This window comes from Mesorhizobium caraganae (assembly GCF_016836705.1).
GTDB lineage: Bacteria > Pseudomonadota > Alphaproteobacteria > Rhizobiales > Rhizobiaceae > Mesorhizobium > Mesorhizobium caraganae.
Genome location: NZ_JAFCGY010000040.1, coordinates 1 through 42,588, shown reverse-complemented (window position 1 = coordinate 42,588; position 42,588 = coordinate 1). Strand labels below are relative to the sequence as shown.

Here is a 42,588-nt window from a genome sequence, read left to right as displayed (position 1 = left end):
CGTTTTCCAACCACGCGGCAATGCTTGGCGCATCAAACGGCATGAGCAACGGAATGACTTGAGCACTCGCGCCTTCGCGCCTCGCGACCAAGGGGCCAAGGTGCTTGCTCAGCCAGACCTCAAACAGTGCTGCTGGTGCCGAATCCGCTGACAGATCATAGTCCCAGTTTTTCAGAAACTGCCAGATGGCCAGATCGCCTGCATCCCTGAATAGCTGGGTTACGGCCTTGGTGATGCGTGCCGCAATAGGCGAAAAAGTCGAGCGTTGCAGGCGGATGCAGTCTTCGAAGGAGTAAAGCTTGTCGCGGCCAAGCTCATAATGCAGCGTATCGTGTCTGCTGCTGTCCAACCATTCGTAGGCGATTGCCGGATTAGATTTGGACCAGTCATCTGGAACGTTCATTGCGTTCGCGGTGGCGATAAAACCGCGCGCCGGATTGATCTCTGATGGACCATCACTGGGGCCAAGATAGCCTCTCCACTCGAAACGACCGTCGCCTGGTACGGGAAGGAGGCCGTCCCAATTATCGCGGACAGGCGTAGCTCCGGCTGGCCGCCAAGCGATGGTATTGCTGGTATCCGCATAAACATGATTGACCGAAGGGCATCCCCAACCTGCAAGGCTACGCACATACTCTTGATGAGTCTTGGCCCTCATGACCGAGAGGCTGGTCATATAGGGCGCCATTCCCGGATCCATCAGGACAGTTCTTAGGCTGAACGCTCGGTTGTTTTTCTCGTCTTGATAAACCACAGGTCCGTGGCGGGTGAACTGCAGTCGAACTGGCTGTTCCGGATATCCCTTGACCGGGACAACTTCCTCGACGACGCGGAATTTCTCCCGACCACCATCATACGCGTAGCTGTCGGGATCATCTGAAGCAGTATCATAGACATAAATGTCTTCCTGATCCGCACCAAATATCGTGAGGGCGAAGGCTACCATTCCGTTGTGTCCCATCGACACGCCGGGCACCATTGGCTCCCCTGCGCCGATCACGTCCAGACCTGGCATAGCGAGATGCACGACGTAACGAATAGAAGGTAAAGTGTGCGTGCGATGAGGATCTAACGCTAAAATGGGGCGGCCTGTTGTCGTCTTTTCTGCCGAAATTGCCCAGTTGTTTGAGCCTTCGTCGAAAGAGGAACGGGCAACTTCTCCTGATGGAACCACGACAGTCCAAAGACCGGCCTCCTCTAATGAACAGTCCAGTCTTTCTTTGGAGAAGGTTACAGGGCATCTTGCGAGTTGAAAATCTCGCAACACTCGGTCGCTGATTACCGCTGGGTCGAACCCCTCCGCAGGCGTCGGGGTGACGCCATGGGACAGTTGCTTGCGAAGCATATCGAGCCTTGCTCCGAGTTTCGGTCCGGCCAAAGCCATGACTTTCGAGCGCAGGAGTTCTGAAGACGCATTCTGAGTCAGCGAATGGGTGCGAACATGGACGACATCTTCCGGCTTCCAGCGATCGGGCCGATTTCCCAGCACAGCAAACTCGGGTGGAAGCTGGAGTAGGCCTGCATCGCAAGTATCGATGTAGGCATTGATCCCATCTGTGAACGCAGTGCAGATTTCTTCAGCGTCTGATCCATAGGCTTTCCATTCGGATGCCATGTCGCCGCGATAAAGAAACAGGCGCGAAGCCCTGTCCTGGGCAAGGTATCCAGGGCCAAAATCGCGCGAGAGAAGGCCTAGACCGCGCTTGCGGGCCAGATCGATTTGCCACAGCCGATCCCGCGCCGCATTCCAACCCTGCGCGAAGAAGAGATCGTTCGGGTTTTCTGCTCTGATGTGTGGCACCCCCCATCGATCAATATTGATAGAAACTTCACTTTGAAGCCCTTTAACATTCAGAAGATTAGTTGCGATGGCCGTCGTCATATTCAGGTACCTGTTCTAAACTGGAAGATCTTCGCTCAATGAACCCTGGCCGACTACAGCGCTGTCGACGCATGCTCGGCCACCTGTCGGTGAGTGGCAAACCAAACATCGCCTTTGGCTTTGGCAGCGCGGATCAGCTCCTCAAGAATCCAAATCCTTGAACGGTAGCCGATGATGTGAGGATGGAAGGTAAGTTGGAACATCTCACCTTCCTGATATGCCTGCTCAAACTCTCGCATGAAAATTGCCAAAACGTCTTCCGGCCCAATTCGGCTCATCATAAAGTATGGTGCGTCATCACGAATCCACTCGACAGGGATTTCGACTACACCTGTTCGCTCGAGATTCTCCAGTAGCTCATAGCAGCTATCGTCGGCCATCAACGAGGAGTCGTAGAGCAGTCCCATCTCGCGAGCGATTGAGAGTGTACTTTCTGACAAATCCCACGATGGGGTGCGCAATCCGACAGGTCGAGCGCCCGTGATCATTTCGAGCATATCGGCGCTGCGCATCATCAGATCGCGCTCGTTCTCCGGCGGCAGGAGGGAATTGAGCTCGTGAATCCAACCGTGGATACCGATCTCGTGCCCTTCGCCTGTAACGGCCCGCTGTTCGTCTGGATACAGGTTTGCAGCAACCGCTGGAACGAAAAAGCTCGCCTTGATATCGTATTTTTGGAGCAGAGACATAATGCGGGGCATTCCGCGCCTGTTTCCATACTGCCCCCAAGAAAGGCGACCGATCGATTTTCCACCATCGCGCAATTCGTTTGTTTCGTGATCCACGTCGAACGATAAGGCAACAGCGCAGCGCTTGCCTTCGGGCCATGGCGGCGTCAACCGCTTGCCTGCACGGACGCGATTGACGCAATTGCGCCAACGATCTTCAGGCCACTGCCAAGGTTTCATGTTTTCGATTTCAGTCACAATCGGTTCTCCTCCTTGATCCCGATCGATCGGTGTGACGTGACACAGAATTGAGGCCGACAACGAAGTGGGAGCACTTTACCGCCACCCTATCGCGCCACCGCTATCCAAATACGAATGCTCGTAATCTTTACGGATCGCCATCTCAAATCGAGCATTGAAGCACACCTTGAAACGCGATGGAGTGGTTCTCCGCTTGGCGAGATCGCGACTGAATGTCGGTGATGATCCGCGCGTGCAATCATCTCCACGTACGCCGATCTGTAGCGTCATTTTTCTATCTTTCCGATCCGGTTACTTGGTCAGGCTCAAGAGGTTGCGCTAGGAGGCTTGCGCTCGGAAGCGTCTCGTATGCTGATCGTTGCAAGACATCGCTATGGCACCGGCGATGTTGACGTGGAAGACGCGACGTTGCGCGTCAAATTCAAAGGATCAGCGAGCTGCAACGGTCGCTTGTCGGAAAGAATTGAAATGATTCGATCAGACGATCGCCTAACCCAACCCATGGGGCAAGCCCCGTTGCCGAGCTAAACGCAAAGGCGGCGCCGGGCTCTCGCGCGAATTCGTTGTAGTGAACAGCGCTCGACTGAACGCTTGCGCTTCATGCAAACGACAGGCCCCGTTTGATCGACAAAGCATGTCGGGCCCGTTTTCCCGAGCCAGCCCCATAGTCCGCCGAGGGTTCCATGTCCGGTGTTCAACCACAGCCCGCGCCTGTGACATCCGGCCCCCATAAGGCAAATTCGAGGGTGTCGCGGGTCACACAGCCCCGTCCACAAGGCCGCCTTCTCGAGCTGGCCTGCGCCAAGGAACTCCGCGCATTGCGCAATATGGCTTGGCGTCGCGCTCAGGTGCAACACAGCCATTTGAGGAATTTGAGGACCTTGAGCGGCGCCCAGGGTCGCCCACAGCTCTGCATCGCTAACCGAGACCTGACCGCCGTTTACTAAGCTTGTTTCGAGGCCGGCGGCCGGCTGGCGATCGAGCGTCGGCTGCGCGCTCTGGTCGCACAGTTCGCACGGCGAGAAAGTTCAATCCGAAACTGGACGTGCAATGGGCGCACTTCAAAACGCGGCCGGACTGACGGCTTCCGCGCAAACCGCCGAAAATTACACTGTGATCCGGGGCTCGAAACTGACACGATCGAGCGCAATCATGCTCCGAAATTTTCGGACATTGAGGTTGGTATAGAGTTTTGTCTTGACGAAGACGTCAAAGGCCTCGACGTCCTCGACCGTAACGATGAGGACGAAATCGGCGTCGCCCGTAACCATGTAGCATTGCGTAACCTCCTTGGCCGCACGCATCGCGCGCTTGAAATCGTCGACGAGATCAAGCCGCTCACGGTCTAGCTCTACCGTGAGGACAACGGTGAGCGATTTGCCGACAGCTTTCGGATCCACCAACGAGATGTCAGCAATGATTACGCCAGCCGATCGCAACTTTTGCACTCGACGCATGCATGACGCTGCCGAGGAACCCACCAATTCCGCCAGTTCTGGAAATGAGAGCCGGTTGTTCCGTTGTAAGGCTTTAAGAATTCTTCGATCAAGGTCGTCCATCGTGCGATACCAATCGTATTCAGGGTCCTTCATTATGACCAAAGTTATGCAATCCTTATTTCATTAAGTCCTCCTGCGTGAAACGGAATGCGCATATTTGGTGCTGCAGCAACCTGAAACATGCGTCGGCCCTCCGGATCCAATCAGGAGAGGTCAGGCGCACATGTGAGTAGGTCGACGACATTTCAAATCACCCCGCTTCGTTGCGGCCCACGTTTCAAAAACCGAGGAATTTTGGCGCAAACCTACGTCTCCTATGCATGTCGAGACCCAACGGAGTATCGAGCGCCACAAGTAAAGGCGCAGAGACGCCCGTGCTGAACGTCGCGACCAAGCAGCCCCGCTCTGAAGGCGAAATCATTCAACGCAAAAGGGAATGAAAAGTTTGGTATGTGTCAGGAAGATTTCCCGGGGGCCGCTCGCTTTCCGACAGGACAGATTTGGCGGAAGCACGCGGACTAGGCGCGGACGGGCAGAGGGTACGTCTATTGCAAACATGGCACCAAATTAGCGCCGACATTTCGAGAAGCAGGGCCGTTGCTCCACAGAGCAAGAGCCGAGCGGCTGCATCAGGGCGAGCCGCGCGGCAGTTCCAACGCTCGGGCGTGGGCCCGCTACCAAGCGGCCTCCCCGGCGCGGGCGGGGCTGGTGCGGGAGCGCGACGACCTGCGGCCGCGATCTGCCCCTATCGGTGGCCTGCCTCATTGACCACTTCGAAGCGTCCGTCGCTCACCTCAAGTTTCCGCTCGCCCGTCGGCGTGCGATCCGAGCCACCAACCTGCTCGAATGCGTGTTTGGCAAAGAATGGCGGCGCACCAAGGTGATCCCGAATGCCTTCGGCGAGCACGGTGCTGAAGCTAATGTGTGCCGCCCCATCCGGGCAGCCGAGCGATGGCGCGGCATCCGAACAACCGAGATAGGGCGACAGCAGCTCGAGGCAATCTGCGACGAACTCAATCGCGATGCAGAGCGAACCGACCACCGGTCCGCCTAACGCACCACAACCTCACTTATCCAGCAAGGGCCGGACTTGACACGATCAGTCCGGCGCTGCCTGTCTCCGGCGGAACAAAAGGCATAGGCCGAGGCGATATTCGCTGCCGTTTGGTCTTTATCCAATTACCACGCGCCGAAGCTGAAATCCTATGGGCCGGGGCATCCACTTTGAATACTACGGCAACCCGGCGACGTACCCCTGCGTCCGAAGATGCGCTACCGTGCAGCGCGGCGATGCTGGCGACATTTCAAACCACGGCGCTTTGTGCGGTCCGTATTTCAGCAGCCGAAGCATTTTGGCGCAAACCCCTCCTGCCCAGGTGCTATCTAACGTCATGCCTCAATAGGCATCTGTTGGAGACGACAGGCGAGTGCTTCGCCGGTGGTCGACGAGACCTAATAAGCGCGGATTAACCGCGCCAGTGGCTCAAAAAGGGGAACTTGAACATGACAATCTCTCGACGCAATCTCATTAAGATGGGCGTGGCTGCCGGAACGGCCGTGTCGATTCCATCGATCCTTCGGGCACAGACCTCGCCAACCGACGCGCGGACTGTTCGGATGGCGATGGGCAATGCCCTTAGCGTTTACGATCCAATCTGGACGGCAACGAACATCACTGCCGACCACGGCCTAGCGATCTACGACACGTTGTTCTCGCTGGACTCGAAATTCACGTCGCAGCCGCAGATGGTTGAGAAGTGGAACGTTTCAGAGGACACCAAGACCTATACGTTTGAGCTACGCGAAGGCCTCAGCTGGCACGACGGCACCCCTGTTACCGCGGCGGACTGTGTCGCCTCGATCCGTCGCTGGGGTGAAGTATCTTCGGGCGGGCAGCTGATCATGGCGCGTGCCAACGAGATTTCGAAAAAGGACGACAAGACCTTCACCATCGTCCTAAAGGAGCCGCTTGGGATTCTGATCGATGTCTTGGCAGACCTCACGCCACCGTGCCTGTTCATCATGCGCGAACAGGACGCCAGTCGCCCGGCGACCGAACAGGTTACAACCAACATCGGATCGGGACCATTCAAGTTCAATGAGGCTCTTACCACGCCCGGCGCGAGCGTAACCTACGACCGGAACGAACGATATGTACCGCGCAAGCAACCTTCCGACGGATTGGCTGGCGGAAAGATCGTCAAGGTTGATCGTGTGATCTGGGAGTTCATCGCCGAACAGCAGACTGCACTCGCGGCTCTGCAAGCGGGTGAGATTGACTTTTTCGAGCAGCCATCCGCTGACCTCTACCCTTTGATTGAGAGCGATCCCAACCTTGAACTCCAAGTTCTGAACGAGACAGGCAATCACGTGTGCCTGCGCATCAATTCGCTTCAGAAGCCGTTCAACAATGTGAAGGCGCGACAAGCGATTCTTCACCTGGTCGATCAGGAGGCGTTCATGCGAGTTATGGACCCGAGAAATGGTCGCCCTGAGACTTCGATCTTTGGGGAGCCCATATCCAACGACGAAAATACGGGCTGGTACAAGAAGGGCGGCGATCCGGAAAAGGCCAAGCAGCTTTTCGCCGAGGCCGGGTATGCAGGCGAGAAGGTAGTCATTCTCGACCCGACGGACATACCGATCCTTGACAATCCGTCGCAGCTGTTGGCGGCCACGCTGCGGAAGATCGGGGTCAATGCCGAGTTGGCTCCGAGTGACTGGAGCGCTATCACCACACGTCGGGCGAAGAAGGTCCCCGTTGAGGAGGACGGTTGGAGCATTTTCATTACGTCTGAAGCAGATTACTCCCTCAGCAACCCACTCGGCAGCCCCCTTCTCCTCGCGAACGGGGACAACGCCTGGTACGGATGGCCGAAGAGCGACGAGTATGAAGCCCTTCGGGCCAAATGGGCGGATGTCAATACAATTGAGGATCGCAAAGCACTGGCCCGCCAGATGCAACATATCTGGTGGGACTTTGTTGGTGACGTGAGGTTGGGAAAATACCTCTCACCCGTTGCCCGGCGGAAGACGCTCTCGGGCCTCATCGGCGTGCCGGTGCAGCTCGTGCCGATGTGGAACATGCAGAAGGCCTGAGACGCAATGGCCGCCTATATCCTACGTAGATTCGTTTCGACCATCGCCGTCATGGCGATGGTCGGGATCTTCGTCTTCCTGCTTCTCAGGCTGGCGCCCGGCGACCCGGCGGCCATGATCGCCGGCAAGTCGGCCACGGCAGAGATGATCGCCGGCATCCGCGAAAAAATGGGACTGAATGATCCTATGCCGGTTCAGTTCATACGTTGGGTGCGGGACATGCTCGGCGGCGATTTCGGCACCTCGATCTTTGCCGGCCGACCGGTTCTCCAGCTCATCTCACAGCGGCTTGAACCGACCATCTCCCTGTCGATCCTGACGATGATCGTTTCGGTGACGATTGGGGTTTCCTTCGGTATTCTTGCCGCGTGGCGAGCTGGCGGTCTTGTTGATCGCATCCTGACGGCATTCGCGACGCTTGGTTTTTCTGTCCCGGTGTTTGTCGTCGGCTTCTTTCTCATATACTTGTTCGCGATCACAGCACATTGGCTACCGGTTCAAGGATACAAGCCTATCGACCATGGCTTCGGGCCATGGCTTGTGCACCTGATCCTGCCGACCGTGACTTTGAGCATTCCCTACATTGCTTTCATCGCCCGGATCACGCGTGCGAGCATGCTCGAGGTTCTGTCGGAAGACTATATGCGGACAGCCGCCGCCAAGGGCGCCTCGTCATATTCCATGCTTTTCCACCACGCTCTGAAGAATGCGGGTGTCCCGATCCTAACCGTGATCGGCTTAAGTTTCGCAGGTCTGATTGGCGGTGTCGTCATCACGGAAACGGTGTTCAACATACCTGGTGTCGGTCGTTTGGTGGTCGATGCGATCAACAACCGCGACTATCCCATTATTCAAGGTGTGCTCATCCTGGTTTCGGGTCTGTACGTCCTTATCAATCTCGCGGTCGATCTTTCCTACACCCTGGTCGACCCCCGCATCCGGTACTGATTATGACGCTCCTCTCCGCACCAGTTGAATACGTCCCGACGGGCCGCCTGCGAATCTCCGGCCTGCCCCGTCTCGCAAGGCGGCATCCGCTGGTCGTGATAGGGGGTGGCCTCTTGGCGCTGTTGATCGTTCTAGCACTCGCTGCCCCCCTTTACGCCGGCGATCCATTGAACATGGATCCATTCAAGCGCCTCCAGCCACCTTCCGCCGAGATGTGGTTCGGAAGCGACAATCTGGGCCGTGACGTGTTTGCACGAACGATCTTCGGCGCCCGGATCTCACTAATGGTCGGATTGCTGTCGGCCGCGGGCGCGGCCTTGGGCGGCGTTCTGATCGGTGTCATCGCCGGCTACAACCGCGGCTTCGATAATATCGTCATGCGGGTCATGGACGGCCTTATGTCGATCCCGACCATTCTGCTGGCCATCGCCCTTATTTCTCTGACAGGGCCAGGGATCGCTATCCTCATCGTCGCCATCACGATCCCACAGATGCCAAGTGTCTCGCGGCTGGTTCGTTCGGCGGTTCTGAGTGTTCGGGAGCGTCCATATGTGGAAGCCGCCCTCTGCGGCGGTGCGCGCCTGCCGAAAGTGCTATGGCGGCACATCCTGCCGAGCACCATTCCGTCGCTCATGGTGCAGAGCGCCATAGTCTGCGCAGATGCGATCTTGACAGAGGCCGGGCTGAGCTTCCTGGGCGTGGGCGTGCCGCCCGAGATTCCGAGCTGGGGCAACATGATTTCAAGCTCTCGACTGTATCTCGCTATCGCCCCATTGACGGTCTTCGCCCCCGGTATCTGCCTTGCCGTCACGGTCCTTGCCGTCAACCTGCTCGGGGACGGCCTGCGCGACCTGTTCGATCCCCGCGCGAAGCGGCGGAGGCGCTGACATGCTAATGCAAAAATCGGCGGGGAATGACGTGCTTCTCGATGTTCGAGATCTCGAGACACACTTTGTCGGCGACGAAAGCACTACCCGCGCCCTGGGCGGCATCAGCTTCCAGGTGAAGAAAGGCGAAACGCTCGGCGTCGTCGGCGAATCGGGATGCGGGAAGAGCGTCACCGCTCTCTCCATCCTTCGCCTACTGCCGAAGATGAACGCCCGGACTGTCGGCGGCGAGGTCCGCTTTCATGGACGCGACCTGCTTGAGCTGTCCGATCGGGAGATGCGACAGATCCGTGGCGACCAGATCGCCATGATCTTCCAGGAGCCGATGACGAGTCTGAACCCGGTCTATACGGTCGGTCGCCAGATCGCCGAGGCGGTGCAGATCCACACCAAGGCCTCGCGGTCGGTTGCGATGGCAAAGGCGCAAGAGATGCTCCGTCTCGTTCGCATTGCGGACCCCGAACGGCGCGTCAACAACTATCCTCATGAAATGTCAGGCGGCATGCGCCAGCGCGCCATGATTGCCATGGCTCTTGCCTGCTCACCGGAACTATTGATCGCCGACGAGCCAACCACTGCGCTCGACGTCACTATCCAGGCGCAGATTCTGCGGCTCATCGCCGATCTGAAAGAGCGCACGGGAACGGCCGTCATGTTCATCACGCATGACCTGGGCGTTGTAGCCGAGACATGCCAACGCGTGATCGTGATGTATGCTGGCAGTATCGTAGAGCAGGCGAACGTGATAGATTTATTTGCGCGTCCCGCGCATCCCTACACTCAGGGCCTCATGCGATCGGTGCCTGACCAGCGGCGCGGCCGACAGCGCCGCCTTCCGGAAATCCCAGGCATTGTGCCAAGCCTGCGCGAGCCCATTGTGGGCTGTAGCTTTGCGCCTCGCTGCCCATTCGCCATCGACATTTGCCGCGAGAAGACACCCATCCTACGTGATGTCGGGTCGAGCCACGCCGCAGCTTGCTGGCGCGCCGAAGAGGTGATGGGCGCATGAACGGTCCTTTGCTGAAAGTCGAGAATCTGACCAAGCATTATCCGCTCGGTACAGGATTCCTGAAGAAGACCATTCCGGTGATCCGGGCGGTGGAGGATGTATCCTTTTCCGTCGAGGCGGGTGAGACGCTTTGCATCGTCGGTGAGTCCGGCTGCGGCAAGTCCACCGTGGCGCGGCTCTTGATGCGGCTCGTCGAGCCGACGGGCGGGCGCGTGCTGATCGACGGTACCGACATTGCGGGCCTCAAGAAGGACGCGCTTCACGCCTGGCGCCGTCGGATGCAAATGGTCTTTCAGGATCCTTACTCGTCGCTGAACCCGCGCCTCACCGCTGGGCAAATCATCACCGAACCCGTCGAGAATTTCGAGCGTCTCAGCCGAAGGCAGCGTCAGGCACTCGCCGCAGACCTTCTCCGAAAGGTCGGAATGTCGCCGGAGATGATGCACAGACTGCCATCCGAGTTGTCAGGCGGTCAGCGCCAGCGGCTCGGTATCGCGCGGGCGCTGGCGCTCAACCCCTCGCTCATCATCGCCGACGAAGCGGTGTCGGCTCTCGACGTCTCCGTGCAGGCACAGATCTTGAATCTGCTTCTGGATCTCCAGCAGCAGATGGGCATCGCCTTCGTCTTCATCTCGCATGATCTTAGCGTCGTGGAGCATATCGGCCATCGCGTCGCGGTCATGTATTTGGGGCGGATCGTGGAACTGGCCACATGCGAGGCGCTCTTCGCCAGGCCGGTCCACCCCTACACGGAGGCGCTGATTGCGGCAGCTCCGGTGCCGGATCCGACACGAGTTCGGCTGGTGGCGCCCGTCGAGGGCGAGGTGCCAAGTCCGATCAATCCGCCGAGAGGCTGCGCGTTTCACCCGCGCTGCCCGCTCGCGGTCGATCGGTGCCGCATCGAGGTGCCGCCTCTAGTGCCAATGGCAGACGGGCGCGTTGTGGCCTGCCATGTGCGCGCTCCGGCTACAGACATCCCGTCCCAGCCGGCTGAAGTGGGTGATCATTCGCTTGCCCATGTGCTCAGCCTCATGATCCGGTCCTAATGTATCGGAAAACCCAGATATAGCGACAGCACTCGCGAAAAGTAGGAGATCATATGGAGAGAGATTCGCACAAGAACAGTCGCCATCCAATCCAGCAGGATGGTGGCTTTGATACGGTCGGTTCAATTGCCACAAATGTTGAAGACGGCTTCACAATGGCGGCAGTTGGCGACCTTCTTTTTGCGCGGCCAGTGACCAAGGGCCATTATCCCGGCCTGGCCGATGTCCTCAAGCTCTTTCATGGGGCCGACGTCAGTTTCGGGAACTTGGAAACCAACATCTTGGATGTTCTATCCAAAGGATGCCCTCAGGCTGAGTACGGCGGGGCGTATTGCATCAGCGACCCGGAGCTGGGACCTGACTTAAGGGCAATGGGCTTCAATATGCTCAGTCGCGCCAACAATCATACGCTCGACTGGGGCCTTGAAGGCATGCGCGAGACGAGCCGTGCGCTTGATAAGTACGGGATCATCCATGCAGGCGCAGGCGAAAACCTCGCACAAGCTGGAGCCGCGCGCTTCCTGGAGACTCCGCGTGGAAGGGTTGCGTTGGTGTCGTTTGCTACGACGTTCATGCCGATGGCTCGTGCGTGCGATCCTGCTGGCGAGGCGCCAAGCAGACCAGGGCTCAACGCCCTTCGTTTGGAGAAGAGCATCGTTGTTCCGCCGGAGATGCTCGAGAGCTTGAGACAGGTGCGCGAAGTACTACCGGGCTACAATCCCGCTGGAAAAGATCCAAGCCGCGTAGTCCTCGGCGGGGTGACGTACAAAGCTGGCAACAAAGCCAGTTACAGCTTCGAGGCTAACTCGCGTGACATCGCCGATATCCTGCGCAACGTTCGTCGGGGCAAACAAATCTCCGACTTCTGCATCGCCACGAATCATGAGCACGAGCCCGGGGTATGGTGCCAAGAACCGCCTGACTGCGAACAGGCGTTTGCCCGAAGGCTTATCGATGCCGGGGCAGACGCATACGTCGTGCACGGACCGCATCAGTTGCGAGGCATCGAGATCTACAAAGGTCGGCCTATCTTTTACAGCTTGGGCAATTTCTTCTGTCAGGATCTCCGGACGCCAGTAGGCGACGACATGTACGAGGTCTACGGCAAGGATCCGAGGGTCGATACAGACGCCGAAGTCACGGTCGACGAGGTGGCAAAAGGATATCCGACTGCGGAAGGATTAGTAGGGTCTCAATCCGATACGATCTTCTATGAGAGCGTGGTCACCATTAGCCGCTTTGAGCAGAACCAACTCGCTGAATTGCGGCTCCACCCGATCGAGCTCCGCCGCTTAAACAGATTTGCGAACCGGGGTGTACCGCGGCTCGCACCCGCGTCGCAAGCTAAAGCAATTCTGGAGCGGCTACAGGAGCTCTCGAAGCCATTTGGCACCAGAATTGAGATCGAGGACGGCGTTGGATTGATCCGACTGCAGCCCAGCTCGGCCCAACGCGGCATGTAGCGATCCTTCCGCGCCGCTTGGTGGTGCAGCTCGGTAAGCTCGGGCCGGACGGCGCAAGTCTGGACCGTCCGGCCGCGAGATTTGCGCGTCCGCCGTAAGGACCTGAGCAACCAGAAAACTTGAACTGCGCACAGACATGGCAACTGAAGGAGGGAAAGCTCGGGATGGGCATGCTCGAATTTAATGGACAGCGCTACCTCGATGGCCGCGCGTCCGATCCGAATGAACTCGGCTGGATGCGCGGGGCGCCGCCACCGGCGCAGAAGCGCATCACCTTCGAGAGCGACGCTTTCCTCGATTTCCCGCAGTTGCGCTGGTCGCTGTCGCACATGTGCGAGCTTGTGCCAACTGTCAATGTGTGGCGCGGACCGGGCGGGCCTACGCTGCTGGATCGCGGCGACAAGACCGCCGACATTGATGCGCTCACCTTTGCCGATACGAACGGGCGCGTGCGCCGTTTCGATGAGGCGCTCTACGACACCTACACGGACGGGATTGTGGTGCTGCATCGTGGGCGCATCGTCTATGAGCGCTATTTTGGCGCGCTCGAGCCGCACCTGCCGCATGCGCTGCACTCGGTTACGAAGTCATATGCGGGTACGCTCGCCGCGTCGCTCGTACACGAAGGCGTGCTCGACGAATCCATGGTGCTCGCACACTATCTGCCGGAGTTGCGCGGCAGCGCGTTCGAGGACGCGACGCTGCGGCAGGTGATGGACATGCAGACGGGCCTCGACTACAGCGAAGACTACGCCGATAAACACTCCAGTTTCTGGGCGCATGCGCGCGCCTGCGGCTGGCGACCTCGGCCGGCTGGGTACAGCGGGCCGCAGACTTTGTGCGACTACCTGTGCACCATTCGCAAGGTGGGCACGCATGGCGGATCCGTTGAGTACATGACCGCGAACACCGATGCGCTGGCCTGGGTAATGAGCCGCGTGACAGGGCGATCGTTCGAGCAGCTGCTGCATGAACGCCTGTGGGGCCCACTCGGCTGCGAAGAGGACGGATACGTCTTCGTCGATCTCGCGGGCACGGCGATGGCCGGCGCCGGCCTGTCGGCGACCGCGCGCGACCTGGCGCGCTTCGGCGAGCTAATGCGACGCGAGGGCGAGTGGAACGGCAAGCAGCTCATTCCCGCCTCCGTGGTACACGACGTGCAAAATGGCGGCGCCTCCTCCAAGGTATATGAGGCGGCGCAGGGTTACGCGTATCGCAGCCAATGGTGGGTGACACACGATGAGCTGGGCGCGTTCTTGGGCCGAGGCATGCACGGCCAGCTGCTCTATGTTGCGCCTAAGGCGGACATGGTGGTGGCGCGCTTGGCGTCTCACCCCGTACCGTCCAGCGCCGGCAATATCCCGATCACTCTGCCGATGATGCTGAAACTGGGGAGGACGCTGTCCGCATAGCCGGCAGGCGAGCAGGCTCGGATCTGCGTCTGCTTGCACCCTTGACGCATGACCTAGACCCGCCACCTGGCCCTCTACGCGCTTGTTTGCGGCCGCGGGCGGCGTGCGGCCGACCGCTGGCTTTGAGGTGCGCCGGCGACCACTAAAGACCAAAGGCGCGAAGCGGTTCCTCACGTCGGATATGAACGGCGCTCGATTGCCGTCTTCGCCTTCACTGATCCGGAAAACGTAACCTTTCACGGGGCCGAGTAACAGCCGACATCCGAACTGGTGAGACAGGGACACATCCAAAAGTCTGACAACATCACAAACCACGCCGCTCGTGCGGGCAGCGTTTCAAAAGCCGATGCATTTTGGCGCAAAACCATCTTACCCATGCTTCATATCGTCCTGAAGGACGTCCAGCACCATCACCACCGAGGAATGACAATCATGACCAGGGCACCCGCCGATTTTGCCAAGTGCGTCGACGCATTGTTCAACGAGTTCAGCGGGCCGGAAATGCCTGGCGCTGTCGTCGCGGTGACTGGGAACGGCCGGGAGATCTTCGCCAATGCCTATGGTCTGGCGAACATCAACGACGACGTCCCAATGGGACGTAAGACCATCATCCGCATCGGTTCGCAGAGCAAACAGTTCACCGTGCTGCTAATCCTGATGCTGGAGGCAGAAGGCAAGCTCAGCCTGGAGGACGAGGTTCAGAGGCACCTCACCTATGTCCCCCGGCTGGAGTACCCGGTCACGCTCAGGCACCTCGCCTCAAACACCAGCGGCTACCGCGACCATGTGGAAGGCATGTTCGTTTGCGGTCTGTCGATCTTCGCGCCATCAGACCGCCAGACCTCCCGTGATGTCATCGCCAGGCAGGACGCGCTCAACTTCAAGCCCGGCAGTGCGATGACCTATTCGAATGCCGGCTTTTTCATGCTGTCCGAGATCATCGAGCAGATTGAGGACGCGACCTTCAACGAGGTTCTGCGCAAGCGCATCACCGGCCCGCTCGGCATGAACGACACCTCGCTCATGCTGCGCGACGGATCGGTGATGAAGCGGCTGGCCGCGCACTATACCAAGCACGCTAACGGGTGGATCCAACTGGGCTGGGGAATTGAATTTGGCGGCGAAGGCGGGTTGGTTTCGACGCTCGAGGACATGGTGGTCTGGCAGCAGAACCTGATCGACCCCAAGGTTGGCACTGCGGAAATGTATCGGCGCATGGCGACGCCCTGCGTCTTCGACAACGGCGCAACCGGCTTCTATGGGCTTGGGTTGGAGACGGACGTTTATCGCGGCCGCCGCGCGGTCGGCCACGGTGGTTCTGTTGCCGGCGGCAAATCGGAATCGATGCGCTTCGTCGACGACGGGCTCGGCATCATTATCATCGCTAATAACGACCAGGTCGCCACCTTCGCAGTCGCCCGCCGTATCGCCGACATCTATTTCGGCAACGCCGTGCCGGCGCCGATCGAACTTGCTCCCGGCCGCTACCGGCAGGAAGGCGGCGCCGACGTGTTCGAGATCGTCGCCGATAACGGCGTGCCAACCTTCCTCAGTTCCGGTGGAGTGCAGGGGTTCGATTTTGGTCATCGGGGCGGCGCCAGGCCCGAGAACCCGATCACCGACCTGGTTCTCGGTCCACGGCCGGACGGCAAGTTTGACGGCATCTTCTGCGGCACGCCGAGGGTCTACGCACCGCTGATGGCAGGCGCCAGGGCCGCCGCCCCTCTCACCGGACGCTACACCAACAAGCTGCAGGGCCTCGAGGTCGAGATCGATGGTGATGCGCAGCGTGGCATGTTCCGCCTGCGCTCCGATCTCGGCGCCATGAACGCGCCCATCGTCGCCGCTGACAGGGATCTCTGGTTTCTGCTCCAGCCCGGCACCGACATGCGTCCCGATCGGCTCTGGAGGGCAACGCTGAGCGTCACCGCTGACGGTTTCGAGCTAAACTCCGACCGCGTCAAGAAATGGCGCTTCACGCGAGCCTGAGCGGTATCAATAAATGGTGAGAGCCAATATGTTCCTTGAAGATTCTATCCTAGGGAATTCGGCGCGGCTGCGCTTGCGGCTGCGACCGCCGTCAGCCCCCCGATGTCGACCTCGCGCAGCAGACTGGGCGGGAACCGCATGTTGGCGCTCTGAGGAACCGGATACGCTCGACCTACACAATACCACGCTCGCGGTTTCCTCGACACCGATGGACCTGATGTATCAGCCCCTGACTCGCATGAGCCAGCAGGAGAGGGGGTGCCTAGCTTGGGCGAAGGCTGGGAGGTTTGCAATGATCCGATCCGGATCATGGTCGGGTCACGTTTGGCCGCACCTTCACTGGATTTTCTGCTGGGCACAGACCAACTCGGCCGCAACACGTTTTCTCGCACCATCACGGGCGGCCGTATCCCGCTCCTCGTTGCTTTCGCCTCTCTCGGCAGTTCACTGGCAGTCGGCCTCGTCCTTGGTTTGATCGCGGGGTTCGGTCCCCGCTGGCTCGACAATTTGCTCCTGCTTGTCTTCGATACGATCCGGTCCTTTCCAAGTATCATTTTCGCGCTGGCCGTGATCGCGCTTCTGGGACCAAGTCTGGCGAGCGTCATTCTCGTCATTGCCCATTTACGCACGTGTCGTGCGCACCCAGACAGAAGCGCTGCGTAGCAGTGAATACATCGCCGCAGAGCGTAGTATGGGCGCCGGCACGACGCGCATCCTGGCCGTGCACGTACTGCCCAATGTCCTTGGCCCGCTTCTCATTCTCGTGAGCATGGACGTTCCGGCCGTCATCGCCGTAGAGGCGGGTCTCAGCTTTCTGGGCATGGGCGTGCGCCCACCAACGCCCGATTGGGGAGCTATCCTCAACGACGGCTAAGGGTCGGTGAACCGTGCACTCTTCATGAGTCCCATGAACAACCCCTACTGGAAAGGTAAGCCCCATGACGCTCCCCTCGATCGCCCATCCCGACCTGGTCACCCTGTTCGATAACAAGCCGCGCTGGAACCTGCCTGACCACCGCCGCCACGGCTTCCACAACCTCCACACCACGATGCGCTATGCCTTTTCGATACGCGCCCCCCGCGTCTCGCCACTCAGGAAGGAGGTCGACTGGACCATTGGCGAGCGGCCTGGCGTCGCCCGCTATCTCGCCATGCCGCATTTCTCGGCCTTCGTCGTGGTGCGCGACGATCGCATCCTCTGCGAGGCATACGCGCCGGACTTCGGTCCGGAGAGACCGCATCCCATTATATCTATAACCAAGACGACGCTCAACCTGATGCTCGGCCGCGCGGTGGCCGACGGTCTCGTCAACCTTGATGAGCTAGTAGGCACCTATTTGCCGGAGATCGGTACGGGCTATGCCGAGGCGACCGTCAAGGCGGTCGCCGACATGAACGTCGCCACTCACTTCACCGAGGACTACGGTGACCCCCAGGCGACGGTCTACGAATATGATGCCGCCACCGGCTTTCGCCTGCCGCTGGATGGTCAAAAGGAAGGGACGACCCGCTCCTTCATCTGCGGCATCACCGGCGGTGACGTGGCGAATCGCACCGGAGAGGCGCTGTATAAGTCGACCAACAGCGATGTGCTCGGCTGGATCATCGAGTGCGCCAGCGGCCAGCCGCGACGCGACTGGCTGATCGAGATTGTCGAGGCGGCGCGACCGCGAGGGTGTGCCGCTGGTCTGCGGCGGCGCCTGCCTCACCGCGCGCGATCTCGCGCGCTACGGGCTGCTGATTACGCGCAAGGGCGAGGGCATCGACGGTCGCCGCGTCGGCGATGCCGCGTTCATCGAAGAGACGCGCCGCAATCCAGGACCGCCCCTACGGAAGCCGCGCGACTGGATGCGGTATAGCCGCCAGACGAATACTGACGGGACGTGGCTCGGCCACGGCGGCTACGGCGGCCAGTACATGCTCGCGAACCCTGACACCGGCACCGTGGTCGTCTACTTCAGCGTGCTCGAGAACGCGAGCGCCTACGATTCCGACTTCAGCGGCCCTCTGGTGAAGATGATGGCCGATCTCGCTGCACAATGATGAGCTGTAAGTTGGGTGTCATTCGGCAGTCGCGTGCGCCGGCTGTCGGTGCCTGGAAACTGGCTTAGCGATCGCGTTGTGCACCGCGACCGAACGGAGGGGGCAAAGCCTCGCCGGAATACGGGAAGTTGCTGGCATAGTTGCGGATGTGGCTTCGCTAGGCGTTTGCGCCGCTCAGGACCCCGACCTTTCGCTCGATCTGGCTCGCCACGCAGGCCTCGAGCCTCGGCTGGCTAATGGCAACAATCTCGACTTCCGATCTGATGGTGGCTGGTCCAGGCTTGGTCGAACCTGCCCGCTTTCATTCTATCTGTCTTCGCCAGGGCTCTCGTCGACATTTTCAGCCGTCGCCGGGTCATGTTCGCCGGCCGGTGCCTTATGGTTATAGCCTCTGCGATGCTAACAGCGTTGGTTCCGCCGGGCTTTGTCGACCCGCGGATAATCTTCGGCTTGATGATCGCATGCGGCGGCGCTCTAAACGATTCCGCGTCACAGGCCTCGGTCTGCGATATGGTGGAGCGATGCGAAGTTCCCGCTGCCGTCACCTTCCTGTCCGTCGGCTTCAATACTGTCCGGAACCTTGAGCCGAGCACTCGGCGGCATCGTGGTTGCCTGGTTCGGGCTTCTGGCGGTCTTGCTGTTACCACGCTCAGCTACCTGGTCGCTCTAGGGACTATATGGCGCTGCAAGTGGAAGGTTCGCTCGTCCGCTCTGCCGCGGGAGTTACGAGAACGGCAATCTAAGATGGGCTGCGCTTCACGGCGATGTCATCCGAAATCAAGACGGGATCGCCCGTGGCAAGCACTGCCATTCTGGCGCTGCTGCTGGTTGTCCGCGAGAATTGGGAGGAGGACCGCTCGCCTATGGCACAATGATGGCCGGCTTCGGGAGACGCGCTGTCTTCGCCGGCATCTCCAACAGCACGTTCAGATGTAGTTTAGCGCACCATCTCGATCTATTATGCACTGATTGATGGCGGGATCGCCACGGAACACTGCGTAGCTTTCGACGGGTTGAACTGAAGCCATCACTTAGGGTCTCGTTTTGGAACCCTCATTTCGCACGCAGCATCGAATTGATCCTTTTCGCCGGCTGGATTGTGCGATCTAAAACAAAGCGATGACCTGCTGCTGCTGTTCAGCCCGCTACGCGGTACGCGACGTATGCGCGGCGCGCCCTGCCGGTGAACCTCCCCACCGGCAGGGCACTTTTTCGAAGCGCTGCATGAGGTGATTGGGGCACTTTCGCGACCAAGGGTTTCAGGACGGCGTACTGCAATCCGGATGTGTCGAAGTTCGACATTTCCGCCACTACCTGCATGTTGCGCATTGCGGAAGATTCTTGGGAGAGCGTCGATCAGGCCGATTTCGCGGCCCCATGGCTTATCGCCTCAGAACTCGATCTACTGGCCTTTGCTTACCTCTCTTGCCGTCGCGATACGCGTTGCCGATATTGGCGGCGATCTTCACCAGGAAATTGCGCCGATGTCTCATAGGCTCGCTCTCGGGATGGTTGTAGTCGGCAGGAGTGATTCTTCGTCCCGGCGTGACGAGGTCGGGGATCGCCGCGCCGAAGGCCTTGCTGTCGCGCTTGAGCTTGTCGCGCAGAATCTCGCGGCCGAAGTTCTTTCGGATAGGCAACGAACTCCATTTCCGGTGTTGATGCCGGCTCGCGCAGGGTCACCGCCAAGCTAGGTCACCGCCTTGCAGCCTTGGCCCGGGGCCAGTTACGAATGGCAAATTCCGGCGTCGGGCGCTCACCCGTTAAATCCATTGTCCTCCGACCTGACATGGCGGCCGTCATAAGGCTCGACTTCGCCGCGGGCCCTAATCCATTCGTGGCGAAGCCGGGTGAGACCCTTTTCGATGCTGGCTTCGACAGCAGCGTCGGTATAGGAGCCGGATGGATCGTAGACGGCGCCGGAAGGCTCGCCGGCCGTGGGCTGGACAGAGATTTCGCGCATCGGCACGCTGATCTGCGGGTGGAGGGCACCGGGCTTGTGGATCTTGCGTGAGGCGGGCAGCGGCCCCGTCGACATCTTGAGGCTCCTTTGCTCATGCATTGGAGGCCCAGTTCTGTGCCGGAAGGATAAGGATGAAGAGACGCTTCTGTAGATCCGCCGAAACAGGACGTCGGGCGTAAACTCCCGCAATGCCCTTGCACCGTCCCTACGCCCAGTATTGAATTGGATCAGGTTCAACGGGTCACTGCGCCGCGAAATCGATCCGAATGCAATATGCGGCGGGCTCGAAGGTTCTGGGCCGAAATCGCTATCCCCTTCCAATCCATAAAGCGTCAGCTATCAGAAAATCTGTGCTTGACGTTACGTAAGGTCCCGTGTTTTTCGCTGTGCGGGGAACGACTCCAGTCTCGGTCTAGGGCGACGAAAATGAGGGGCAGCGATGGTGGCTGGCGAACCTAACGACGTGCGCGTCAAACGCGCCGGTGGGGGATGGGTCGTTCATATTGTTGAGGACGGCAAACTAACCGTTCTTCGGTTCAAGACACAGTCTCCCGCGGAAAAGTCCGCCGATGACCAACGAGCCAGGCTCGGCCTTGCTGGCAAGCCACCGATTGACGAACGCTGATATCTACACCGGATTTGGGGAGACGTTGGATGGCTGGTGAGCCTTTGGTGCCGGCGGGAGAAACACATCGCCAAAGGGCCATTTCAACGCTACTTGCGGCCGTCCGGCTGGCCATATTTATGGTGATGGTTGGCACCGCTGCCGATGCGGAAGACGACCATGTGGCCTGCTTGATCGACACGGCGGCAAAGATTATGAAAAGCCAGGTCGTCAAGGATTCGGCCGCGGCGCTGGAAAAAGCAGCAAGAATTTGCAAGCCGCCACCGCAAGTAACCTGAGACAGGGGTCAAACACGCAAAATCACATTAGAGTCGCGTCGCTATTCGCACCATGGAGACGCGGGATATTGCGTCATCCCCCCGAAAGCCCGCCGTGCCGAAAGTGCCTCCTCCTTTCGAAGCTGGAGTGTCAGCAGCTTCGGGAGGTTTAGGTCCTCACTTCAGCGCCGAGCAAGTTGCAACGGGGCGGAGAGACTCGCACATATGTGCGGCGGCTGTCACGCCCCGGAGACCCGCGCAGGAATGGCCAAAGCCTCACTGGCCTCATCAAGGATGGAGAAACTGTAACGGCCATGTGCGTCAAGATCGACGGAGTAGCTCAGGCGGTCGAGTATGTGGTTATCCTGGTCGAACGTAACGATCCGCGGCTTCAGAGAGGTTATATGCGCTTCGTCCAGATAGATGGAGTTGCAGACAATGATCTGGTCGTCGGGCTGGCAAGTGCGGGCAGCCGCTCCGTTTAGAATACAGCATCGTGAGCCGCGCTCGCCGAGGATGACATAGGTCGAAATCCGCGAACCGGAATTCTTGTTCCATATCTCAACGAATTCCATGGGCAGGATCCCTGCCTCTTCGCAGTGGTCAGGATCTAGCGTTATCGAACCGTGGTAATTGAGGTTCGCTTCGGTGACGTAGATGCCGTGCAACTTGCCGGCGACTATTTTTCGCATTGGTCTCGTTTTCCTCTCATCATAAATGACGTGTCCTGCCCGTCCTCTGGGCGGCCGGGCCACTCGGCTAAGTTCCGACGACGAGCGCACCGCCGCTGAGACCCGCACCTGCTGCTGCCAGGAGGATCTTCTCCCCAGGCCGGAATGGCTCTGTCTGATTGGCCAGCGAGAGCGACAGTGGGATGGTCGCGGCGGAAGAGTTGCCGTAGTCGGCAATCGTCTTGACGATCGCTTGATCTGCTATGCCGAGGTTCCTGCCGACCGCATCGAAAATACGGGCATTGGCCTGATGCGGCACAAACCGATCGATATCTTGCGGCTGCATTTTGGCCGCGGCGAGCGCGTCCTGCGAACAGCCAGTCATCATCTCCACCGCCTTGGCGAACACTTCACGGCCGTCGGCGATCGTCATGCGGGTTTGGTCGAGGTCAAGATTGGCGTGGAATGGTGTGTTGCTTCCTCCGGCGGGAATCTGGATCAGCCCATAGCGCGAGCCGTCGGAATCCACCGCAGCGCCGAGAATGCCCCGATCGGGATCCTCGCTCGGACCAATCACCAGGGCGCCGGCGGCATCGGCAAACAGCACGGCACTGGCGCGCTCGTCCGGATTGATACGGCGGCTGAGGATGTTGGCGGCAATGACAAGGGCCGCTTTGCCATGCACGCGGGTGAAGCCATCCGCGAACATCAGCGCATAGATGAAGCCGGCGCAGGCACCGGTGAGATCGATCGCACCGGCTCGTCCGAGCCCCAGCTGATGTGCGACCAGCGGCGCGCTGGGCGGCAGAAGATGGTCGGGTGTCGAGGTGGCGAGCAACAGGAGACCGATGTCGCTGCGATCAATAGCGGCGTTCGCCAGCGCCATGTCGCCAGCCTGCGTGGCAAGACCAGACAGCGTGTCTTCGTCCGTTGCCCAGAAGCGCGAACGAATTCCGGTGCGCCGCTCGATCCAGCCGGGTTCGAGCACGAGACGGTTTTCGATTTCCGGGTTCTCGACCTTGCGCGACGGCGCATGATGGCCAAACCCGAGAATGCGCGACGACCTGCTCACGGCCTCGCCCCGAAGCGGTCGCCGGCCTCCTCGATGGCGTCATAGAGCCCGTCCAGTTCCTCGCCGGTGATGCAATAGGGCGGCAGAAGGTAGAGGACATTGCCAAGCGGGCGCACGAGCAGGCCGCGCTCGAGGAAAAAGGCGCGCAATTTCGGCCCGATCTCGGCCAGATAGCCGGCCGAGCCGGTGCGCAGATCGAGGGCCGCGATCGTGCCGGTCGTCCTGCTGTCGGTGAAGTTGGCATTGTCACGAAAGCGCCGAAGCCCGGCGGCCTGCATCGCACTCAACGCCGCGACCCGTTCGGCCACGGGCTCGTCGCGCCAGATCTCGACATTGGCGAGTGCTGCCGCGCAGGCAATCGGATTGGCGGTGTAGGAACTCGAGTGGAAAAATGTCTTCTTCCGGTCCACCGAATAATGAGCCTGAAAGATCGCATCCGTGGCAAGCGTTGCGGCCAGCGGGATTACGCCGCCAGTCAGGCCCTTCGAGGTGCACAAGATGTCCGGAGAGACGGACGCCTGCTCGCAGGCGAACATGGTTCCGGTGCGTCCCCAGCCGGTCATCACCTCGTCGGCGATCAGCAGCGTGCCGGAGGCCTCAGTGATCTTCTTCAGTTCGGTGAGAACCGAGGCCGGATACATCTGCATGCCGCCGGCGCCAAGCACGAGTGGTTCGACGATCAGCGCGGCGGCGCGCCGGCCGCGGCTGACGGCCTCGAAACGATCCAGCGTTTCCTGTTCGTGCCCGGCGGCCGGGAAGGGGATGGTATCGACCTCGAACAGCAACGGCTCGTAGGCAGCGTTGAACACACCGCGGGCGCCGACGCTCATCGTGCCGATAGTGTCGCCATGATAGCTGTGCTCCATGACGACGATGCGCGAACGCGGCGCGCCGATATTGCGGAAATAGCCGAGCGCCATCTTCAATGCGACCTCGACGGAGGTCGAGCCGCTATCGGAGTAGAACACCCAGTCGAGGCCGGGCGGAGCGAGGCCGACAAGCGCCTCGGCCAGCCGTTCGGCCGGCTCGTGCGTGAAGCCGGCAAAGATGATCTGGTCGAGGCTCGACGCGGTTGTCTCGATGGCCTTCATGATGCGGGGGTGGCGGTGGCCATGGGTGACGACCCACCAGGAAGAGATGGCATCGAGGATGCGCGTGCCGTCGGCCTTGTGGAGATAGGCTCCCTCCGTCAGGACGATTTCAGGGATCACGGGCTCAAGCGCGTGCTGGGTGAAGCGATGCCACACACTGGACTGCGACATCATTCGCCTCCCGCAATCGAGGCGAGGTCAAAGCCGGCAACCATCGCATCCCTCAGCGTTTCACCCGTCAGCGGATCGAGCAGGGGCAGTCTGCCGAGCTCCGGCACGCCGCTGAATTCCACGATTGTTTTTTGCGTATCGGCCACCTCCTCGCCAATGAAGGCGAGGCCGATGAGCGGGATGGAGCGGGCCCGCAGCGCCTCGATCGACAACAGGGTGTGATTGATGGTGCCGAGCGCGGTGCGCGCGCAAAGGATGACCGGCAGTTGCCATTCCCGGAAAATATCGATGAACCTTGTCTGCCGGTTGAGCGGCACCATGAGCCCGCCGGCGCCTTCGATGATGAGCGGACCCGGTAGGACTGGAAGTGAGAGCTTGGCCGCCTCGATCGCGACGCCGTCGATTTCGGCTGATCGATGCGGCGAAAGCGGCATCCTCAGACGGTAAACTTCCGGCAGGACACGCCCAGCAGGCAAGCCGGAAAGCCGGGCAACGACCTCGCTGTCGGTCTCCTCGTCGAGGCCCGATTGCACCGGCTTCCAGTAGAAGCCATTGAGCAGGCCGGCGAGCCCCGCCGAAAACACCGTCTTGCCGATGCCGGTGTCCGTTCCGGTGATGACGATGCGTTTGGTCATGCCGAGCCCAGCACCTCGGCAAGTGCCTCGACCATCGCCGAAATGTCGGCTTCGTCGACGTTGAGCGTCAGCGAAATGCGCAGGCGCGACGTGCCCTCCGGCACCGTCGGCGGACGAATGCCGCGTATGTCGAAGCCGCGGGCCTGCAGTGCCGCCGCCACCGCCATGGTGCGGCTGTTGTCGCCGATGACAAAGGGCTGGATCTGCGAGCCGCTGGGCTTCACGCCGCAGAGCTCGGACAATTGGCGGCCCGCGAAGGCAACGCGCTCCTGCAACTGGACACGGCGTTGGGGCTCATCGGACAGCATGGCAATCGCCTCGCGCACTGCCACTGCCATCAGCGGCGATGGCGCGGTGGAGTAGATGAACGGCCGGCAGCGGTTGACGAGATAGTCGCACAGCAGTCCCGGCCCGGTGACGAGCGCTCCGGACGCGCCGAGCGCCTTGCCGCATGTGTGGAGCGCGACGATGTTGTCGCGGCCCTCGAATGCGGCGGCCAGCCCCCGGCCCTCCGGTCCCCAGACGCCGGTGGCATGCGCCTCGTCGACGACGATGAATGCCTCGTGCCGATCGGCAAGCGCGACCAGGCTTTCCAGCGGCGCGCGGTCGCCGTCCATGCTGTAGAGGCTTTCGATCACGATCCAGACGCGCCCGGTGCCGCCTTCGGCGCGCCAGCGCGTGATCGCATCCTCGACAGCATCGACGTCGTTATGCGCGGCGAGCTTGAACTCGGCGCGGCCAGCGCGGGCCCCCTCATGCATGCTGGCATGGGCGAGCTCGTCGAGGACCAAAAGGTCGCCCTTCTGCGGCAAGGCGGTCAGCAAAGCGAAGTTGGCGATGTAGCCGCTGCCGAAGAACAGCGCACGTTCAGCTCCGAAGTACGCGGCAGCGTCTGCCTCTAGTTGCTCATGTTCCGGCGCGTTGCCGCGTAACAGCCGCGATCCGGTCGCGCCGACCGGCGTGCCCTGCGCAATGGCTGCAGCAACCGCGTCGCCAAGCCTCCTCGAGGCGGCGAGCCCGAGATAGTCGTTCGACGAGAAATCGAGTCCGGCGCTCGGCGACAGCGTCCGCAGCCGGTCCTTGCGCGCCAGCCCCTGCAGGGTCGCGTCATAGCGGGCAAGCGGCGCCCCGTTCATTGCGCCTCGAGTTCCATCGGCTCGATGCCGAGACGGCGGAACAGAAGGGTATCCTTGTCCTCGCCGGGATTGTCCGCCGTCAGCAGCGTGTCGCCGACGAAGATCGAGTTGGCGCCGGCAAAGAAGCACAGCGCCTGCATCTCGTCGGTCATGGCGGTGCGGCCGGCCGAAAGTCGGACATGCGATTTCGGCATCATGATGCGTGCCAGCGCGATCACGCGCACGAATTCGATCGGCTCGATCGGCCTGGCGTCGGCAAGCGGGGTGCCGGCGATCGGGATCAGCATGTTGATCGGAACGCTTTCGGGATGCTCCGGCAGATTGGCCAAAGTGACCAGCATGTCGATCCGGTCCACCGGATCCTCGCCCATGCCGACAATACCGCCACAGCAGACCTTGATGCCGGATTGGCGAACCTGTTCGAGCGTGTCGAGCCGATCGGCAAAGCTGCGCGTGCTGATGATCTCGCTGTAGTAGCGTTCCGACGTATCGATGTTGTGGTTGTAATAGTCGAGACCTGCCTGTTTCAGACGAGCGGTCTGCTCAAGATCAAGCATGCCGAGCGTCATGCAGGTCTCCATGCCCAGCGCCTTGACGCCTTCGACCATCGCCACGACCGCATCCATGTCGCGCGCCTTGGGATTTCGCCAGGCGGCACCCATACAATAGCGGGTGGCGCCGGCATCGCGCGCCTTGGTCGCTTCGGCGATGACGCGCCGGACCTCCATCAGCTTCGACGCCTTCAGGCCCGTTTCGTGATGCGCGGACTGGCTGCAATAGCCGCAATCCTCCGGACATCCGCCTGTCTTGATGCTGAGAAGGCGGCTGAGCTGGACCTTGTTGGGATCGAAATTCTGGCGGTGAATGGTTTGCGCCTGAAACAGCAGGTCATTGAAAGGCGCGTCATGGAGTGCGCGAACTTCCGTTTGCGTCCACAAGTGCCGGGCGCTTTCGGGGCTCGTTTGTGGTCCTCTCACTACCATTGTGTCCTTTCCTCATGCCGAAGCAGACCGTCCTTTCGGCATTCTGTTCGGTTTTCCAGTCCTCAACGCAACGTCGCGGGCCGATGCCGAATTTCGTGGCGCCGTGGGTCGATCAGAGATCGCAGCGACGTCGACGCCGGTCCTATGTTCGGCAGCCAGACATGGGCGCATCGCCGGATACCTTACTGACAAGACTCTTCATTGATTGCGACGCTTCCCTTCAAGGAGATCGACGACCGCGCGCGCGGCATCCAAGATGTTCGTTCCAGGGCCGAACACGGCGGCGACCCCACGGTCCATCAGGAACTGATAATCCTGGCGCGGCACCACACCACCGCACACGACGATGATGTTTTCGGCGCCGTTTGCTTTCAGCGCCTCGACGAGTTGCGGCAGCAGGGTCTTGTGTCCGGCCGCGAGCGAGGATGCGCCGACGACATGAACCCCAGAGGCCACGGCCATGCTTGCTGCTTCTTGCGGTGTCTGGAAAAGCGGCCCGGCGACCACATCGAAGCCGAGATCGCCGAACGCCGATGCGATCACTTTGGCGCCGCGGTCGTGGCCATCCTGACCGAGCTTGGCTACCATCAACTTTGGCCGTCTGCCGAGTGACACGGCGACGCCCTCGATTCGGGAAACCAACGTCCTATATTCCGGTTCGTCCCGGAAGGCGGCTCCGTAAACTTCAGTAATCACCTCGGGAACGGCCGCGTGATCCCCGAAAACGCGGCGCAGCACGTCGGAAATCTCCCCCACCGTGGCGCGAGCGCGCGCCGCTTCGACGGCCGCTTCGAGAATGTTGCCCTTGGCGCTGGCCGCGGTCTCACCAAGCGCGGCAAGGGCTGCGTCGACGCGCTTGGGATCGCGCTGACGTTTAGCCCGTTTGATGCGGCGGATCTGTGTCTCGCGCACCGCCGCATTGTCTATCTCAAGGACTTCGATCGGGGCCTCGGTCTCGAGTCGATATTTGTTGACGCCGACGATCACTTCGTCGCCGCGATCGATCATCGCCTGGCGGCGGGTGGCCGCCGTCTCGATCAGGCGTTTTGGCAAACCTTCGATGACGGCCTTGGTCATGCCGCCAATGGCCTCGATTTCCTCGATAAGGGCCCACGCCTTCTGCGCCAACTCGTTCGTCAGGCTTTCGACGTAGTATGAGCCGGCCAGCGGATCGACGACCTTGGTCACGCCGGTCTCGTGCTGAAGGATAAGCTGGGTGTTTCGCGCAATGCGCGCCGAAAACTCAGTCGGCAGCGCGATCGCCTCATCAAAGGAGTTGGTGTGGAGTGACTGCGTGCCGCCGAGCACTGCGGCGAGCGCCTCATAAGCAGTGCGCACGATGTTGTTGTAGGGGTCCTGCTCCTGCAGCGACACGCCTGATGTCTGGCAGTGCGTGCGCAACATCAGTGATGAAGGCTTCTTCGGTTCGAACTCTTCCATAATACGCGACCACAGAAGTCGCGCTGCCCGCAACTTGGCGGCCTCCATGAAAAAATTCATCCCGATGGCGAAGAAGAACGAGAGCCGTCCGGCAAAATCGTCGACATCGAGACCTTTCTTCAACGCGGCACGAACATATTCCCGCCCGTCGGCGAGCGTGAAGGCGAGTTCCTGCACCAGCGTCGCGCCCGCCTCCTGCATGTGATAGCCGGAGATGGAGATAGAGTTGAACTTCGGCATCTCCTTTGTGGTGTACTCGATGATGTCGGCGACGATCCGCATCGAGGGTTCGGGCGGGTAGATGTAGGTGTTGCGGACCATGAACTCCTTTAGGATGTCGTTCTGGATGGTCCCGGAAAGCTCGGCGTGCGAGCAGCCCTGCTCCTCACCGGCAACGATGAAGCAAGCGAGGATCGGGATGACAGCACCGTTCATGGTCATGGAGACGGACATGTCCTTGAGCGGTATGCTATCGAACAGGACCTTCATGTCCTCGACGGAATCGATTGCCACACCCGCCTTGCCGACATCGCCGACGACACGTGGATGGTCGCTGTCATAGCCGCGATGGGTGGCGAGATCGAAGGCAACTGAGACGCCCTGCTGGCCGGCGGCGAGCGCCTTGCGGAAAAAGGCGTTCGACTCCTCCGCGGTCGAGAAGCCGGCATATTGCCGGATTGTCCACGGCCTGCCGGCATACATCGTCGCGCGGGCCCCGCGGACGAAAGGTTTCAGCCCAGGCAGCGTGGCGAGGTGGTTGATCCCATCCAAATCGTCTGCCGTGTAAAGCGGCTTGACGTCGATGTCCTCGGGCGTGCGCCAGACGAGGGTGTCGGGCGATGCCTTCAGTTCCCGTTCGGCAACAGCGCGCCAGTCTGCGAGTTTGGGATCGGCCATCATTCGAACTCCAGAATGGGTTCGTCGACGGCGAGGCTTGCGCCCGCCTTGGCGGCGATCCGTTTGACAACAGCCCGCCGTTCGGCGCGCAGCACGTTCTCCATTTTCATCGCTTCCACCGTAGCAAGAATCTGGCCAGCCTCGACCGGCTCTCCTTCGGATACGGCAATCGCGGTGATGACCCCGGGCATCGGGCAAAGCAGCAGCTTTGAGGTGTCCGGCGGCGGCTTTTTCGGCATCAGTCGCGCCAGCTCGGCGATCGCCGGGATGCGTACATGAGCGACGACATCCATTCCGCGCCAGCGCAGTCGGTGGCCGGTTCCTGACCGTGACGTCTTGATCGATGTGCTTTCGGCGCCAAATTGAAAGTGCGCGAGGGGCCGTCCCGGCAGCCAGTCGCTTTCGACGGCCAGGATCGAGCCGTCATCGAATGACACTGCGGTTCCGTCTTCGTGATCGCACACGGCCACCGCAAAGGCATGGTTGCCAAGCGCGACCATCCAATCGCTAGGGACTTTGCGACGATGATTGTCCATCGCCCTGGAGATCAGGACATTGCGGTGCTGGAGTTTCCAGTTGATATGTGCCGCAGCCGCCGCGAGCTTGCGCTCATCGGCATCGGTTGGAGATACACCTGCGAAGCCGTCTGGAAACTCCTCGGCGATAAAGGCTGTGCTCAGCCGCCCCTCGCGAAACCGGGGATGCTCCATGACAGCGGCGAGAAAGGACAGGTTATTGCCGATGCCTTCCAGTTCGAAATCATCCAGCGCAGCAGCCATGGCGTTGATTGCGCCCAGCCGGTCGGGTGCCCAGGTGCAGAGCTTGGCGATCATGGGATCATAGTGCATCGAGATTTCCGAGCCCTCGACCACACCGGTATCGTTGCGGATGAGTGAGCCGCCCGCACCCGCACCTTCGGCCGGCGGCCGGTAGCGTGTCAGACGACCGATCGAGGGCAGGAAATTACGATACGGGTCTTCGGCGTAGAGCCGGCTTTCGATTGCCCAGCCGTTCAGCCTCACATCCTCTTGGCCAAAGCGCAGCTTTTCACCGGCCGCGATGCGGATCATTTCCTCGACCAGGTCGATGCCGGTTACAAGTTCGGTGACCGGATGTTCGACCTGAAGCCGCGTATTCATTTCGAGGAAGTAGAAGTTGCGGTCACGATCGACGATGAATTCAACGGTACCGTTATGAATAAGGCGGTCGAGAACGGCATCGGCGAGCGTGTTCTGGATTGGAGGGTGCACCAGGCAGGCGGGTCGCTCATAAAGCGATCTGGGTATTCCAAAGCAATTAGCTTAATCGCTGCTGGATGAAAAGTCAGTGGCAGTCACCGGTGACAAGAGTGCATTTCTGCGTACAGTCGACGTTATATGCACAAATCCTGCTTTATGGTCTGTGCCGTTTTTCCCCTAGTTGGCTTGAAGGAGTAGTTCGGTGTGAATGACGGGTAGTCACCACACCCAGAGGCTCTATGAGGTTCTCCAGAGGTAAGGCTGTCTTGTACTTGACCTGCTTAAGGGCGAAGCTCGAGCGGATATTGGCAACACCACGCGTTTTGGACAGTCGGTCGACGATGAAATGCTGGAGTGCAACGGTGTCGCGTACCACGACTCGGAGCAAATAGTCGGAATCTCCGGTCATCAGATAGCACTCCATCACCTCGGGAAAACCGGCCATCGCGGTTTCGAATACCTCAAGGAGCGGTTCGATCTGCTTTTCCAACGTGACCTGGATGAATACACTCAGATAGGCGCCGAGCATCACCGGGTTGAGCAATGTCACGCGACGAGTGATCACGCCGGCCTCGGCGAGCGCCCGCACTCGGGCGAGGCAGGGGGAGGCCGACAACCCGACCTGCGCAGCCAATTCGACATTGGTCAGGCTCGCGTCCTCCTGGAGCTGGTTAAGAATTTTTATGTCTATCGCATCAAGGTTCATTTTCCGCATCGCCTGCTTCATCATAAAGTCACTGTGGTAGTATCTGCTGTAACAAGAAAAATTTTGCAATATCTTCGGCAGGAAATGCCGGCGCATTGCCGATAAAATTGCGCGAGTGGAAACTTGGGAGCCTCGGCGCCATTATGCTCACTAAAAACCCCTCCGCCCATATCGGTGACGACAACGCAGCACATGACGGCGATCCAAACGAGACGGCCGACTGGCTGGCCTCGCTCGAATCCCTGTTCTTCAATTCCGGGGGCACAAGAGCAGAGTTCATACTCAGCGAGCTCGACCGCAAGGCCAGGGAGCTTGGCATCGTCCACGACGCGCTGCCGTTCTCGCCCTACCGCAACAGCATTTCGCTCGAAAAGCAGGCGCCGTTCCCTGGCGATCTCGCCATGGAAGAGCGCATCACTGCGATCATACGCTGGAATGCGCTGGCAATGGTGGTGCGAGCCAATACGGCCTATGGCGAACTCGGTGGCCACATTGCGAGCTACGCCTCGGCAGCGGAGATCTTCGAGGTCGGCTTCAACCACTTCTTCCGCGCCGACAGCGGCGAGGGTGATGGCGACGTGGTTTTCTTCCAGCCGCATTCGGCTCCAGGGGTCTATGCGCGCGCTTATCTAGAAGGTCGTCTTTCGGAGGAGCAGCTCAAGAACTATCGGCAAGAGATTGGTGGCACGGGACTGTGCTCCTATCCGCACCCCTGGCTGATGCCAGATTTCTGGCAGGTGCCGACGGGGTCAATGGGCATCGGCCCGATCACCGCGGTCTACCAAGCACGCTTCATGCGCTACTTAAATGACCGTGATCTCGCCAATACTAAGGACCGTCATGTCTGGGGCGTGTTCGGCGACGGCGAGATGGACGAGCCGGAATCGATCGCCGGCCTGTCGATTGCGGCCCGCGAAAAGCTCGACAACCTGACCTTCATCATCAACTGCAATTTGCAGCGTCTCGACGGCCCGGTGCGCGGCAACGGCCAGATTATCCAGGAGCTTGAAAGCACCTTCCGTGGTGCCGGCTGGAACGTCATCAAGGTGCTGTGGGCATCGGAATGGGATGCGCTGTTTGCGCGTGACACCCAGCACGCCTTGCTTCGCCGTTTCGCCGCCACCGTCGACGGCAAATACCAGACGCTTGGCGCCAAGGATGGCGCCTACAATCTGGCGCATTTCTTCGAGGAGGATCCTGAGCTCAAGGCGCTGGTCGCCCACATGTCGGACCGCGATATCGATGCGCTGAAGCGCGGCGGCCACGACTTCCGCAAGCTGTACGCTGCGTTCGAGGCGGCCAAGGCGACCAAGGGGCGGCCGACGGTCATCCTCGCCAAGACCAAGAAGGGCTTTGGCATGGGCCGCGCCGGCGAATCCCGCATGACGGCGCACCAGTCCAAGAAGCTCGACGTCGAGGGCCTGCTGACTTTCCGGGACCGTTTCTCGCTGCCGATAAGCAACGAGCAGGTCGAGCGGATCGAGTTGTACAAGCCCGCCGAAGACAGCGCCGAGCTCAACTATCTCCGTTCGCGCCGTGAGGCGCTGGGCGGCTATCTGCCGGCGCGTCGCCGCACGGCCGCTTCGGTCACGATCCCGCCGCTTCAGAGCTATGCCGACTTCGCACTCAACGCCGAAGGCAAGGAGATGTCGACTACCATGGCCGCGGTCAGGTTGCTCGGCAACCTGATCAAGGACAAGGAGCTCGGACCGCGCATCGTGCCGATCGTGGCCGATGAAGCGCGCACGTTCGGCATGGCCAATCTGTTCCGCCAGGTCGGCATCTATTCGCCGGTTGGCCAACTCTACGAGCCGGAGGATGCCGGCTCGATGCTCTACTACAAGGAAATCAAGAACGGGCAGCTGCTCGAAGAGGGCATCACCGAGGCCGGTGCGATTTCGTCCTGGGTGGCGGCGGCGACGTCCTACAGCGTGCACAACCTCGCCATGCTGCCGTTCTACATCTACTACTCGATGTTCGGCTTCCAGCGTGTCGGAGACCTGATCTGGGCGGCTGCCGACCAGCGCTCGCGCGGCTTCCTGATCGGGGCGACCGCCGGGCGCACGACGCTGGCCGGCGAGGGCCTGCAGCATCAGGACGGATCGAGCTTGCTCGTTGCCTCGACCGTTCCGAACTGCCGCGCCTATGACCCGGCATTCGCCTATGAGCTGGCGGTCATTCTCGATCATGGCGCACGCGCCATGATGGAACAGTGCAAGGACGAGTTCTACTACGTCACCGCGATGAACGAAAACTACGCCCAGCCGTCGATGCCGGCGGGTGTCGAGGCCGACATCATCAAGGGGCTCTACCGTGTCGCCAGCCACAAGCCCAAGAAGAGTGTTGGTCTTGTCCGCTTGCTCGGCTCCGGCACCATCCTGCCGCAGGTGATCGAGGCAGCCCAGATGCTTGCCTCCGACTGGGGTATTGCTTCGGAAGTGTGGAGTGTGACCAGCTTTTCCGAACTGTCGCGCGATGCACGGGAAGTGGAGCGTCACAACCGCTTCAACCCGCTGTCCGAGCCGATGGTCAGCCATATCAAGAGTTGCTTGCCCGGCAAGGCGCCGATCATTGCGGCCACCGACTATGTGCGCGCTTATTCCCAACTGGTCGCCTCTTATGTCGAGGCTCCGTTCACGGCACTCGGCACCGACGGCTTCGGCCGCAGCGATACGCGCGCTGCGCTGCGCGACTTCTTTGAGGTCGATCATCGTCATGTCACGGTGGCAGCCCTTGCGGCCCTCGCTGCCGAAGGAGCGGTTCCGCGCCAGACGGTCGCGGACGCCATTGCCCGCTACGGCCTCGATGATGCGGTCGATGCGCCCTGGTTGCGTTGATCCGGTCGAGTTCCAGTTCCGAAAGAGTTGATATGAGCCAGCTAATGGAAGTCAGGTTGCCGCATATCGGCGACCACAAGGATGTGCCGGTGGTCGAGTTCCTGGTGAAGCCGGGCGACGTCGTTGCGGTCGAAGACCCGTTGATGACGGTGGAATCCGACAAGGCGACGATGGAGATCCCGGCACCTTTCGCCGGAACCGTCAGGGAGTTCGCGGTGTCGATCGGCATGCGTGTGTCTCAGGGCGCGCTGCTGCTGACGATCGATGCCGCTCCTGCACAGACAGCGGTGCCTTCGCCAGCAACCTTGCCGGAAACGGCAAAGGCCGAAGCCGTTCCCGTGGCTCCGCCCGTCAAGGCAGAACCGCCGGCGGCAGCGAAGGCGGCATCGGCTGCACCAGTGGCAAGCAACGCGCCGGCGGTCAGGTCGGAGACGTCAGCAGGCGCCCATGCCACGCCGTCGGTACGTGCCTTTGCCCGTGAGCTTGGCGTCGACCTTGGCACGGTGAAACCTTCCAGCGCCAAGGGCAGGATACTGCGCCGAAGACATTGCGGCGCACATCAAGGAGCGCCTCGCAGGAGGTTCCTCGGTCCAGGTGTCTGGTTCCGGCATCGGGGCCGGCCTGCCGACCTGGCCAACTGTCGACCACGAAAAGTTCGGCCCGGTCGAGCGCCAGCCGCTGTCGCGCATCCAGAAGATCTCGGGCGGCAATCTCACCCGCAACTGGCTGACCATTCCGCATGTCACCAACTTCGACAAGGCCGACGTGACTGGCCTTGAGGAGTTCCGCAAGGAGCTCAATGGCGCAAACAAGGACGCCAAGGTGACGATGGTCGCCTTCCTGATCAAGGCGTCGGCGCTGGCGCTCAAGGCATACCCGCGCTTCAACGCCTCGCTCGATGGCGACGAGCTGGTGCTCAAGAACTACGTCCATGTCGGCTTTGCCGCCGACACGCCAAAGGGGCTGATGGTGCCGGTGCTCCGCGATTGCGACCGCAAGGGCGTGCTCGAGATCGCCACCGAGATGCGCGCGCTCGCCGACAAGGCGCGCGGGAGTGGGCTGTCGGCTGCCGACATGCAAGGCGGCTGTTTTTCGGTGTCGTCGCTCGGCGGCATTGGCGGAGCAGGCTTCACGCCGATCATCAATGCGCCCGAGGTGGCGATCCTCGGCGCAGGCCGCTCGGCTATGGAAGCCATCTGGGACGGCGACGCCTTCCAGCCGAGGCTGATCATGCCGGTCTCCTTGTCGTGGGATCACCGCGTCATCGACGGCGTCGCCGCCGCCAGATTCCTGGGCCACATATCAGCCCTGCTGGGCGATTTCCGCCGCGCGATCGTTTGAGGCCAGATGAGCATCACCGAAATCAGGGTGCCCGAAATGGGCGACTTCAAGGACGTCGCCGTCATCGAGGTGCATATCAAGCTTGGCGACGACGTCGTCCTTGACCAGACGCTGGTCGTACTCGAATCCGACAAGGCGTCGATCGACGTGCCGTCGCCATTTGCCGGGCGCATCGCTTCGGTCGAACTCGCCATCGGCCAGCGCGTTTCCAAGGGTGCGCTGATCGCCACCGTGGAAGCGGCAGCAGCCGCAGACGAAGCCAAGCCTGCGGCCAAGCCGGAGGCGCCGGCGGCGACCGCCGCAGCCCCGGCAGCGACACCAGCGCCATCGTCCGCGTCGGGTGCTGCGGCCGATTGCGACGTGCTGGTGATCGGCGGCGGACCTGGCGGTTATTCCGCAGCCTTTCGTGCCGCCGATCTCGGCCAGCGCGTGATCATGGTCGAGCGCGATGCCACGCTTGGCGGTGTGTGCCTCAATGTCGGCTGCATTCCCTCCAAGGCGCTGCTGCATGTCGCCGCCGTCAAGGAAGAAGCCGAGCGTCTTGGCGATCACGGTGTTGTCTTCGATACCCCGACCGTCGTTCTCGACAAGCTGCGCAGCTTCAAGGCCGGCGTCGTCACCAAGCTCACCGACGGGCTGAAGGGCATGGCGCGCCTGCGCAAGGTCGAGGTTGTCAGAGGCACGGCGAAGTTCGCCGATAGCGGCTCGGTCGAAGTCGAGTTGTTCGACGGCGGCAACCGCAGGATCGTCTTCGCCAAGGCGATCGTCGCCGCCGGCTCGGTGCCGGTCAAGCTGCCGTTCCTGCCTGACGATCCGCGCATCGTCGATTCCACGGGCGCACTCGAACTGCCCTTCATTCCCGAGCGCATGCTGGTCATCGGCGGCGGCATCATCGGACTCGAGATGGCCACCGTCTACAGCGGGCTCGGCGCGCGAGTCGACGTGGTGGAGCAACTCGACAAGCTGCTGCCCGATGTCGACCGCGACGTGGTCGAGGCCTGGCGCAAGCGCAATGCCCATCGCTTCGATGCGATCTTTCTGGGTGCGCGCGTCGAAATTGTCGTTGCCGAGGAAGATGCACTTGTCGTGACGACGAGCGGCGAGGTCGGCGGCGTCAGGCGCTACGACCTGATCCTGCAATCGGCCGGGCGGCGGCCGGCAGCCGAGGCGCTGCAACTGGCATCGGCTGGCGTAACAATTGATGCGCGCGGGTTCATCGAAGTCGACGCGCAGATGCGCACGCGTGCGGCGAACATCTTCGCCGTCGGCGACGTCACTGGCAATCCGATGCTGGCGCACAAGGCCGTGCATCAGGGCCATGTCGCGGCCGAAGCGGCAACAGGGCTCAAGAGCTTCATGGACGCCAAGGTGGTGCCATCGGTCGCCTACACCGATCCGGAAATCGCGTGGGTTGGCGTGACCGAGGATGCCGCAAAAGCGGGCGGCCGTCCTGTTGAGGTCGGCAAGTTCCCATGGGCAGCATCTGGCCGGGCCATCGCCAACGGCGCCGACTATGGCCTGACCAAGCTGGTATTCGACAAGGAAACGCATCGCATCGTCGGCGGCGCCATCGTCGGACCGGCTGCTGGCGACATGATCGGCGAGATCTGCCTGGCGATCGAGATGGGGGCGGATGCCGTCGACATCGGCAAGACCATCCATCCGCACCCGACACTAGGCGAGACGATCGGCATGGCAGCGGAGGTCGCCGAGGGTGTATGCACTGACCTACCGCCCACTCGGATGCGTCGATGGGGCAGAGAGGCCGCTCCATCCCCAATTGTCGGCTGAGACGGGGAATATCAGGGTAAGCTTGGCATGGGCTTCTGCCGCAATACGCCTGCGGGACTGCAGGTAAACGCTTCACTCCCGACGCCTCCCTTGCGGACACTAGGTGCCTGCTGCTGAAATGAAAACAATTGGCTGTGGGCATAACGTGCAAAGAGACTCATGCGAGCCTATGGACTTTGCAATATATTATTCTGTTCGGCTTGTGTTTCGAAGTAATTTCTGCTGTCAATCCGCCTTCTCTCGTACATATTCGGCATGATTGACCTTTCGAGATATGCTAGCTTCGGTTCATATCAGAAAGCGGGGACCTAGGCTAATGACCGTCACCCTCGCCAACAATATCTTTCATCGCGGCAGGAGCGTGACATAATTCCCGGATGTGGCCGAGATCGTGCTGCAGCTTGCGTAGCAGTCCCGGCGGCGGACCGGGATGTAGTCGCTAATCCACACAAATTCGAAGGAGAGAGTATGTCTGAAAGCGATGGTTATAGCAGCGCGATTGGCGTCAACACGGTCGCAGCCCATCATCCTGCGCATATCGGTTCGGGATCATGCGCGATATGTGCCGCTGAGGGCATTCTGGGAGCGGCCGACCTCTGGACGTCGGAGACCGTGGAGCCGCCCGCGGCGCTTAGGAAGCTTTACGATAGAGCCGTCGTCATCGATGCTCTCGCTTCGGCGAACACCTGCAACGTCAACTTTCCTCCTGCCGGACGGCAGTTCACGGCGGAACAGCTCAATAATGTGCGCCGCTCGGGTATTACTGCTGTAAACCTAACGGTCGAGGGCACAAGCGTCACGGAGATGCTGAGCTGGATCAAGGACGTCAAGGACGACATCGCGGCTAACCCCGATACGCTCATTTTGATCGAGAGGCCCAGCGACATTAACCGCGCGAAGGAGAAGGGCCTTCTCGGCATCATCTTTGGCTTCCAAGGGCTTGAGTTCATGCAGGACGATCTACCGTCGATTGATCTCTTTGCCGATGAGTCGGTCATGATCATGCAACTGACCTACAATGGCGATAGTAAGATAGGATCTGGTTGCCTCGTCACCAACTCCGACGCCGGCCTTAAGCCGGTTGGAAGTCAAGCGGTAAGTCATATCAATCGCCGCCGTCGAGTCGTCGATCTTTCCCACTCACATCCGCAGACCGCCCTTGAAGCAGCGCGTGCATCGAGCGCACCCATCATCGTCTCCCACAGCGCCTGCCGGGAGATTTACGACCACCCTCGCAACCAGCCGGACGAGGTGCTTCGGGCGGTGGCGGACGGAGGTGGCGTATTCGGCATTTTTATGATGCCCTATCTCGGGCAGGATCCCGTGTACGCTTCCAGAGGACTGTTCAATCGCCATCTGGTGCACGCTCTGAATGTCTGTGGCGAGGACCACGTTGGCATCGGCAGCGACAATTCGATAACGCCGATACAGTACAACGACGGACATAGGGAAGCGCTAGAGGCCTTCGTCGCCGGCCGAGACGAACGCGGCGTCTCCGCACCTTTGGACGGCATCGGCCCGTACATCGTGCCCGGGCTGAACATGCCCCGCCGACTGGAAGTTGCCGCTTGGGATCTGTCGGAAGCGGGCTATTCAGACCGCGTTATCGAGAAGGTGCTCGGACAGAATTTTCAGCGTGTATTCAGCGAGATATGGGCGGAATAGTTTCAGTTTGAAGCACAGACTCTAAACAATAAGCATGCCTGGAATAGGTGAAGTCTGAGATGGAAAGAAAATATGCACCCGAGTGATCATCCTCTGAGCCAAGGGGATAACGGCTTTGATGCAATCGGCTCGATTGCGACAAACGTTCAAGACGGCTTCACGATGGCGGCAGTTGGCGACATTCTGTATGCGCGACCGGTGGCTCATGGCTACAATCCCGGCTTGGCGGATGTTCTCAGGATCTTTGAAGATGCCGATGTCACTTTCGGCAATTTGGAAACCATTATCTTAGACAGACCGTCAAAAGGGTGCCCGCAGGCTGAGCACGGCGGCTCCTATTGCATCAGTGACCCCGAAGTCGGACCTGACTTAAAAGCCATGGGCTTTAATATGGTTAGTCGGGCTAACAATCAAACGCTCGACTGGGGCGTTGAAGGGATGCGTGAGACAACCCGCGCACTTGATAATATCGGGATCGTCCATTCAGGCGCTGGCGAAAACCTCGCAGAAGCTGGAGCTGCCCGCTTCCTGGAGACACGTCGTGGGCGCGTGGCGCTGGTTTCGTCGGCCTCGACGTTCCCACCAATGGCCCGTGCATGTGATCCAGCAGGCCAGGCCCCAGGGCGACCAGGGCTGAACCCCCTTCGCCTAACAGAAAGTATCATAGTGCCTCGGGAGAAGTTCGAACTCCTTAGAGAGTTGCGCGAAGCATTACCAGGTTACAAACTTGCTGAAAGAGATTTAAGCCGGGTGGTACTCGGCGGAGCGATCTACAAAGCGGGCGATAAGCCCGGTTATAGCTTCGAAGCCAATTTGCGCGACGTGGCCAACATCCTCCGGAACGTTCGCGAGGGCAAGCAGTTCTCCGACTTTTGCATCGCCACCAACCACGGTCATGAGCCGGGGAATTGGAGCCAGGAACCTGCTGATTACGAACAGTCATTTGCCCGCAGCGTGATCGATGCCGGTGCAGACGCCTACGTGGTACATGGACCGCATTTGTTGCGAGGCATCGAAATCTACAAAGGGCGACCTATTTTTTACAGCTTGGGGAACTTCCTCGCTGAGGACCTCAGGGCGCCAGTAGGCGCAGACATTTATGAGGTATATGGCAAGGATCCGCGGATCGACACAAACGCCGAAGTCACTGTTTACGAGATGGCAAACGGATTTCCAACTGCAGAAGGACTGGTAGGCTCCTATTCCGATGCGATCTACTATGAGAGCGTTGTCACAGTTAGCCGCTTTGAGCAGAACAAGCTTGCCGATTTGCGGCTCTTTCCGATCGAGCTCCGCCGCTCAGATAGATTCGCCAACCGGGGAGTGCCGCGGCTCGCGGCCCCACAGCAAGCAGACGCCATTCTGAAACGCTTACAAAAGCTCTCGGCGCCATTTCATACGCAAATCGACATCGAAAACGGCGTCGGTCGAATCCGAATCTGAGCCAGCTGGGCACTAGGAATCGTAAGTTGCATTCGCCCGCGAATGCTCAACTCGAAAGAGGCAAACTAAAGTGACGATCGGTCCCGCGGCAAGCGGACGACGTCTAAATGAAAGGGGAGAGAGATTATGCGCGATATCGTAACCAATGTGAGCCGTCGGACCTTACTTAAGACGGGCGCCGTGCTCGGGGGGGGTGTTTTGGCTTCTGGCCTGCCGCTCTCACAGGTGATCTGGGCGGCTGAAGGCCGGGTGCTAAAGGTGGCCGCTTCTGCAGACCTCTCGAGCCTCGATCCTGGTTTTTACCATAGTAATTCCGAAACTTGCGTGAACAGCTGCCTCTATTCAAAACTCACGCACTTTAAGTCAGGCTCCGAATGGGGCTGGGAACTGGAAGCGGCGGAAAAGTTCGAGCAGATCGATCCGACGCATATTCGCTTCATTCTGAAGAAAGGCATTAAGTTCACTGGTGGCTATGGGGAGCTGACTGCCAAGGACGTGAAATTCTCCTTTGAGCGGATCATCAAGCATAATTCACCTGTGAAACCCAACATGGGCTCATTCGACCATATCGAGATTGAGGACGATTATACGGGCGTTATCGTGTTCAAATCGCCTTTTGTGCCGGTGTGGAACATCACGCTCCCTTGGGGCGGTCATATTGTTTCTGAAGAAGCCGTAATGAAAGCCACAAAGGACGGTGGAAACTTCGGGATGAACCCCCCGGCCTTTTCCGGGCCCTATGTGCTCGCGGAATGGAAGCAAAACCAATATACGCTCTTGATCCGTAATCCCGAGTGGTCTGGACCAAAGCCCGGATTTGATGAAATCCGCATCGTGCCGATCACTGATATCAAGACGGCAGAACGCGCCTATCAAGCCGGCGATGTTGATTTCACGGAGATCAGTCTCGATTCACTGGCGACCTTCAAAAGCAATCCGCCGGCCGATACAAAGGTCGAGGAGCATCCCTCGCTCGGTTACGTCTGGCTTGGCATGAATTTGGATCATCCAAAGCTGAAGGACATCAATGTCCGCAAAGCGATCCAATGGGCGATCAACGTGCCGCAGATTTTGGGCACTGCCTATGCGGGGCAAGCTGACGTAGCGACAGGCCTGATTCCTCCAGGCATTGTCGGGCACCGTGATAAGGCGCTCGTCCCACCGGAAGGCGATCTAGCGAAGGCAAAGGAGTTTCTGGAAAAGGCCGGTGGTGGTGATCTGAATTTAACACTCGATTGTCTGAGCTCGAATCCGGACACAACGATTGCCCAGACTATTCAAGCTCAATTGGCGCAGATCGGGATTACCGTCGAGGTCAAGGGTCAAGATTCAGGTTCATTCTGGACAATCGGAATGGAATCAGAAGGCCAGCGCTGGAAAGACGTGCAGCTCATTCTCAACTTCTTCAGCAGCCAACCAGATCCACTGTACTACACGGCCTGGTTCACTAAAGAGCAAGTGGGGGTTTGGAATTGGGAGCGCTTCCGCAGTGACCGCTTTGATGAGCTCAACAGCAAGGCGGCCGCGGTCGATGACCCGAAAGAGCGCGCAAAGCTCTACCAGGAGATGCAGGATCTCATGGAAGAGTCCGGCGCTTACCGTTTCCTAACGCATGGGGCCACTCCAGTTATGTACCGAACAACTAAAGTGCATGCTGCAACTCGCCCGGATGGTGTCCCGTTGTATCTCGACTTCAAGCCGGCTTGAGCGGCGGCGGCGGGCGACGGATGTTGTTTTATCTTTGTCGACGGCTGGTCCTCGCGGTCACGATCATCGTGATCGCGGTGACACTTCTGTTCCTGATGATCCATGCCGTGCCGGGGGACCCCGCAGCAACTCTGCTCGGGCCCCGGGCGACGCCTGAGGCAAAGGCGCTGCTGCATCAGCAGATGGGGCTCGACAAGCCGTTACTCGTGCAGCTCGCCGCCTTCTTCGGCCGACTGCTCCACGGCGATCTCGGGTATGATGTGTTCAGCCAGAGACCTGTCGCCGACATCGTGTTTGAGCAACTGCCCTACACGATTGAGCTAATCCTGGTCTCCATCTTTTGGGCCGCCGCTATCGCCGTGCCGCTAGGGTGCTACTCTGCCATGCGGCGCAATTCCTTGTTCGACCAAGCGGTTGGGGTAATCGCGGTGGCTACTATCGCCATTCCTTCCTTTGTCATGGCAGTCTACGCACTGCTGATCTTTGCCGTCGCCCTCCGCTGGCTGCCGGCGATCGGGCCGGGCGATGGCTTAGTGGATCGGCTCGTCCACCTGGCCCTGCCGAGCTTTGCGATGGGAATCGGTTGGGTGGGTTACATCTCTCGACTGGTGCGCGCGTCCATGCTCGAAACGCTGGGTGAGAACCATATCCGGATGGCTCGCTCTTTCGGGATTTCGGAATGGCGCATTGTTTACCACTACGCTCTGCCGCTT

The 42,588-nt window shown here is 60.2% G+C and carries 36 protein-coding genes and 2 pseudogenes; 23 read left to right on the top strand and 15 right to left on the bottom strand.

Annotation, left to right across the window (positions count from 1 at the left end; all coding sequences use genetic code 11):
- The 4 genes from JQK88_RS32130 to JQK88_RS32115 form a co-directional block, all read right to left on the bottom strand.
- Positions 1-1,882, bottom strand: a 1,882-nt coding sequence (locus JQK88_RS32130; RefSeq protein WP_203280619.1) for a penicillin acylase family protein, incomplete at its 3' end; no start/stop codon positions are given.
- 53 nt (positions 1,883-1,935) lie between these two features.
- A complete protein-coding gene (locus JQK88_RS32125; RefSeq protein ID WP_203280624.1) occupies positions 1,936-2,790 on the bottom strand; it encodes a polysaccharide deacetylase family protein in 855 nt (284 codons plus the stop codon).
- A 1,127-nt stretch (positions 2,791-3,917) separates the two neighbouring features.
- The gene (locus tag JQK88_RS32120; RefSeq protein WP_203280618.1) at positions 3,918-4,370 is read right to left on the bottom strand and encodes an Lrp/AsnC family transcriptional regulator; all 453 of its coding nucleotides are present in this window, start codon (positions 4,368-4,370) and stop codon (positions 3,918-3,920) included.
- A gap of 685 nt (positions 4,371-5,055) precedes the next feature.
- The gene (locus tag JQK88_RS32115) at positions 5,056-5,352 is read right to left on the bottom strand and encodes a hypothetical protein (protein WP_203280617.1); all 297 of its coding nucleotides are present in this window, start codon (positions 5,350-5,352) and stop codon (positions 5,056-5,058) included.
- Positions 5,353-5,813: 461 nt separating this feature from the next.
- Here JQK88_RS32115 and JQK88_RS32110 point away from each other — a divergent pair, with 461 nt between their 5' ends.
- From JQK88_RS32110 to JQK88_RS32055, 13 genes are all read left to right on the top strand, one after another.
- Positions 5,814-7,409, top strand: a complete 1,596-nt coding sequence (locus JQK88_RS32110; RefSeq protein WP_203280623.1) for an ABC transporter substrate-binding protein — start codon at positions 5,814-5,816, stop codon at positions 7,407-7,409.
- A 6-nt stretch (positions 7,410-7,415) separates the two neighbouring features.
- Positions 7,416-8,357, top strand: a complete 942-nt coding sequence (locus JQK88_RS32105) for an ABC transporter permease (protein WP_203280616.1) — start codon at positions 7,416-7,418, stop codon at positions 8,355-8,357.
- Positions 8,358-8,359: 2 nt separating this feature from the next.
- Positions 8,360-9,244, top strand: a complete 885-nt coding sequence (locus JQK88_RS32100; RefSeq protein ID WP_203280615.1) for an ABC transporter permease — start codon at positions 8,360-8,362, stop codon at positions 9,242-9,244.
- A 1-nt stretch (position 9,245) separates the two neighbouring features.
- Entirely contained in the window at positions 9,246-10,253 is a 1,008-nt protein-coding gene (locus JQK88_RS32095; protein WP_203280614.1) for an ABC transporter ATP-binding protein, read from the top strand.
- On the top strand, positions 10,250-11,299 hold the full coding sequence (locus JQK88_RS32090) for an ABC transporter ATP-binding protein (RefSeq protein WP_203280622.1): 1,050 nt from the start codon (positions 10,250-10,252) through the stop codon (positions 11,297-11,299). The genes JQK88_RS32095 and JQK88_RS32090 overlap by 4 nt, the downstream gene beginning before the upstream one ends.
- Positions 11,300-11,352: 53 nt before the next feature.
- Positions 11,353-12,762, top strand: a complete 1,410-nt coding sequence (locus tag JQK88_RS32085) for a CapA family protein (protein ID WP_203280613.1) — start codon at positions 11,353-11,355, stop codon at positions 12,760-12,762.
- A gap of 164 nt (positions 12,763-12,926) precedes the next feature.
- Positions 12,927-14,174, top strand: a complete 1,248-nt coding sequence (locus JQK88_RS32080) for a serine hydrolase domain-containing protein (RefSeq protein ID WP_203280612.1) — start codon at positions 12,927-12,929, stop codon at positions 14,172-14,174.
- 432 nt (positions 14,175-14,606) lie between these two features.
- Positions 14,607-16,163 (top strand): serine hydrolase domain-containing protein, encoded by a 1,557-nt coding sequence (locus JQK88_RS32075; RefSeq protein ID WP_203280611.1) that lies wholly within the window; start codon positions 14,607-14,609, stop codon positions 16,161-16,163.
- 267 nt (positions 16,164-16,430) lie between these two features.
- Positions 16,431-16,826 carry an ABC transporter permease gene (locus tag JQK88_RS36610; protein ID WP_246750140.1) on the top strand — a complete coding sequence of 132 codons (396 nt, stop codon included), beginning with the start codon at positions 16,431-16,433 and terminating at the stop codon, positions 16,824-16,826.
- Positions 16,798-17,037 (top strand): ABC transporter permease subunit, encoded by a 240-nt coding sequence (locus JQK88_RS36605; protein WP_312037368.1) that lies wholly within the window; start codon positions 16,798-16,800, stop codon positions 17,035-17,037. Before JQK88_RS36610 ends, JQK88_RS36605 begins: the two co-directional genes overlap by 29 nt.
- 64 nt (positions 17,038-17,101) lie before the next feature.
- Entirely contained in the window at positions 17,102-18,022 is a 921-nt protein-coding gene (locus JQK88_RS37295) for a serine hydrolase (RefSeq protein ID WP_203280610.1), read from the top strand.
- The gene (locus tag JQK88_RS36595; RefSeq protein WP_312037370.1) at positions 17,904-18,206 is read left to right on the top strand and encodes a serine hydrolase; all 303 of its coding nucleotides are present in this window, start codon (positions 17,904-17,906) and stop codon (positions 18,204-18,206) included. The genes JQK88_RS37295 and JQK88_RS36595 overlap by 119 nt, the downstream gene beginning before the upstream one ends.
- Before the next feature lie 270 nt (positions 18,207-18,476).
- The gene (locus tag JQK88_RS32055; RefSeq protein WP_312037369.1) at positions 18,477-19,142 is read left to right on the top strand and encodes an MFS transporter; all 666 of its coding nucleotides are present in this window, start codon (positions 18,477-18,479) and stop codon (positions 19,140-19,142) included.
- 503 nt (positions 19,143-19,645) lie between these two features.
- On the opposite strand, the pseudogene JQK88_RS37060 reads toward JQK88_RS32055, so the two are convergent.
- Positions 19,646-20,268, bottom strand: a pseudogene (locus tag JQK88_RS37060) (phosphomethylpyrimidine synthase ThiC); the annotation flags it as partial.
- 555 nt (positions 20,269-20,823) lie between these two features.
- Between JQK88_RS37060 and JQK88_RS32045 the strand changes: the two are divergent.
- A complete protein-coding gene (locus tag JQK88_RS32045) occupies positions 20,824-21,072 on the top strand; it encodes a hypothetical protein (RefSeq protein ID WP_203280609.1) in 249 nt (82 codons plus the stop codon).
- A 218-nt stretch (positions 21,073-21,290) separates the two neighbouring features.
- Here the strand turns inward: JQK88_RS32045 and panD are convergent, their stop codons facing one another.
- From panD to JQK88_RS32005, 8 genes are all read right to left on the bottom strand, one after another.
- Positions 21,291-21,743, bottom strand: a complete 453-nt coding sequence (gene panD / locus JQK88_RS32040) for an aspartate 1-decarboxylase (RefSeq protein ID WP_203280608.1) — start codon at positions 21,741-21,743, stop codon at positions 21,291-21,293.
- Between the two features lie 67 nt (positions 21,744-21,810).
- Positions 21,811-22,794 (bottom strand): 3-oxopimeloyl-[acyl-carrier-protein] synthase BioZ, encoded by a 984-nt coding sequence (bioZ, locus tag JQK88_RS32035; RefSeq protein ID WP_203280607.1) that lies wholly within the window; start codon positions 22,792-22,794, stop codon positions 21,811-21,813.
- Positions 22,791-24,056, bottom strand: coding sequence for an adenosylmethionine--8-amino-7-oxononanoate transaminase (locus JQK88_RS32030; RefSeq protein WP_203280606.1), 1,266 nt, complete (start codon positions 24,054-24,056; stop codon positions 22,791-22,793). Before JQK88_RS32030 ends, bioZ begins: the two co-directional genes overlap by 4 nt.
- Complete coding sequence (gene bioD / locus JQK88_RS32025; RefSeq protein WP_203280605.1) at positions 24,056-24,691, bottom strand: dethiobiotin synthase; 636 nt, start codon at positions 24,689-24,691, stop codon at positions 24,056-24,058. Before bioD ends, JQK88_RS32030 begins: the two co-directional genes overlap by 1 nt.
- The gene (locus JQK88_RS32020; protein ID WP_203280604.1) at positions 24,688-25,827 is read right to left on the bottom strand and encodes an 8-amino-7-oxononanoate synthase; all 1,140 of its coding nucleotides are present in this window, start codon (positions 25,825-25,827) and stop codon (positions 24,688-24,690) included. Before JQK88_RS32020 ends, bioD begins: the two co-directional genes overlap by 4 nt.
- The gene (bioB, locus tag JQK88_RS32015; protein ID WP_203280603.1) at positions 25,824-26,810 is read right to left on the bottom strand and encodes a biotin synthase BioB; all 987 of its coding nucleotides are present in this window, start codon (positions 26,808-26,810) and stop codon (positions 25,824-25,826) included. The genes JQK88_RS32020 and bioB overlap by 4 nt, the downstream gene beginning before the upstream one ends.
- 198 nt (positions 26,811-27,008) lie before the next feature.
- Positions 27,009-29,150: a methylmalonyl-CoA mutase gene (gene scpA, locus JQK88_RS32010; protein ID WP_203280621.1), complete on the bottom strand. Its 2,142-nt coding sequence runs from the start codon at positions 29,148-29,150 to the stop codon at positions 27,009-27,011.
- A complete protein-coding gene (locus JQK88_RS32005; RefSeq protein WP_512699815.1) occupies positions 29,147-29,980 on the bottom strand; it encodes a biotin/lipoyl-containing protein in 834 nt (277 codons plus the stop codon). The genes scpA and JQK88_RS32005 overlap by 4 nt, the downstream gene beginning before the upstream one ends.
- A 195-nt stretch (positions 29,981-30,175) precedes the next feature.
- Here JQK88_RS32005 and JQK88_RS37915 point away from each other — a divergent pair, with 195 nt between their 5' ends.
- Positions 30,176-30,466 carry a hypothetical protein gene (locus JQK88_RS37915; RefSeq protein ID WP_512699816.1) on the top strand — a complete coding sequence of 97 codons (291 nt, stop codon included), beginning with the start codon at positions 30,176-30,178 and terminating at the stop codon, positions 30,464-30,466.
- A 73-nt stretch (positions 30,467-30,539) separates the two neighbouring features.
- Here JQK88_RS37915 and JQK88_RS32000 read toward each other — a convergent pair whose 3' ends face one another.
- Complete coding sequence (locus JQK88_RS32000) at positions 30,540-31,112, bottom strand: Lrp/AsnC family transcriptional regulator (RefSeq protein ID WP_312037367.1); 573 nt, start codon at positions 31,110-31,112, stop codon at positions 30,540-30,542.
- 122 nt (positions 31,113-31,234) lie between these two features.
- On the opposite strand from JQK88_RS32000, the gene mdeB reads away from it, so the two are divergent.
- Both mdeB and JQK88_RS37290 read left to right on the top strand, forming a co-directional pair.
- Complete coding sequence (gene mdeB / locus JQK88_RS31995) at positions 31,235-33,928, top strand: alpha-ketoglutarate dehydrogenase (protein WP_203280602.1); 2,694 nt, start codon at positions 31,235-31,237, stop codon at positions 33,926-33,928.
- 32 nt (positions 33,929-33,960) lie between these two features.
- Positions 33,961-34,131 (top strand): annotated as a pseudogene (locus JQK88_RS37290) (biotin/lipoyl-containing protein); the annotation flags it as partial.
- 35 nt (positions 34,132-34,166) lie between these two features.
- Here the strand turns inward: JQK88_RS37290 and JQK88_RS37285 are convergent.
- Complete coding sequence (locus JQK88_RS37285) at positions 34,167-34,382, bottom strand: hypothetical protein (RefSeq protein WP_312037371.1); 216 nt, start codon at positions 34,380-34,382, stop codon at positions 34,167-34,169.
- A gap of 140 nt (positions 34,383-34,522) precedes the next feature.
- On the opposite strand from JQK88_RS37285, the gene JQK88_RS37280 reads away from it, so the two are divergent.
- The 6 genes from JQK88_RS37280 to JQK88_RS31965 form a co-directional block, all read left to right on the top strand.
- On the top strand, positions 34,523-35,269 hold the full coding sequence (locus tag JQK88_RS37280; protein ID WP_312037366.1) for a 2-oxo acid dehydrogenase subunit E2: 747 nt from the start codon (positions 34,523-34,525) through the stop codon (positions 35,267-35,269).
- A 6-nt stretch (positions 35,270-35,275) separates the two neighbouring features.
- Positions 35,276-37,060, top strand: coding sequence for a dihydrolipoyl dehydrogenase (lpdA, locus tag JQK88_RS31985; protein WP_203280601.1), 1,785 nt, complete (start codon positions 35,276-35,278; stop codon positions 37,058-37,060).
- Positions 37,061-37,528: 468 nt separating this feature from the next.
- Positions 37,529-38,725, top strand: a complete 1,197-nt coding sequence (locus JQK88_RS31980) for a dipeptidase (RefSeq protein ID WP_203280600.1) — start codon at positions 37,529-37,531, stop codon at positions 38,723-38,725.
- Positions 38,726-38,797: 72 nt separating this feature from the next.
- On the top strand, positions 38,798-40,168 hold the full coding sequence (locus tag JQK88_RS31975; protein WP_203280599.1) for a CapA family protein: 1,371 nt from the start codon (positions 38,798-38,800) through the stop codon (positions 40,166-40,168).
- Positions 40,169-40,294: 126 nt separating this feature from the next.
- Complete coding sequence (locus JQK88_RS31970; protein ID WP_203280598.1) at positions 40,295-41,875, top strand: ABC transporter substrate-binding protein; 1,581 nt, start codon at positions 40,295-40,297, stop codon at positions 41,873-41,875.
- 20 nt (positions 41,876-41,895) lie between these two features.
- Positions 41,896-42,588 (top strand): ABC transporter permease (locus JQK88_RS31965; RefSeq protein ID WP_203280597.1); only part of this gene is annotated, 693 nt, incomplete at its 3' end.

Excerpts from the sequence above, each read along its gene's own strand:
- JQK88_RS32125 (WP_203280624.1), bottom strand. The coding sequence starts at position 2,790 with ATGAAACCTTGGCAGTGGCCTGAAGATCGTTGGCGCAATTGCGTCAAT.
- JQK88_RS32120 (WP_203280618.1), bottom strand. The coding sequence starts at position 4,370 with ATGGACGACCTTGATCGAAGAATTCTTAAAGCCTTACAACGGAACAAC.
- JQK88_RS32110 (WP_203280623.1), top strand. The coding sequence starts at position 5,814 with ATGACAATCTCTCGACGCAATCTCATTAAGATGGGCGTGGCTGCCGGA.
- JQK88_RS32105 (WP_203280616.1), top strand. The coding sequence starts at position 7,416 with ATGGCCGCCTATATCCTACGTAGATTCGTTTCGACCATCGCCGTCATG.
- JQK88_RS32100 (WP_203280615.1), top strand. The coding sequence starts at position 8,360 with ATGACGCTCCTCTCCGCACCAGTTGAATACGTCCCGACGGGCCGCCTG.
- JQK88_RS32095 (WP_203280614.1), top strand. The coding sequence starts at position 9,246 with ATGCTAATGCAAAAATCGGCGGGGAATGACGTGCTTCTCGATGTTCGA.
- JQK88_RS32090 (WP_203280622.1), top strand. The coding sequence starts at position 10,250 with ATGAACGGTCCTTTGCTGAAAGTCGAGAATCTGACCAAGCATTATCCG.
- JQK88_RS32085 (WP_203280613.1), top strand. The coding sequence starts at position 11,353 with ATGGAGAGAGATTCGCACAAGAACAGTCGCCATCCAATCCAGCAGGAT.
- JQK88_RS32080 (WP_203280612.1), top strand. The coding sequence starts at position 12,927 with ATGGGCATGCTCGAATTTAATGGACAGCGCTACCTCGATGGCCGCGCG.
- JQK88_RS32075 (WP_203280611.1), top strand. The coding sequence starts at position 14,607 with ATGACCAGGGCACCCGCCGATTTTGCCAAGTGCGTCGACGCATTGTTC.
- JQK88_RS37295 (WP_203280610.1), top strand. The coding sequence starts at position 17,102 with ATGACGCTCCCCTCGATCGCCCATCCCGACCTGGTCACCCTGTTCGAT.
- JQK88_RS32045 (WP_203280609.1), top strand. The coding sequence starts at position 20,824 with ATGGCTGGTGAGCCTTTGGTGCCGGCGGGAGAAACACATCGCCAAAGG.
- panD (WP_203280608.1), bottom strand. The coding sequence starts at position 21,743 with ATGCGAAAAATAGTCGCCGGCAAGTTGCACGGCATCTACGTCACCGAA.
- JQK88_RS32030 (WP_203280606.1), bottom strand. The coding sequence starts at position 24,056 with ATGTCGCAGTCCAGTGTGTGGCATCGCTTCACCCAGCACGCGCTTGAG.
- bioD (WP_203280605.1), bottom strand. The coding sequence starts at position 24,691 with ATGACCAAACGCATCGTCATCACCGGAACGGACACCGGCATCGGCAAG.
- JQK88_RS32020 (WP_203280604.1), bottom strand. The coding sequence starts at position 25,827 with ATGAACGGGGCGCCGCTTGCCCGCTATGACGCGACCCTGCAGGGGCTG.
- bioB (WP_203280603.1), bottom strand. The coding sequence starts at position 26,810 with ATGGTAGTGAGAGGACCACAAACGAGCCCCGAAAGCGCCCGGCACTTG.
- scpA (WP_203280621.1), bottom strand. The coding sequence starts at position 29,150 with ATGATGGCCGATCCCAAACTCGCAGACTGGCGCGCTGTTGCCGAACGG.
- JQK88_RS32005 (WP_512699815.1), bottom strand. The coding sequence starts at position 29,980 with ATGATCGCCAAGCTCTGCACCTGGGCACCCGACCGGCTGGGCGCAATC.
- JQK88_RS32000 (WP_312037367.1), bottom strand. The coding sequence starts at position 31,112 with ATGAAGCAGGCGATGCGGAAAATGAACCTTGATGCGATAGACATAAAA.
- mdeB (WP_203280602.1), top strand. The coding sequence starts at position 31,235 with ATGCTCACTAAAAACCCCTCCGCCCATATCGGTGACGACAACGCAGCA.
- lpdA (WP_203280601.1), top strand. The coding sequence starts at position 35,276 with ATGAGCATCACCGAAATCAGGGTGCCCGAAATGGGCGACTTCAAGGAC.
- JQK88_RS31980 (WP_203280600.1), top strand. The coding sequence starts at position 37,529 with ATGTCTGAAAGCGATGGTTATAGCAGCGCGATTGGCGTCAACACGGTC.
- JQK88_RS31975 (WP_203280599.1), top strand. The coding sequence starts at position 38,798 with ATGCACCCGAGTGATCATCCTCTGAGCCAAGGGGATAACGGCTTTGAT.
- JQK88_RS31970 (WP_203280598.1), top strand. The coding sequence starts at position 40,295 with ATGCGCGATATCGTAACCAATGTGAGCCGTCGGACCTTACTTAAGACG.